The organism is Kineococcus haloalkalitolerans (assembly GCF_050871905.1).
Classification (GTDB): Bacteria; Actinomycetota; Actinomycetes; order Actinomycetales; family Kineococcaceae; genus Kineococcus.
The window spans coordinates 1-56239 of the sequence record NZ_JBJLSH010000017.1 but is presented as its reverse complement, the minus strand read 5'-3'; the positions used below and the strand labels follow the sequence as shown (position 1 = coordinate 56239).

Here is a 56239-nt window from a genome sequence, read left to right as displayed (position 1 = left end):
GGCCTGCTGGCGCAGGTTCCGCCGTCCACGTCGCCGGCGGCGCCGGGGTTCCGGCCGCGCGAGTACTGGCGCGGGCCGCAGTGGCCGGTGGTGGCGTGGCTCTTCCACTGGGCGTTCGCGCGGCGCGGGTGGGCCGAGCGGGCCGCGGTGCTGCGCGAGGAGGGCCTGCGGCTGGTGGGCGCGGGCGACTTCGCCGAGTACTACGACCCGCTCAGCGGTGAGCCGCTGGGCAGCATGCAGCAGTCCTGGACGGCGGCCGCGGTGCTCGACTGGCTGTGCTGAGCGGCTGAGCGGCTGAGCGGCTGAGCGGCTGAGCGGCTGAGCGGCTGAGCGGCTGAGCGGCTGGGCCGCCGGGCCGGGTGCAGCGCCCCAGCCCGGCGGTCCGACGGCTCAGGCCGGCGACTCGGACCCGTCGCCGCTCCAGTCGACGTGGAAGTCCCCGTCGCGGTCGGTGCGCTTGTACGTGTGCGCGCCGAAGAGGTCGCGCAGGCCCTGCACGAGCGCGGCGGAGGAGCGGGGGCGGCGCAGGCCGTCGTAGTAGGCCAGCGCCGAGGAGAAGCCGGGCGCGGGCACGCCGTGGGCCACGGAGTGCTGCACGACCCGGCGCCACGCCTCCTGGCCGCGGGCGACGGCGTCGGCGAAGTAAGGGTCCAGGAGCAGCGAGGGCAGGTCGGGCTGCTTCTCGTAGGCCTCGCGGATGCGGTCGAGGAACCTGGCCCGGATGATGCAGCCGCCGCGCCAGATGGTCGCCATGGCGCCGGGGTCGATGCCCCAGCCGTACTCCTGCGACCCTGCCCGGATCATGTCGAAGCCCTGCGCGTAGGCGACGACCTTGGAGGCGTACAGCGCCGCGCGCACGTCGTCGACGAACGCGTCGGCGTCGCCCTCGGCCACGAACGGGCCGTCCTCCGCCGGGCCGGGCAGCACGCCCTGGGCGGCGCGGCGCTGGTCGGTGTGCCCGGACAGCGCGCGGGCGAAGACGGCCTCGGCGATGCCGGAGACGGGGGTGCCCAGGTCCAGGGCGGTCTGCACCGTCCAGCGGCCGGTGCCCTTCTGCTCGGCGGCGTCGAGGATCACGTCCACCAGCGCCACGCCGTCCTGCGTGGGGTCGTCCTTGGCGAGCACCTGCGCGGTGATCTCGATGAGGAAGCTCTCCAGGTCCCCGGCGTTCCAGCTCTCGAACACCTGCGCGAGCTGGGCGGGGGTGCGGCCCAGGCCGTGGCGCAGCAGGTCGTACGCCTCGGCGATGAGCTGCATGTCGGCGTACTCGATGCCGTTGTGCACCATCTTCACGAAGTGGCCCGCGCCGTCGGGGCCGACGTGGGTGGAGCACGGCGTGCCGTCCACGGACACGGCGATGTCGGCGAAGATCGGGCCGAGCTTGCCGTAGGCGTGCTCGGACCCGCCGGGCATGATGCTGGGACCGAGCAGCGCGCCCTCCTCGCCGCCGGACACCCCGACGCCGGCGAAGTGGATGCCCTGCTCGCGCAGCGAGGCCTCGCGGCGGCGGGTGTCGGCGAAGTGGGCGTTGCCCGCGTCCACGAGGATGTCGCCCTCGCTCAGCAGCGGCGCCAGCTCCTCGATGACGGCGTCGGTGGGGCCGCCCGCCTTGACCATGACGATCACGGTGCGGGGGGACTCCAGCGAGTCCACGAACTCCTGCGCGGAGTACGCCGGCACGAAGGTGCCCTCGTGGCCGAACTCCTCCACCAGCGCCCGGGTGCGCGCGTCGGTGCGGTTGTGCACGGCGGTCACGTAGCCGTGGCGGGCGATGTTGCGGGCCAGGTTGCGGCCCATGGTGGCCAGGCCGGTCACGCCGATCTGGGCCTTCGCGGGGGTGCTCTCCGGTGTGCTCACGCGGGCACCTTCCCACGGGCGGGCGGTGCCGGGAACCACCCGCCCACCTCTCACGGTGGCGCCCGCCCTGAGAGGTGCGGACGGGGTGCGGACGTGGTCAGCGGCCGGCCCGCGCGCGCCGCGCGGCGAGGTCGCGGCGCACCGCGTCGCGCATCCGCGGCACGACGACGCCCTGGGTGGCGAGCAGGGCCCGGGTGCGCCGGCGGCTGACGAGGATGCCGGCCACGCCCACCGCCCACAGCGGGAACTGCAGCGCGAAGGCCCACCGGAACGCGTCCAGGCGGTAGGTCTCCGGCGTGCCGGCGCCCTGCAGGTCGAGGGCGAGGCCGATGCCGAGCACGAGCAGCAATGAGGCGGTGAACCCCATGACGTTCGTCAGGCCGGTGGCCCCGCCGAGGCGGTGCGCCGGGTTGGAGGTGCGGGCGAAGTCGAAGCCGACCATCGACCCGGGCACGCCGACGGCGACGACGACGACGAGCAGCGCGAGCAGGGCCACCGGCGCGGGCCCGGGGTGCGCCAGGACGAGCGCCCACAGCAGCGCCTGCCCGGCCACGACGGCCAGCACGATCCAGGAGCGGCGCAGCGGGTGCCGGGCGACGAGGGTGCCGATGACGGGGCCGCTGACGGCGGCCGCGACGGTGTAGAGGGTGAGCAGGGCGCTGGCCCCGGCGGCGCTCAGCTGCTGGCCGGAGACGAGGAACGGGTAGCCCCACAGGGTCGCGAAGGCGTTGCCCGAGAAGGGCGTCGCCCAGTGCGACCAGAGGCCGAGGCGGGTGCCCGGCTGGCGCAGCGTCTCGCGCAGGTCCCCGGCGACGCGGCGCAGCGGGACGACCGAGCGCGCGACGGGCGCGCCGGGCGGCGCGTCGCGCAGCACGAGGACGCACAGCACCGCGGCCAGGGCGCTGAAGGAGGCGACGGCCAGGTAGGCGGGCGTCCAGCCGGCGCCGTGCAGCAGCGCGACGAGCGGCACGACGCTGAGCACCTGCCCGAACTGGCCGAAGAACCCGACCAGCTGGGTCATCACCGGTACGCGCTGCGGCGGGAACCAGTTCGTCACCACGCGCAGGACGCTGACGAAGGTGGCCGCGTCGCCGGCGCCGACGAGGACGCGGGCCAGGAGGGCGTGCGAGACGTCGGTGCTGACGGCGAGCAGGAACTGCCCGGCGGCCATGAGGACGGCACCCGCGACGACGAGGCGGCGCGGGCCCCAGCGGTCCATGAGCACGCCCACCGGCACCTGCAGGGCCGCGTAGACGAGGAACTGCAGGACGGCGAACGCGCCGATCGTCCCGGCGCCCACGGCGAAGCGCTCGGAGGCGTCGATGCCGGCGGCGGCCAGGGAGGTGCGGTTGAGGACGGTGACGACGTAGGCGACCGCCCCGACGGCGAACACGAGCCACGCCCCGCGCACGGCACCGCCGCGCGCGCTCACCGGGCCGCTCACCGGGTGCTCCGCAGCCGGTCGCCGGCGCTGCGCACGTGGCGGCGCACGAGCTCGCGCCAGGTGCGCAGGTCCCCCGTGCGCGCCACCTCCAGCAGCGCCTCGTGGTCGGCCAGCGCGACGGCGACCCGGTCGGCCGAGCCGCGCATGTTCGCCACCCCCATGCGCATCTGCCGGTCGCGCAGCCCGTCGTACAGGTCGGCCAGGACGCGGTTGCCGGCGGCGCGGACGACGGTGGCGTGGAAGGCGCGGTCGGCGCCCATGAACTCCCAGGCGTCCCCGGCGGCCTGCGCGGCGCGCATGCGCTCCAGGTGCGCGGCCAGCTCGCCGGTGAACTCCGCGCGCCGGTCCCAGGCGCGCACGGCGGCGTGGACCTCGACGAGCTCGCGGGCCTCCAGGACGTCCTCGACCTCCTCGGGGGAGACGGGCACGACGAGGGCGCCGCGCTTGGGCAGCAGCCGCACCAGGCCCTCGGCCTCCAGCCGCAGCAGGCCCTCGCGCACGGGGGTGCGCGAGACGCCGGTGCGCGCGGCCAGCTCCCCCTCGGTCACCAGCTGCCCGCCGGGCAGGGAGCGGTCGAGGATGGCGGCCTTGACCTCGGCGTAGACGCGCTCAGCGGCCGGGGGCGCGACGGGTGGTGCACCTGAGGTGCTGGCGGTGTCCATGTTGTATCTATCGTGGCACAACCACCGCCCGAGCCGGGCTGCGGGTCAGCCCAGGGCGGCGAGCGCGGTGCGCAGGTCGGCGACGAGCCCGTCGTAGGCGGCCTGCCGGTCCTCCTCGGGCACCCGCAGCACCGCCGAGGGGTGGATGGTGCCGAGGAACGTCTTCTCCCCGCGCGACGTGGGCAGCACCATCGTGCGCCCGCGGTCCTTCGTGACGCGGAACTCCTTCGGCAGCAGCGCCTTGGCGGCCGTGGCGCCCAGGCACACGACGACCTCGGGGTCGACCTGCGCGAGCTCGGCCGCCAGCCACGGCCGGCACGCCGTGATGTGCCCGACGTCCGGGCTGGCGTGGATCCGCCGGCTGCCCGGCGCCTTCTGGGTGAAGCGGAAGTGCTTGACCGCGTTCGTCACGTACACGTCGGAGCGCTCGATGCCCGCCTCGTCCACCGCGCGCTGCAGCAGGCGGCCGGCCGGGCCGACGAACGGCACGCCGCGCCGGTCCTCCTGGTCGCCCGGCTGCTCGCCGACGAGGGCCAGGCGCGCGGTGGGCGACCCGGCGGAGAAGACGACCTGCGTCGCCGGTTCCCACAGCTCGCAGCCGTGGCAGCTCCCCGCCGCCTCGCGCAGCCCCTCGACGTCGGCGCCCTCGGGTACCCACTGCTGCGCTCCCGGACGCTCGACCTTGGTCGCCATGCCCCTGTCCTAGCCCCTCGGGCCGGGGCCCGCCACACCGCGCGCCCGCCGCACCGCGCGCCCGCGGCCGACCCGGCGTCCCGGCGGCCCGTCAGCCCGGAGCGTCAGGCGGTCGCGCCGTCCCCCCGGGGCAGGTCGTTGCGGGGCAGGTCGTCCAGCACCGCCAGGGTGGCGCCGGCGCGGCGCACCGCGCGCCCGTGCTCGGCCGGCAGGACGTCCTCGAGGAACCCGTAGCGGCGGACCAGCTGCGCCGTGGCCGACGTGCGCGGGCCGGTGCGCAGGTGCAGCCACCAGTCGGCGATGTCGCCCCAGCCGGGGGCGGACAGCGACCCCCCGAACTGCTGGACGCTCAGCCCCGCGCACAGGTTCGCGAACGCCAGCCGGTCGCCCAGCGGCCACCCGCCCAGCGTGGCCGCGACGAAGCCCGCCCCGAACACGTCGCCGGCACCGGTGGTGTCCAGGGCCTCGAACGGCAGCCCTGGGCAGTCGGCGCTCTCCCCCGTGGCCGCGTCCACGGCCACGGCGCCGTCCGCGCCGCGCGTCACGACCGCCAGCGGCACGTGCCGCGCCAGGGCGGCCGCGGCCTCCTCGGGGGTGCCGGTGCGGGTGTACCGCAGCGCCTCGACGTGGTTGGGCAGGAAGGCGTGGCAGTGCTCCAGCCCCGCCAGGACGTCCGCCGACCACTCGGCGGTGGGGTCCCAGCCGACGTCGGCGACCACGAGGGACCCGGCCGCGGCGGCCCGGCGCACCCACGGCTGCGGTTCGGCGGCCAGGTGCACCAGGCTGGCGCGCGCGGGCGGCACGTCCCCGGGGTCCTCGCCGGGCGCGGGGTGCTCGTGGGTGACCATCGCCCGGTCGCCGCCCCATGCCAGCGAGACCGTCACCGGCGAGTGCCAGTCGGCCACGCGCCGGGACGCCGACAGGTCCACGCCCTCCTGCTCGCCCAGCGTCTGCCAGCAGAACTGCCCGTAGGCGTCGGTGCTGAACGCCGCGGCCAGGGAGGTGCGCAGTCCCAGGCGGGCGGCGGCCACGGCCATGTTCGCGATGCCGCCCGGGCACGAGCCCATCCCCGAGGTCCACACCTCGGTGCCCAGCCGCGGCTCGGCCTCGAGCCCGGTCAGGACGATGTCCAGGAACACCGTGCCGCGCACGTGGACGTCGAAGGGGGCGTCCGGGGGCGTCGCGCTGGGCACGCGCCGATCCTGCCGCGCGCCCGCCCGGCGGCACAACGAGCCCGGGCACCCCCGCGGGACGCGGCCCGGGGCGGCGGGGTGGCGGGCGCCGGAGCAGGATGGGGCGCCCGGAGCAGTTCACCCGTCTGGAGGAACCCCACGATGGAGTACCGCACCCTCGGCGCCAGCGGCACCTCGGTGTCGCACCTCGCCCTCGGCACCATGACGTTCGGCGGCGAGACCGACCGCGACGGCGCGTTCGAGCAGCTCGACCGGTTCGTCGAGGCCGGCGGCACGCTCGTCGACACCGCCGACGTGTACACCGGTGGGACGAGCGAGGAGATCATCGGCGCCTGGCTGGCCGCGCGCCCGGACGAGGTCACCGACCGCGTCGTGCTGGCGACGAAGGGCCGCTTCCCCACCTCGCCGGAACCCAACGGCCTGGGGCTGTCCCGACGCCACCTCACCCGCGCCCTCGACGCCTCGCTGCGCCGCCTCGGCGTGGACGCCGTCGACCTGTACCAGGTGCACGCCTGGGACCCGTGGACGCCGCTGGAGGAGACCCTGCAGACGCTCGACGCGTTCGTGCGCGCCGGCAAGGTGCACAACGTCGGGCTGTCGAACTTCACCGGCTGGCAGCTGCAGAAGGCCGTCGACCTCGCCGACGCCCTGGGCCTCGCGCGCCCGGTGACGCTGCAGCCGCAGTACAGCCTGCTCGTGCGCGAGATCGAGTGGGAGATCGTCCCGGCCGCGGAGGAGAACGGCCTCGGCCTGCTGCCGTGGTCGCCGCTGGGCGGGGGGTGGCTGTCCGGCAAGTACCAGCGCGACACCGTGCCCACGGGTGCCTCGCGCCTGGGCGAGGACCCCGAGCGCGGGATGGAGAACTACGCCGGCCGCAACGCCCAGCAGCGCACGTGGGACGTCGTCGACGCCGTGCAGTCGGTCGCGCAGGCGCGCGGCGCGACGATGGCGCAGGTGGCGCTGGCGTGGCTGGCCGCGCAGCCGGCCGTGTCCTCGGTGATCCTCGGGGCGCGCACCACCGAGCAGCTGCTCGACAACCTGGGTTCCGCGGACCTGGAGCTGACCGAGGAGGAGCTCGTGCGCCTCGACGAGGCCAGCGACCCCCAGCCGGCGGACTACCCCTACGGCGACAAGGCAATCACCCAGCGCAGCAGGAAGCTGACCGGCGGGCGCTGAGCCCCGCGCAGGAGACGTGCGACGGCCCGCCACCCCCCGGGGGGTGGCGGGCCGTCGTGCGCGAGCCCCGGGCCTACGCCTGCGGCGCCGGCGGCTGGTCGGCGGCCGTGGCGTCGCGGCTGCCCATCGGCTGCGGGTCACCGACGGTCGTGTCGTGCGCCGTCTGCTTCTCGGACTCGGCGTTGATCTCGGCGCCCAGGAGGATGGCGTAGCTGGTCAGCCACAGCCACACCAGCAGGATGACGACGCCCGCCAGGGCCCCGTAGTTCTTGGCGTAGGACGACTCCCCGGAGACGCTGACGTAGATCGAGAAACCGATGGAGACGACGAGCCACAGGACGGTGGCCACCGCGGCGCCCACCGAGACCCACTTGACCTGCGGGGCGTCGCGGTCGGGAGCCAGCCGGTAGACGACGGCCAGCGCGACCATCACGAGACCCAGCAGGAGGACCCACCGGGCGACCTGGATGCCGAACGCGGCCAGCCCGCCGAGGCCGAGCGCGGACAGCAGCGGCGGCAGCACCGCGATGAGCGCGATGGCCAGCAGCATGAAGACGATCGCGCCGACGGTCAGCAGCAGCGCGGTGGCCTTGACCTTGACGAAACCGCGCGTCTCCTCCTCGTCGTACGCCGCGTTCGTCGCCGACATGAGGTTCTGCACGCCGCTGGACGCGCTCCACAGCGCCAGCGCGACCGCGATCGCGATCGTCCAGCCCGCAGCGCTCTGGTTGTTCGAGATCTGCTCGACCTGGTCGACCACCAACTGGCGGGCGGCCTCGGGGATCGCCTCGACACCGCTGATCTGCTCGCTGATCTGCTGCGGGTCGGCCACGAGCCCCCAGACGAGGAACGCGGCCGTCAGCGCGGGGAAGATGGCCAGGAACGCCTTGAAGGCGACCCCCGCGGCCAGCAGGGGGACGAGGTCCTCGCTCGCCTCCTTCCAGGCGCGCTTGGTGACCTGGAACCAGCCGCGGGCCGGGATCTCCTGGGGACTGTCGGCCTGGACGCCGGGGGCGTCGCGCTGGACCGACAACCGGTCGCGCTGGGTGTTCGTCTTGCTCATGTCTCCACCATCCCGCCGCGGCGGCGCGGGCGCTCGCTGAGCGCGCCGTCGCCCGCGGCGTCGTCGACGGGTCGGGTCAGTCCCGGCGGTCCGGGTCGTCGGCACCGGCGGGCAGGTCAGCCGTCCCGCGCGGCTCCTGCGGCGGGGTTCGGGTCTCGCCGAGCTCGTCGTCGCGGCCCGTCTCCCCGTCCTCCTCGGTCATCCCCAGGTCGCGGGCGGCGCGGCGGGCGTCGTCGGTGGCCTCCTCCGAGCGGTGCAGGTGCTCGGCGGCGTCGGCGAGGCGCTCACGGCCCCGCTCGTCGTGGGGCTCGGTACCGCCCACGGGCGTCGTGCCGTCAGCGGGTGCCGTGCCGTCAGCGGGTGCCGTGCCGTCAGCGGGTGTGGTCATGACCGTGTCGTACCCCGCTCGAGCCGATCTCGAACGTGCGCGAGCGCGGGAGCCGACCGGGTCGACGGCCGGCCCCCGCGCTCCCGCGCGGGCGGGTCAGCTGCGCGCGGTGCCCTGCACGTCGGCGGCAGCGTCCCGGCTCTGCGCTTTCAGGTGGCCGGTGGCGCCCTGCGCGTCCGACGTCACCGTCTGCGTGGCGTCCTGCGCGTCGGACTTCACCGTCTGGGTGGCGTCCTGCGCGTCGGACTTCACCGTCTGCGCGGCGTCCTGCGCGGTCTCCTTGACCTGCTGCACGGCGTCCTGGGCCTGCCCCTGGAGCTCGTCCTTGACGTCCGTGACGACGCTGCGGGCCTCCTGCTGCACCTGCTGCAGCGCGTCGGAGTCCTTGGCGCGGTCGACGGCACCGCCGACGAGCTCCGCCTCCTTCTGGCTGGCCGGCAGCAGGGACGACAGCAGCCACCCGGCGCCGAAGGCCACGAGGCCGGCGGCCAAGGGGTTGCCGCGCGTCTTGGAGGTCACCCCGGCCTTCGCGTCCGCGGCCGTCCCGCCGGCGCTGTCGCGGGCGTCGCCCACCCGGTGCTTCGCGTCGTCCACCGAACCGCGGACGCTGTCCGCGGCACCGCCCACCGTCCCGCGGACGCTGTCCGTGGCACCGCCCACCGTCCCGCGGACGCTGTCGGCGGCGTCGTGCGCAGAACCCATGATCTTCTCCTTCACGCCGACGGCGCGCGAGCGCACCGCGTCCTTGGCGCGCTCGGTCTGGCGCTGGGCCACGTTCGACGGGCTCAGCCGGTCGCTCAGCTCGTCGAGGTCGGCGCTCAGCGAGGACCGCGTGCGGGAGATGTCGGTCTCGATCTCCCGCGCGTGCTCGCGTCCGGTCAGTTCGTCGGGTGCTTGGCCCATTGCACGTCCTCCTTGAGAGTGGCGGTGGTCCGCTCCAGCGGGGGCGGCACCTTCTTCAGCTCCTTCTGCCCGCTCTTGGCGAGCACGGCCGCGACGACGCCCCACACGACCGTCACGACCAGCGCCGCCCACGCGTGGCCGATGAGGTGCCCGAGGGCGAGCACGACCAGCGCGGTGAGCGAGATGAGGAACAGGTGGCCCGCGACGCCGGCGCCGGCGAGCATCCCGGCACCGCGGCCGGCGTTCTTGGCGTCCTGGCGCAGCTCGGTCTTGGCGAGGGCGATCTCCTGGCGGACGAGCGTCGACAGCTCGGTCGTGATGCTGGAGAAGATCTCGCCGAGCGAGCGCTCACCGTTCTCCCCGGACGCCCCGGAGCCCGTGGCCCCGGTCGCGCCCGACGGCTCCCCGGCCGGGTGCGCCCCGGACGTCGGCGCCGTCACGGGCGGTAGCCGTGCGACGGGGCGTCGGACACGGACGGGACGTCGCTGCGCAGGTGGTGCGGCACGAGGTCCTCGTCCGGGTTCTCGCCGAAGCGGGAGACGGTCGGGTCGACGTCGTGAGCGGCGACACCGGTGCCCACGCCCGCGCCCACCGCGCTGCCGGTCCCGGGAGCGGTGCCCGGGCCCACGCCGCCGAGCGGGGCGGGCGTGGTCGCGCCAGCCGTGGTGACCGGCGCCGTCGCCAGGGGCTCGAGCTCGCGCGAGCCGCGGGCGCCGACGGCGGTGTCGCCGGTGCGGCCGGAGGCGGCGCTGGCGCCGCGGGTGACCCGGCCGGCCACCACGCCGGCGGCGAGCGCGCCCAGCAGGAAGGCGCCGGGGCGGCGTCGCGCGTAGCGGCGCAGCTGCTCCAGCAGCTCCTGCGGCTCGTGCGCCTCCAGGGTGCTGCCCCACGCGCTGGCGCGGTCACCCGCCTGGCGCACGAGCTGGGTGGCGGCGCCGGAACCCTCGCTGGCGTCGCCCATCTGGCGCAGCTCCTGACCGGCCTGGCGCAGGAAGGCGGCCAGGCGGTCGCGCTGGGTGCCCGTCTGCTCGTCCACCTGCTGGCGCAGCTGGTCGAGCAGCCCGACGGCCTGGTCCTTGGCCTCCGCCACGACGGTCGCGGCCTGCTCCTTGGCCGTCCCGGCCACGTCGGCGGCCTGCTCCTTGGCCGAGCCGGCGACGCCGGCGGCCTGCTCCTTGGCCGTCCCGGCCACACCCGCGGCCTGCTCCTTCGCCGAGCCGGCGACCTCGCCGGCGCGCTGCTGCGCGGTGCCGGCCGTCTCCTGGGCGCGGGCCTTCGTGCTCTGGCTGTCGTCGTTCGACATGCTCACGTCCTCCCGTTGGTCCGTCGCGGGCGCCGCACGCCAGGCGCGACCGAGAGCCGGCCGGATCCTCCCGACGGCCACCCGCGAGCCGCAGGTACCCGGTGCGGGCACGTTCAAACATCACGGGACGCAGGTGGACGCCGACGTGCCCGGAAGGGCCGGGGGTGCCAGGGTCGGGGCCCATGAAGGCGCTCACCTGGCAGGGGAAGCGGTCCGTGGCGGTCACCGAGGTGCCCGACCCGGAACTGCGCGAACCCACCGACGCGATCGTCCGGATCACCTCGACGGCGATCTGCGGCTCCGACCTGCACCTGTACGAGGTGCTGGCCCCGTACCTGGCGAAGGGCGACGTGCTCGGGCACGAGCCCATGGGGATCGTCGAGCAGGTCGGCTCGGCCGTGACGGACCTCGCCGTCGGCGACCGCGTCGTCGTCCCCTTCCAGATCAGCTGCGGGCACTGCTTCATGTGCGAGCGCGGTCTGCAGACCCAGTGCGAGACCACGCAGGTGCGCGAGAAGGGCATGGGCGCGGCCCTGTTCGGCTACACCTCGCTGTACGGGTCCGTGCCCGGCGGCCAGGCGGAGTACCTGCGGGTCCCCCACGCCGACTACGGGCCGATCAAGGTGGGGAAGGAACTGCCCGACGAGCGCTACCTGTTCCTGTCCGACATCGTGCCCACCGCCTGGCAGGCCGTGCAGTACGCCGCCGTCGACGAGGGCGGAACCCTCGCCGTCCTCGGTCTCGGCCCGGTCGGGCAGTTCGCGGCCCGCATCGGCCGCCACCTCGGCCACCGCGTCATCGCCGTCGAGCCCGTCGCCGAGAGGCGCGCCATGGCCGAGCGGTACGGCGTCGAGACGGTCGAGGGCACCGGCGACGTGGTGGACGAGCTGCTGCAGCGCACCGACGGCCGCGGCCCCGACGCCGTCGTCGACGCCGTCGGCATGGAGGCCCACGGCGGCGGCGGCAGCGCCGTCGCCAAGGCCGCCCAGACCGCGGTCGGGCTGCTGCCGGACAAGCTGGCGCAGAAGGCGATGGAGACCGCCGGCGTCGACCGGCTCACCGCCGTGGAGACCGCGATCCGCGCCGTGCGCCGCGGCGGCACCGTCTCGCTGTCCGGCGTGTACGGCGGCGAGGCCGACCCCCTGCCGCTGCTGACGATGTTCGACAAGCAGATCCAGTTCCGGATGGGCCAGTGCAACGTCAAGCGCTGGGTCGACGACCTGCTGCCCCTCGTGGAGGACCCGGCCGACCCGCTGGGCGTCATGGACCTCACGACGCACCGACTGCCCCTGGACGACGCCCCGGAGGGGTACGCGGCGTTCCAGGAGAAGCGCGACGGCTGCATCAAGGTCGTCCTGCAGCCGTGAGCGGGGCCGGCGACGCCGGCCCCTCCCGCGGTTCCCCGGCGTCCCCGGTCCCCCGGGCCCGCGAGGTGGCCCGGGGGGTGCTGTTCGGGCGGTGGCCGCGGTTCGGGCTGGCGGTGCGCACGGCCGCCGCGGCCACGCTCGCCTGGCAGATCGCGCTGTGGCTGCCGTTCGCCCCGGCCGAGGAGTACCCGTACTACGCGCCGCTGGGCGCCGTCGTCGGCTCGTACACCACGGTCCGCGCCTCCTGGCGCAACTCCCTGGCGGCCGTGGCCGCCATCGTCGCCGGCGCGCTGCTCGCGCTGGGCGTCAGCTCGTGGCTGGGCCAGGGGCTGCCGCAGATCGCCCTCGTCGTGGGGGCCGGCACGCTGCTGGCGGGCTTGCGCGTGTTCGGCGAGCAGCGCAGCTGGGTGGTGACCGCCGCGCTGTTCGTGCTCGTCATCGGCGCCCCCGACCCCGTCGAGTACGTCGTCGCCTACAGCGGCCTGGCCCTGCTCGGCGGGCTCGTGGCGGTGACCGTCAACGCCGTCTTCCCCGAGGTCCCGCTCGCCACGTCCGACCGGGCGCTGCGCGACCTCAGCACCGCCGTCGCCGACCAGCTGGACGACCTCGCCGAGGGGCTGCGCCGCGACGACCCGCCCACGGGCGACGAGTGGTCGCAGCGGCTGCGGGCGATCGAGCCGGTCCGCGAGTCCGTGCGCGTGACGTCCCGGCAGACCGAGGAGTCCCTGGCCGGCAACGTGCGCGCGCGGTGGAACACGGAGAAGGTGCAGCGCCAGCACCTGGCGGGCGTCGTGCTGGACAACCTCGCCACCCGCGTCGAGGAGCTCACCGAGCTGCTCGTGGAGGTCCAGTCCCCCGGCGACGGCTCCGTCGCGCTGGACCGGGTGCTGCGCCTGCCCACCGCCGACGTGCTGGCGGCGCTGGCCGCGGCCGTGCGCCACGTCCCCGAGCACCCCCGCCTGGACGCGGCCACCACGGACGGGCTGCGCGAGCACCTGCAGCGTCTGTCCGCCGCCGTCATGAGCGCGGAGTTCACCCTCGACCGCGACCGGCAGACCGCCGGCGCCGTCACCACCCTGCTGCGCCGCTGCCTGGGGGCGCTGCACGTGAGCACCGACGACCCCGACCCCGAGGCCGTCCTGCCCACCCCGTGGGCGCGGCCCGACCCCGAACCGGTCGTGCGCGCCGCGCGGCCCCGTCCGCTGGCGCGCGTGCGCGGGACCCTGCGCCGCGGCCGGCGCTCCTGAGGGACGCGGTCAGCGCGCCGGCGGCACGAGGTGGTGCAGCTCCACGTCGAGCACCCGCCCGCCGCCGACCGTGAGGGTCGTCCACGTGAACGTCGGCATCCGCCGCCGGTCCGTGGGCGAGCCCGGGTTGAGCAGCCGCAGCCCCGACGGGGTCGTGGAGTCCCACGGCACGTGGCTGTGACCGAACACCAGCAGGTCCGCGCGGCCCGCCCACACCGCGTCGCAGCGCCGCTCGCGGCCCCGGGCCGGTCCCGTCTCGTGGACCACCGCCACCCGCACGCCGCCGAGCTCCACCTCGGCGGTCTCCCCCAGCAGCGCGCGCACGTCGGGGCCGTCGTTGTTGCCGGCCACCCCGACGAGCCGGCGCGCGCGCCGCTGCAGGGCGTGCACCGTCGCCGCGTCCACCCAGTCGCCCGCGTGCACGACGACGTCGGCGGCCTCGACCGCCTCCCACACGGGGGCGGGCAGGTCCTTCGCCCGCCGGGGCAGGTGGGTGTCCGACACCAGCAGCAGGCGCACCGCCCCTCCCCCGGCGCCGTCGCCGTCGCCGCTCAGCCGAGCTGGCGGACGCGGACGGTCTCGGGCAGCTGCCGCAGCCGGCGCCCGACCTCCTCCGAGGCCGGGGCGGCGATGTCGGTGACCACGTACCCCAGGTCCCCGCGCGTGGCGAGCTGCTGGCCCTCGATGTTCACACCCTCGTCGGCCAGCACGCCGTTGATGGCCGCCAGCACGCCGGGCACGTTGCGGTGCAGGTGGACCAGCCGCACCGTCCCCGGGGCGTGCTCGGTCGCCAGCGCCGGCAGGTTCACGCTCAGCGTCGTCGTCCCGTGCAGGACGTAGTCGCGCAGCTTGGCGGCCACGAACCGGCCGATGTCCTCCTGCGCCTCCTCCGTCGACCCGCCCACGTGCGGGGTGAGGATGACGTTGTCCAGGCCGCGCAGCTCCGAGTCGAACGCCTGCCCGCTGCCCTTCGGCTCCTGCGGGAAGACGTCCACGGCCGCACCCGCCAGGTGGCCGGACTCCACGTGCCGGCGCAGCGCGCCGTGGTCGACGACGAACCCGCGCGAGAGGTTGAGGAAGATCGAGCCCGGGCGCATCCGGGCGAACTCCGCCTCGCCGAAGAAGCCCGTGTTGCTGCTGCGGCCGTCCACGTGCAGCGTCACGACGTCGGCGATCTCCAGCACCTCGTGCAGGCTGCCGCAGCGGCGGGCGTTGCCCAGGGCCAGCTTGTCGGTGGTGTCGTAGAAGAACACGCTCATGCCCAGCGCCTCGGCGACCACCGACAGCTGCGAGCCGATGTTGCCGTAGCCCACGATGCCCAGGCGGCGGCCGCGGACCTCGTGCGAGCCCGCCGCGGACTTGTCCCACACGCCCGCGTGCATCGCGCGGTCCTTCACCGTCAGCCGGCGGGTCAGCGCGATGATCTCCGCCAGCGCCAGCTCCACGACGCTGCGCGTGTTGCTGTACGGCGCGTTGAAGACGGCGACCCCGCGCTCGGCGGCCGCGAACAGGTCGACCTGGTTGGTGCCGATGCAGAAGGCACCCACGGCGCGCAGGTCCCGCGCGGCCTCGAGCACCGCGGCGGTCACCTGCGTCTGCGAGCGGATGCCCAGCAGCGAGACGCCGTCCAGGCGCTCGACGAGCTCGGTCTCGTCGAGGGCGCCGGGCGCCGTCTCGACCTGCCAGCCGGCCTCGGACAGCAGCGCGCGGGCGTCGGCGTGGATGTTCTCCAGCAGCAGCGCCCGGCGGGTGCCGGTGGCTCCCGCCTCGCGGAGGGGGGCGGCGGGCTGCGCCAGGTCGGCGGCGGGCACGGGCGCGGGCACGGAGTCCTCCAGCGGTGACGGTCGCGGGGTGGGCCACCAGTGTGGCGCACGGCACGCGCCGCTCCCGACACGGCCCGGTCCCGACGCGGCCGGGCGCCCCGACGTGCCGGGCGGTGCCGCGTCCCGCAGGATCGCGGGGTGCGGGCCGGGCGCGAGCGGGTGGCGCGCCGCCCGTCCGCCCGGCTGGTGTCGACCTCCGGCTACCAGGCCCTGGCGACCCTGGCGACCGCCGCCTCCGGAGCCCTGTTCTGGGTGCTGGCAGCCCGCAGCGCCCCGCCCGAGGTCGTCGGCACCGCCACCGTGCTCGTCTCGGCCGTGTCCTTCCTCGCCCTGGCGGCGCTGCTGGGCACCCCCGTCTGGCTCGTGCGCGCCGTCTCCACCGCCGACGGCGCCACGGACCCGGTCGCGGGGACGGGCGCGGCCCCGGGCGCGGGGGCGGGCTGGTCGCGCGAGCTGGACCTCGCCCTGGGCGCCACCGCGCTGGCGGCCACCGTCGGCGCGATCGCCTACCTGCTGCTGGCGCCGTCCGCCGTGGCGGGCCTGGAGGTGCTGCGCTCCCCCGCCGCGGCGCTCGTGCTCGTCGGGACGGCCGTGGCCCTGACGGTCAGCTCGGTCACCGACGCCGCGTTCGTCGGCCTGCGCGCCACCCGCTGGAACCTCCTGCTGGACGGCCTGGGGCAGGGCGGCGCGAAGCTCGCCGTGCTGCTGGGGCTGACCGCCGCGGCCGGGACGCTGGACGCGACCGGGATGCTCGGCGCCGTCGGGTGCGGCGCGGCCGTCTCCGCGCTCGGCAGCCTGCTCGTGCTGCGCCTGCGGTGCCGCTGGCGCTCCACCCACCGGGTGGACGTGCGGCGCGACCTGGCGCTGCTGCGCCGGCGCGCCGGGGAGGCCGCCGGCGCCCACGGCGCCCACCTGGCCGTCCACGCACCGACCCTGCTGGTCCCGCTGGTCGTGCTGGCCGAACGCGGTGCCGCCGCGGCCGGCGTCGTCCAGCTGAGCTTCACCGCCGCCAACGTGCTGTTCGGCACCGCCTACGCCGTCACGGCGGCCACTCTGGCCGAGGCGGGCAGCGCGCCCCTGCGCACCGTCCTGCCCCGGGCCGGCGCCCTGCTGGCGGTCGCCGTCGTGCCCGCCGCCGCGCTGCTCGCCTGGCAGGCGCCCGCCGTGCTGCGCCTCCTCGGCGAGGAGTACGCCGCCACGGGGGTGGGGGTGCTGGTGGCGTTCGCGCTGTCCGCCCCCTGCGTGGCCGCGCTCGACCTGACCGCCGTCGTGCTGCGGGCCCGCGGTCGCGCCCGCGCCCAGCTCCTGGTGGCCCTCAGCGCGGGCACCGTGACGGTGACCGCCGTCGTGGTGGGGCTGGCCGTGGGAGCGGGCCTGGCGGTCGTGGGCGCCGCGTGGGCGCTCGGCGCGCTCACCGGTACCGCGGTGGCCGTGCCGCTCGTGGTCTCCGGCGCGCGGCGCCCGGCGCGGCCGGGCGCCCGACGCCCGGCGGTCAGCTGGAGGTCAGCGCGTCCTCGACGGCCTGCCCCACCGGCACGTCGCCGCTGACGAGCTCCAGCACCTCCCCGTTCCCGGCGCTGCCGTCGGCGAGGCGGTCCAGCAGCTCCTGCAGGACGGCCGCCACGTCGGCGCGGGGCACCTGCCCGCGCTCCACCGACGGGGCCAGCCGGACCCGGCCCGTGGCCGCGTCGTCGGTCAGCCCGCCCGGGCGCAGCACCGTGAGCCGCAGCCCGTCCCGCGCGAGCAGCTCCTGCTCGGCGGCCAGCTTCGCCCGCAGGTAGGCGACGAACACCTCGTCGACGCCCTCGGGGGTGCGGCCGTCCGCGACGGCCTCCAGCCCGATCGAGGAGACGAGCAGGTACGGGGCCACCCCGGCGCGCAGGGCGGCGTCGGCCAGCAGGACGGCCGCGCCGCGGTCCACGCTGTCCTTGCGCCCGGCGCCGCTGCCGGGCCCCGCCCCGGCGGCGAAGACGACCGCGTCCGCGCCGCGCAGGTCGCCGGCCAGCTCGTCGGCCGACGCGCTCTCCAGGTCGCGCACCACCGGGCGCACGCCCAGCGCCTCCAGGTCGGCGGCGTGGTCGGGGTTGCGCACCAGGCCGACCACCTCGTCACCGCGGGCGGCGAGGGTGCGGCCCAAGTGCTGGGCGATCTTGCCGTGGGCTCCTGCCAGGACGACGAACATGCCGCCACCGTACGAGCGGGCCCGCCGTCCCGCCCGCCGCGCCGACGGGCGGGACGGCGAGCGGGACGGACGGCTCAGTGCAGCGGGGCGTCCGCGATGTCCTCGTCGGTGAGGGTCGCGGCGTCCGGGCGGGCCTCCAGGCGCTCCTCGGGGATCGGCTTGCCCGAGACCACCGAGATGCCGTAGGTGCCGGCCTCGATCCGCTTGAGGGCGTCCTCGACGCTGGCCAGGCGGCGCTTGGCGCCGTCCAGCAGCCCCTCGTCCTGCGCGGCGAACTGCTCGTGGGCACCGCGGTCACCGAAGTCCGCCCCGCCCTCCGGGGTGTCGGGCAGCACGCCCGACTCCAGCCGGCTGCGGATGCCGTCGATGTCGGCCATCAGCTGCTGCTGCATCTCCAGGAGCCGCTCGCGGGCCACCTGCGTGTCCATCGTCTCCCCCACCTCTCGTCCGCCGGTCAGCACGACCGGGCCGCGGGACCCCCGCGGCGCAGCCCCCATCCATACCCCGCCGGGGCGGTGCGGGCACGGCGGGAGCACAGTGGGCGCCCGTGAGCGTCCTCGAAGTGCACCTGGCCCGCCGCCCGCAGGGCGAACCCGTCCCCGACGACTTCGCGCTCGTCGAGGTGCCCGACGCGCCCGTCGGCGACGGCGAGGTCCGCGTCCGCCTGCTCGTCATGTCGGTCGACCCGTACATGCGCCCCCGGATGGACGACGTGCCCTCCTACGTGCCGCCCTACCAGCTCGGGCAGCCGCTGGACGGCGGCGCCGTCGGCGTCGTGGAGGAGTCCGGCGCGCCGGGCCTGGCCGTGGGCGACCTCGTCCAGCACGGGCTGGGCTGGCGCTCCTCGGTGGTGCTGCCCGCCGGCCGGGTGCGCCGGCTGCAGCTGCCCGAGGGCGTCGACGAGGGCGCCGCCCTCGGCGTGCTCGGCATGCCCGGCTTCACCGCCTGGGCGGGCCTGCTGCGGGTGGCCGCGATGCGCCCCGGCGACTCGGTCTTCGTCTCCGGCGCGGCCGGTGCCGTCGGCGGTCTGGTCGGGCAGATCGCGCGCCTGAGGGGCGCCTCGCGGGTGGTGGGCAGCGCGGGCGGGCCGGTCAAGGCCGCCCACCTCGTCGACGACCTCGGCTTCGACGCCGGCCTCGACTACCGGGCCGCCCCCGTCCTGGAGCAGCTGCGCGCCGCCGCGCCCGACGGGATCGACGTGTACTTCGACAACGTCGGCGGCGACCACCTCGAGGCGGCGATCGCGGTGGCCAACGACCACGCCCGCTTCGCGCTGTGCGGCAGCGTGGCCGCCTACAACTCCCCGCGGGACCTGGCCTCGGCCCCGCCCGGGCCGCGCAACCTGTTCTCCGTCGTCGGCAAGCGGCTGCGGCTGCAGGGGTTCATCGTCGGCGACTTCGCCGACCTGCGCCCGGAGTTCGAGCGCGAGGTGGGCGGCTGGCTGGCCGACGGCTCGCTGGTGGCGCGCGAGACGGTCGTCGAGGGCCTGGAGCACGCTCCGGACGCCCTCATCGGGCTGCTGCGGGGCGCCAACACCGGCAAGATGCTCGTCCGCGCCGGCCACCGCTGACCGGGGGCCGGGGACCCGGCCCGCGCTGCGCGCCGCGCCGCACGGGTCCATGCTGGTCGGGTGATCTCCGTCGACCTGGCGCTGCGGCTGAAGGAGGCGGGCCTGCACTGGGCACCGGCCCCGGGTGACCGGTTCGTCCTGCCGCACCGCGGCATGGACGAGGACGTCTTCACCCTCAGCGACATGACCGTCGAGGTGCACGACCACCCCACCGGCAGCTTCATCGGGTTCAACGGCACCACCGAGTGGGCGCTCGACTCCGTCGACCAGCCCGACGCGTGCTGGCTGCCGGCCGAGCACCAGCTGCGCGAGCAGCTGGGCGACCGCTTCACCCGGCTGGAGCGGCGCGACGGGCCCGAGGGCACGGTGCACCGCGTGCTGCTGCTCGACGAGCACGGCGCGGACGCCTTCGAGGACCCCGACCCCGCGTGCGCCTACGCCCTGGCGCTGCTGCACCACCTGTCCGGGGCCCCCGGCGGCAGCACCGGGACCGCCGGGGCGTCCTCGGCGCGCACCGCCTGACGCCCCGGCCGCACCCGGCCGCGGTTCAGCGCCCGGGGCCCGGCTCACCCTCCTGCGGGTCCTGCCCGGCCAGGAAGCGCTCGAACTCGGCGCCCAGCTCGTCCGCGGTGGGCAGGTAGGCCGACCCGGCGCTGGTGCCGCGGCCGGCGTCGCCGGAGGCGTCGTACTGCTCCTCCAGGGCCGCCACCACGGCCTGCGCCTCCGGGGAGTCGGCCACCTGCTTGTCGACCTCGACACGGGTGGCCGCGGCCTGCTCCAGCAGGTCCCCCACCGGCAGGTCCACGCCCGTGGCGCCGGAGATGGTGCGCAGCAGCACCGCGGCGGCGTCCGGGTAGTCGTTGCCGGCCAGGTAGTGCGGGACGTGCGCGAGCACGGACAGCACGTCGCGGCCGGTCTCGGCGCCGCGCAGGTGCAGCAGGGCGGTGACGTGACCGGGGACCTGCGCCTCCACCTCCCACGTGCGGTAGCCCTCCAGCAGCTCCGGCCGGCTCGCGCTGGCGGTCACCCCGCTGGGGCGGGTGTGCGGGACGGCGGTCGGGGCGGCGTTGAGGACGACGGTCAGCCCCGCGCCGAGCCGGTCGGCCAGCTGCCAGACGGCCGCACTGAAGCGCTCCCACTGCACGTCCGGCTCGGGGCCGGTCAGCAGCAGGAACGAGGAGCCGTCCTCGTCGAGCACCCGCAGCACCCGCAGCTGCGGGGGCTCGTAGGAGGTCCAGGTCGTCCCCGTGAAGGTCATCGGCGGGCGGCGCGCGCGGTAGTCGTGCAGCTGGTCGACGTCGAAGGTCGCCACGAGCTCGTGCCGCCGGGTCGCCAGCAGGTGGTCCACCGCCTGGCGCACCGCGGCGCCGGCGTCGACGAACCCGGACAGGGCCACGACGAGGGGCGGCTCGACGAGCCGGGGGACGTCCGGCTCGAGACGGTAGAGCGCAGCGGGATCGAGCATGCGGTCATCATCCCCCCGCCGTCCGTCCGCGCCGCGACGGGCGCGGCGGCAGCGCGGGCCGGGACGCTCAGGCGCCGGGCGAACCGGCCGCGGCGCTCTCGCGCTCGGCGCGCAGGGCGTGGATGGCGGCCTCGAAGTCGGCGAGCGACTCGAACGCCTGGTAGACCGAGGCGAAGCGCAGGTAGGCCACCTCGTCGAGCTCGCGCAGGAACGGCAGCGTGGCCAGCCCGACCTGGTGGGCGTCGACCTCGGCGGCCCCCTGGGAGCGGACGGCCTCCTCGACGCGGTGGGCCAGCAGGGCGATGTCGTCCTCGCTGACGGGGCGGCCCTGGCAGGCCTTGCGCACACCGGAGGCGATCTTCGCGCGGCTGAAGGGCTCCCCCGCGCCGCTGCGCTTGACGACGGTCAGACTGGCGGTCTCGACCGTGGTGAAGCGGCGGGAGCACTGGGGGCACTGCCGGCGGCGGCGGATGCTGCTGCCGTCGTCGGTGGTGCGGGAGTCCACGACGCGCGAGTCGGGGTGACGGCAGAACGGACAGTGCACGCCGGTTCCCTCCCGCGCGGTGGCGCCTCGGCCCTCGCACGCGGCGGCGCGCGGGCCCGGTGGTGCGCACGGTAGCGCACCGCGCCGCCGCCCGGCGGCGCTCGTCCCGCGCTGCTCGCCCGTCACGGTCGCGCCCCGTCCCGCGCCCGCCCGGCCCGCGGCTCAGTCCAGGACCGGCAGGCTCAGCCGCTGACCGGCCTGCAGCGCGTGCGAGGGCAGGTCGTTGAGGACGACGATCCGCGCGGCCACCTCGCGCCAGTCGGCGTCCGGGGCCCACTGGGCCGCGATCTGCGACAGCGTCTGACCGGGCAGGACCGTGACCGTGACCGGCGCCGCGGAAGCGGCGGTCACCAGGGGCGCGTGGGGGACCCGCGCGGGCGCCGGGCCGCCGTCCGTCGCGGCCCCCACCGCGGCGACGGCGGTGCAGGTCAGCAGCGTCGCCGCGGCCGTGGTCAGGGCCAGCCGGCCGCGCCGGGTCAGGCGCAGCGGGCGGCGCACCGCGCGCGGCGCGGGCGCCGGGCGCCGCGGGGCCGGGACGGGCGCGCGGTGGCAGTCGGGGCCCGTGGGCACGAGGACCAGGACGGCGGACGAGCGCGACCGGGCGCCGCGGCCCGGGCGCGGCGGGCGACCGCGGCCCGGGACCGCCGGGCTGCTCGCGCGGCGCGGGACGGTCGGGACGGGGACGAGGGCGGTGGCGCTCACGGGGGTGGCCTCCATCTCGGTCGGGCGCCTGCTCGAACAGGTGTTCGAAGCGGCCCGGCAGTTGTACCACCGGGGCACCGGTGGTGCGCAAGACCGCGGTCGAACGGTGTTCGACCCGGCGTGCGCGGCGCACGCTGCCACCCGGGTACGACACGGGGCCCGCTCCGGCGCCCGACCCGCCCCCGCGGGTTCAGGCGTAGCGGCGCGCGGCGCGCTCGCGGGCCCGCGCGGCGAGGGCCTCCCGGTCGCGCGCCGGCGCCGTGGTCACGAGCGAGCTCAGCAGCTCCTCCGTGGCCGCCGCCACGGCGTCGACGGCCCGGTCGAACGCCTCCTGGTTCCGCCGCGAGGGGCGCGTCGTCCCGGCGACCTTGCGCACGTACTGCAGCGCGGCCGCACGGGCCTCCTGCCCCGTGGCGGGCGGCTCGACGTTGTGCAACTGGTGGATGTTCCGGCACATGCCGCGGAGGGTGAGCGCGGTGACCGGTCCCGTCAAGGGGCGAGCGACGGCGACACGCTTCGAACAGGTGTTTGATCGGCGACGGACCGCGCGCTACGGTCGAGCAGCCGCCCGGTGCCGGGGCGGCGGCCGCCGGGTCCCCGGCGGTGCGCGCGGGTCAGGAGGAGCCGAGGTGGCCGACCAGGTCGAGGAGCGGGCCGGACAGCCGGTGCCGGAGGACGCGACGGCCACGGTGCACACCCTGCCCGACCGGGGGCTGGACGCCGCCGGGCTGACCCCCCGCCAGCGCGGGGTCCTCGAGGCCATCCGCGAGGCGGTGGGCCGCAACGGCTACCCGCCGAGCCTGCGCGAGATCGGCACGGCGGTCGGGCTGACCAGCCCCAGCAGCGTCGCCCACCAGGTGCGGACGCTGGAGCGGCTGGGGTACCTGCGCAAGGACCCGCGCCGGCCCCGGACGCTGGAGGTGGTCGCGCCACCGCCGGCGGAGGGCACCACCGGCCCCTGGAGCGGGGGCGGCGAGGAGCACCCGGCACCCACCTGGGTCCCCGTGGTGGGCCGCATCGCCGCCGGTGGGCCGATCCTCGCCGAGCAGCTGGTCGAGGACGTCTTCCCCCTGCCCCCGGAGATCGTGGGCGCGGGCCAGCACTTCGTGCTCCGCGTGGTCGGCGACTCGATGGTCGAGGCCGCCATCTGCGACGGCGACTGGGTCGTCGTGCGCCAGCAGCCCACCGCCGACAACGGCGACGTGGTGGCGGCGATGATCGACGGCGAGGCGACGGTCAAGGTGCTGCAGCGCAAGGACGGCCACGTCCGGCTGCTGCCGCGCAACGCCCTGTACGAGCCGATCGACGCCGACGACGCGGTCGTGCTGGGCCGCGTGACGGCCGTCCTGCGCTCGCTCTGACGCCCCGTCCCCGGCCGGTCGCGGCCAGGGGATCAGATGGCGGCGCCGACCACGCGCTCCACGGCGGCCTCCACGGCCAGGCGCGGAGTCGTCAGCACGGGCACGTGCAGGTCCCGCAGCAGCGGCGCGGCCACGACCATGCTGGCCTGGGCCAGGACGACGACGTCGACGGGCGGCTCGGCGGAGCGCACGGCGCAGCGCACCGCCTCGGCCACGCTCGTCGCGTAGGTGATGAGGTCGCCCTCCTCGAAGGCCTGCCAGGTGCCGGAGCAGTCCACCGGGACCAGCTCCACGTCCCGCCCGGCCTCCGCGGCGCACTCGCGCAGCAGGGGCAGTGCACTGGCCGCCGCCTCGGCCAGCGAGCTGACGACCGCGATGCGCCGGCCGGCCACGACAGCGGCCTCGGCCATCGGGCGGTCCACCCTCAGGACGGGGACCTCCAGCTCCAGGCCGACCTCCTCGGCCACCGGACCCACCGTCGAGCACGTGCAGACGACGACGTCGGCGCCCTCGGCGACGAGGCGGCGCAGCCGGTCGGCGACGGAGGGCCGCACGTGCTCCAGGCCGGACCGGCGGGCCGCGGTGTGCAGCCCGGAGTCGACCAGGTGGCGCGGCTCGACGCGGCGGTCCCGCTCGGCGAGGAGGTCGCTGAAGGTGCGGACGTGCGCGTCCGCGGTGTGCAGGAAGCCGACGGTGGCCACGCCGAGAGGATGCCACCCGGCGGCACCCCCGTCAGCAGGGGGTCGTGAGGATCACCCGGGTGCGCGCAGTCGTCGCAGGGCGTCCCGCGCGACCTCCGGTGAGGCCGTCCCCCAGAAGGGGGGCAGGCTGGCGCGCAGGAAGGAACCGTAGCGGGCGGTGGCCAGCCGCGGGTCCAGGACGGCCACCACACCGCGGTCGGCGGAGGCGCGCACCAGCCGCCCGGCGCCCTGCGCCAGGCGCACGGCGGCGTGGGAGACCGAGACCGACAGGAAGCCGTTGCCGCCGGCGGCGTCCACGGCCCGCGCCCGGGCGGACAGCAGCGGGTCGTCCGGCCGCGGGAACGGGATGCGGTCGACGAGGACCAGCGAGCAGGAAGGTCCGGGCACGTCGACGCCCTGCCACAGCGACAGCGTCCCGAACAGGGACGTCGCCGGGTCGTCGGCGAAGCGGCTCACCAGGCGCGGCAGCCGGTCGTCGCCCTGGCACAGGACCGGCAGGGCCGGGCCGAGGCGCTCACGCACCGCCGCGGCGGCCTCCTCCGCGGCGCGGCGGGAGGAGAACAGCCCCAGGGTGCGCCCACCGGCGGCCTCCACGAGCGCCGCGATCTCGTCGAGGACGGCGCCGTCCGCACCGGAGCGGCCCGGCGGCGGCAGGTGCCGCGCGACGTAGAGGATGCCCTGCCGCGGGTAGTCGAAGGGGCTGCCGACGTCCAGCCCGGTCCAGGGCACGGCGTCGGCGGGCCGCGGGCCGCCCCGGCGCAGCCCGAAGGAGCCCGCGACGGCGTCGAAGGCGCCCCCGAGCGCCAGCGTCGCCGACGTGGCGACGACGGTCCGCTCGGCGAAGACCTTCTCGCGCAGCAGGCCGGCCACGCCCAGCGGCGCCACGTGCAGGGCGGGCCGGGCACCGCCGCCCGGACCGCGGCCGCCACCGACCCCGCTGACCCAGGCCACGTCGTGGTCGGCGTCGTCGGCCAGGCGCGAGGCCGTGGTGAAGACCTCCTGCACGGCGGTGCGCGCCAGGTGGCGGGCCCCGCGCTGCTCGCCGTCCTCGCCCTCGCCGGCGTCCTTGAGCAGGGTCAGCGAGGCGCGGGCGGCGTCGCGCACCGAGACGACCGCTGCGGCCAGCTGCTCCGGCCAGCGGTCCAGCCGCCCCGGCGGGGCCGTCTCCAGCGCGGCGTCGAGCGCGACGCCCGCGTCGTCCAGGTCCTCGGAGACCACCCCCGCCGAGCGCCGCAGGCGGCGGCTCGCGGCCGCCACGACCGCGGCCGACAGCTCGGCCGTGGCCACGGCCGTCACCCGGTCCGCCAGCTCGTGCGCCTCGTCGACGACGAGCAGGTCGTGCTCGGGCAGGAGCTGGCCGCCCTCGAGGGCGTCGATGGCCGTCATGGCGTGGTTGGTCACCACGACGTCGACGGTGCGGGCGCGGGCGCGCACCCGCTCGGAGAAGCACTCGGCGGCCACCGGGCAGCGCTGGGCGCCCAGGCACTCGCGCGCCGACACGGACACCTGGCGCCAGGCGCGCTCGGACACGCCGGGGTCGAGCTCGTCGCGGTCGCCGGTGGTCGTGGTCGCCGCCCACTCGCGCAGGCGCACCACCTCCCGGCCCAGGCGCCCCGCCGTCGGGTCCTCGCCTCCGCCACCGGCCGCGTCGACGTCGAAGAGCGCGGCCTCCTCGACCGGGAAGCCGCCGTCGAGCTTGTTGCGGCACAGGTAGTTGGCGCGCCCCTTGAGCAGCTCCCACGTGGGCTCGCGCTCCAGGTGCGGTGCGAGGGCCTGCGCCAGCCGGGGGAGGTCCCGCTCGACGACCTGCGCCTGCAGGGCGAGCGTGGCGGTGGTGACGACCACCGCGCGGCCGGTGCGCACGGCGTGGGCCGCGGCGGGGACCAGGTAGGCCATCGACTTGCCGGTGCCCGTGCCGGCCTGCACGAGCAGGTGCCGGCGGGCGCCGACGGCGTCGGCGACGGCCCGCGCCATCCGCTCCTGCCCCTCGCGCCGCTGCCCGCCCAGGACGTCCACCACCGCCGACAGGAGCCCGACGGCCTCCTCGGGGCCCACCCCGCCGTCCTCGGCGACCCCGTCAGCCGGGTCGGCCGTCTCCGTCGCCGGGCGCGGGGAGGTCGTGGTGCTCACACCGGCCATCCTCCCCGACGGCGCCGACAGTCCCCGTCCGTCCACAGCGCGACGCGCCGCCGGAGCGCGGTCCACAGCACGAGCGCCCCCGACCGCGGCGGTCGGGGGCGCTCGTGCTCGTGCGGCGGCTCAGGCGCGGAAGCCGTCCAGCTCCGCCGCGAGCCGCGGGCGGACCCGGGCCAGCAGGCGGGTGCCCGCGCCGGTGTGCTCCTCCTGCAGCACCTGCCCGGTGGTGTGCACGCGGTGGACCAGGTCGCCCCGGTCGTAGGGCACGCACACCTCCAGCTCGACGTCCGGCACCGGCAGGGCCTGCGCCACCCGCTCACGCAGCTCCTCCGTGCCGCGGCCCGTGCGGGCCGAGACGACGACGGCGCCGCGCTCGCGGGCCAGCAGCCGCTGCAGGACCTCCGGATCGGCCAGGTCGGCCTTGTTCACCGCGACCAGCTCGGGCACGCGGTGGGCGTCGACGTCGGCCAGGACGGCCCGCACGGCGGCCAGCTGCCCCTCCGGGTCGGGGTGGGAGCCGTCGACGACGTGCAGGACGAGGTCGGCGTCGGCCACCTCCTCCAGCGTGGAGCGGAAGGCCTCGACGAGCTGGTGCGGCAGCCGGCGCACGAAGCCGACCGTGTCGGCCAGGGTGTACGGCCGGCCCTCGGGGGTCTGCGCGCGCCGCACCGTCGGGTCCAGCGTCGCGAACAGGGCGTCCTCGACGAGCACCCCGGCCCCGGTGAGCCGGTTCAGCAGCGAGGACTTGCCCGCGTTGGTGTACCCGGCGATGGCCACCGACGGGACCGCGCGGGCCGTGCGCACGGAGCGCTTGGCGTCGCGGGCGGTGCCCATGCCGCGGATCTCCCGGCGCAGCTTGGCCATCCGGGCGCGGATGCGGCGGCGGTCCAGCTCGATCTTCGTCTCACCGGGACCGCGGGAACCGATCCCCGCACCACCGGCGACGCGGCCACCGGCCTGCCGGGACATCGACTCGCCCCAGCCGCGCAGGCGCGGCAGCAGGTACTCCAGCTGCGCCAGCTCGACCTGGGCCTTGCCCTCCCGGCTCTTGGCGTGCTGGGCGAAGATGTCGAGGATCACGGCCGTCCGGTCGACGACCTTCACCTTGACGATGTCCTCCAGCCCGCGGCGCTGGGACGCCGACAGCTCCCCGTCGCACACGACGGTGTCGGCGCCGGACTCGGCGACCAGGTCGGCCAGCACCGCGGCCTTGCCCGCGCCCAGGTAGGTGGCGGGGTCGGGCGTGGAGCGGCGCTGCAGGACGCCGTCGAGGACGTCGGAGCCCGCGGTGGCGGCCAGGGCGGCCAGCTCCTGCAGGGAGACCTCGGCCTCCTCGCGGCTGGAGTCGGCCGAGGACCAGACCCCGGCGAGGACGACGCGCTCCAGGCGCAGCTGCCGGTACTCGACCTCGGTGACGTCGGCGAGCTCGGTGGACAGCCCGGCGGCGCGGCGCAGGGCGCGCCGGTCGGCGAGGTCGAGCTGCTCGCCGTCGTAGTCCGTGCGCCGGTCCGCCCGCTGGTCGGTGGGCTGGTCCGCCCGCTGGTCGGTGGGCTGGTCGTCCGGCGCCGCGGGGACGGCGTCGGCGTCCTGCTGCTCGTGCTGGTCGTGCCCGCGCAGGATGCGCGCGAGCGCGCGGTCGAGCTCCGTCTGCCCGGCGGACGGCTGCTCGGCCCCGCGCTGACGGGCGTCCGAGCGGCTCTGCTCGTCGACGGGGGCCGCGCCGGTGGGGCGGGTCGTCGTGGACGCTCGGTCGTGGGGGTGGTTCATGGACCTCCTCGGTCGTGCCGGCCGCCCGGCGCGGGTCTCGCGCTCCGACGGGACGTCCAGCGTCTCAGTGCAACGCCGCGGCTGGCGAGCGGATTCCGCCGGGCACCTACCCTGGGCCCGTGGCGGGTGGCACGACGGGCGGCGCGGGGACGAGCGCGGGCACGGACCAGGTGACGGGCTCGGGGACGGGCGAGGAGCACTACTTCACGGCGCGGCCGGCCTCCGCCGACGAGCGGCGCGAGGTCGCGGTGCGCCTGGCCGACCGCGACGTGACGGTCACGACCGCGCGCGGGGTCTTCTCCGCCGACCGCGTCGACCCGGGCACCGCGGTGCTGCTGCCGCTCGTGCCCGAGGACCCGGCCGCCACCGGTGACGTGCTGGACCTGGGCTGCGGGTGGGGGCCGGTGGCGCTGACGCTGGCGCTGCGCCAGCCGGGGCGCGCGGTGTGGGCCGTCGACGTCAACGAGCGGGCCCTGGACCTGGTGCGCCGCAACGCCGACCGGCTGGGTGTGCGGGTGCGGGTGCGGGCGGTGACGCCGGACGAGGTGCCGCCGGAGGTGTCCTTCGCCGAGGTGTGGTCCAACCCGCCGATCCGGGTCGGCAAGCCTGCGCTGCACGGGATGCTGCGGCGGTGGGGGGCGCGGCTGGCCCCGGGCGGGCAGGCGCACCTGGTGGTGCAGAAGAACCTCGGCGCGGACTCGCTGCTGCGCTGGCTCGACGAGGGCGGCGTGCCGGGGGTGAGCGCCCGCCGGACCGCGACGGCCAAGGGGTTCCGGGTGCTCACGCTGACCCGGGACTGACCGGGCGCCGCGCCGCGCCCCCGTCAGGCGGGCTGCAGCAGCGCGTCGCCGAGGACGCCGGAGGCCACGAGCACGGCCGGGCCGGTCAGCAGCACGGTGCCCTCCACCAGGGACGAGCCCTCGCCGACGGTGACGACGAGCTCGCCGCCGGGGACCTCCACCCGCCACGCGCCGGGGGCGCCGGGGCCCGCCCAGGCGCGCGTGGCCAGGGCCGCGGCGCACGCACCCGTCCCGCACGAGCGGGTCTCGCCGACGCCGCGCTCGTGCACCCGCATCCGCACCTCGCCCAGGTCGGCGACGGCGTCGCCGGTGACGTCGACCGCGGTCAGCGGGACGACCAGCTCCACGTTGGTGCCGTGCGCCGGGACGGGCCGCACCTCGGGGGCGCGGGTGAGGTCGGCGGCCTCCAGCTCGGCCGGCTCGGCGAGGGCGACGACGGTGTGCGGGTTGCCCAGGTCCACCGACAGCGCCGGGCGCGGCACGCCGCCCAGCCCGGGGACGGCGACCAGGGCGTCGGTGCCGTCGGCCAGGGCCCGCTCGCCGCCGGTCAGGCGCCAGGGGCCCATGTCGGCGGTCCAGCGGCCCGGGCCCTCGCGGCGCACGCGCTTGACGCCCGCGCGGGTGCCGACCGCGACCCAGCGCCCGTCGCCGGCGGCGGCGTCGAGGAAGCCCTCGGCGAGCAGGAACTCGGCGAAGACGCGCACGCCGTTGCCGCACATCTCGGCCACCGAGCCGTCGGCGTTGCGGTAGTCCATGAACCACTCGGCCTCGGCGGCCAGCGCCGCCCCGTCGGCGAGCGCGGCGCTGCGCACGACGCGCACCAGGCCGTCGGCGCCGACGCCCGCACGCCGGTCGCACACGCGGGCGACGTCGGCGGGGCTCGGGTCCCAGGTCCCCTCGGGGTCGGCCACGAGGACGAAGTCGTTCTCGGTGCCGTGCCCCTTGCTGAAGGCGACGCCGCGGGCGGTGGGGTCGGTGCTCACGCCGGGCAGCCTACGGCGGCCAGCCGCGCCGCCCGCTCGGCCAGCTCGGCGGCGCTCGTGCCGTCGGGCGCGTCCAGCCAGTGCACGCGCGGGTCGCGCCGGAACCACGACTCCTGCTTGCGGGCGAAGCGGCGGGTGAGGCGCGCCGTCAGCTCCAGGGCCTCCTCCAGGGTGGTGCGCCCGTCGAGCGCGTCGAGCACCTGCGCGTACCCGAGGGCCCGGGAGGCGGTGCGCCCCTCGCGCAGGCCGCGGGCGGCCAGGGCGCTCACCTCCTCCACGAGGCCGTCGGCGGCCATCCGCCGCACCCGCGCGTCGATGCGGGCGTCCAGCTGCTCGCGCGGCACGGCCAGGCCGACCTGCACGGCCGGGCGGGCGTACCGCTGCTCGGGCAGCGACGCCGCGAACGGCCGCCCGGTGATCTCCACGACCTCCAGCGCGCGCACGACGCGGCGGCCGTTGCCGGGCAGGATGCGCGCCGCGGCGTCGGGGTCACGGGCGGCGAGGACGGCGTGCAGGGCGTGCGGGCCGCGCTCGGCCAGCTCGGCCTCCCAGCGCTCGCGCACCCGCGGGTCGGTGCCGGGGAAGCTCATCTCGTCCAGCGCCGCGCGCACGTACAGGCCGGAGCCGCCGACGAGCAGCGGGCGACGCCCGCGGGCCGCGACCTCGTCGAAGGCCGCCCGGGCCAGGTGCTGGTAGCTGGCGACGTCCGCGGCCTGCGTGACGTCCAGCACGTCCAGGAGGTGGTGCGGCACCCCGCCCCGCTCGGCCGGCGCGAGCTTGGCGGTGCCGACGTCCATCCCGCGGTACAGCTGCATCGCGTCGGCGTTGACGACCTCGCCGCCCTCCGGCAGCAGCCGGGCCAGCGCGACGGCGACGTCGGACTTGCCGGAGGCGGTGGGCCCCACGACGGCCACCACGGGCGCGGTCGGCTCCTCGCTCGTCCTCGGGTGGCCCACGGCGGCATGCTGTCAGACGCTGGGACCCTGTTCGCCCGACGTGGGAGGAGCCGACTGTGGGCACGATGGACTACCTGAACCGCAAGCTGGACGAGGCCGTGGAGCGCACCGGCGAGGCCATCGGGGTGGCGCGCCGGCGGGCCGGCTCGTTCGTCGCCGACCACGAGGGGCAGGCCGGCAGCGCGATCGACCGCGCGGCGCGCTTCGTCGACCAGCGCACCGAGGGCAAGTACGCCCCGCACGTGGCGCGGGTGTCGCGGGTGGCGCGCTCGGGCGTGCGCGTGGCGGCCGGGCAGCCCGTGCGCACCGAGCACGCCGACGGCGGCACGAGCATGCGCGGCGGCCAGGCGCACGACGGCACGACGATGACCGGTCCCGCGCGCTGAGCGCGGGCAGCAGCCGAGGACGAGCACCGACCCAGGAGGTCCCGTGACCATCCCGACGACTCCCCCGCCGCCCTCGCCGGTGCCGGACCCCGGCAGCCCGGGCTCGCCGCCCGTGCCGGACCCGGGCCCGGTGCCGGACCCCGGGCCCGCGCCGGACCCGGTCACCCCGCCGGCGAAGTAGCGCGCTCCCCGGGCGGCGGGACCGCCCGGGGACGCGGTCAGCGGGTGCGCAGCGCGGGCAGGCCCAGCGAGACGGGCCGGGGGCCGGCGACCTCCGGCTCCGGCCGGGCCTGGCGCGCCTCCCAGGCGTCGCCGGCGCGGGTGCGCCGCACCGCCCAGGTGCCGCTGACGTCGGCCTCCAGGTGGTGCGGGGCCCCGCGCGTGACGGTCACCGTGGCCACGTCGCCGGGCCGCGGCGCCACCTGGCCCTGCGGGACGGCGAAGTGGACGAGCCGGTTGTCGGGCGCGCGGCCGGACAGCCGCTGCGTGGCGGCGTCCTTGCGGCCCTCGCCCTCGGACACGAGCACGTCGAGCACGCGTCCCTCCTGGGCCCGGTTCTCCCACCAGGCGATCTCCTCCTGGAGGGCCACGAGCCGCTCGTAGCGCTCCTGCACGACGGCCTTGGGCACCTGGTCGTCCATGGTGGCGGCGGGCGTGCCCGGCCGGGGGGAGTACTGGAACGTGAAGGCGCTGGCGAAGCGGGACTCGGCGACGACCTCCAGCGTCTGCTGGAAGTCCTCCTCCGTCTCGCCGGGGAAGCCGACGATGATGTCGGTGGTGATCGCTGCGTCGGGGATGCGCTCGCGCACCTCCTGCACGATGGCCGCGAAGCGCGTGCGCCGGTAGCTGCGGCGCATGGCCCGCAGGACCCGGTCCGAGCCGGACTGCAGCGGCATGTGCAGGCTCGGCATGACGGTGGGCGTCTCGGCCATCGCGTCGATGACGTCGCTGGTGAAGCTGGACGGGTGCGGGCTGGTGAAGCGCACGCGCTCCAGGCCCTCGACGGCGCCGGTGGCCCGCAGCAGCTTGCCGAAGGCCAGCTTGTCGCCGAACTCCACGCCGTAGGTGTTGACGTTCTGCCCCAGCAGCGTCACCTCCAGCACACCCTCGGCGACGAGGGCCTCGACCTCGGCGAGCACGTCGCCGGGCCGGCGGTCCTTCTCCTTGCCGCGCAGGCTGGGCACGATGCAGAAGGTGCAGGTGTTGTTGCAGCCGACGGAGACGCTCACCCACGCCGCGTAGGGCGACTCGCGGCGGGTGGGCAGCGTGGAGGGGAAGACCTCCAGCGACTCCAGGATCTCCACCTGCGCCTGCTCGTTGTGGCGGGCGCGCTCGAGCAGCACCGGCAGCGAGCCGACGTTGTGGGTGCCGAAGACGACGTCCACCCAGGGGGCCTTGCGGACGATCTCGCCGCGGTCCTTCTGCGCCAGGCAGCCGCCCACCGCGATCTGCATGCCGGGCCGGCGCGCCTTCACCGGCGCCAGGTGGCCGAGGTTGCCGTACAGCTTGTTGTCGGCGTTCTCGCGCACCGCGCACGTGTTGAAGACGACGACGTCCGGCTCGGCAGGCGCCTCACCGGGCGCCTCGTCGAAGCGGACGTAGCCGGCGTCCTCCAGCAGCCCGGACAGGCGCTCGGAGTCGTGGACGTTCATCTGGCAGCCGAAGGTGCGCACCTGGTAGGTGCGCGGCTGCTCCCCCGGCCGCGGCGCGGGAGCCGGGGTCGCGGGGCGCGGGACGGTGGGCGTGCTCATCACCTCCCAGGGTAGGTCACCGGCACCGGCCCGGGCCGACGTCACGGCCGGATCACGATGTGCCCGCCACGTGCCCGGTCCGCTGGTCACGGTGGCGGGTGTGTGTAGGTTCTGCCCGCATGAGTGACCACGCCCAGGCGGCCTCACCGGACGCCGAGCCCCCGCGGGGCACCGGCGGCCGCGAGCCGCTGGTGGTGCTGCGCGGCGTGCAGAAGCACTTCGGGCAGCTGCACGTCCTGCGCGACATCGACCTCACCGTCGCGCACGGCGAGGTCGTCGTCGTCATCGGCCCCTCCGGCTCCGGCAAGTCCACGCTGTGCCGGACGATCAACCGGCTGGAGACGATCGACTCCGGGCACATCACCGTCGACGGCCGCGAGCTGCCCCAGGAGGGCAAGGAGCTGGCCCGGCTGCGCGCCGACGTCGGCATGGTGTTCCAGTCCTTCAACCTCTTCGCGCACAAGACGGTGCGCGAGAACGTCACGCTCGGGCCGACGAAGGTCCGCGGCGTCCCCTCGGCCGACGCGGACCGGCGCGCCACCGAGCTGCTCGAGCGGGTGGGCGTGGCCAGCCAGGCCGACAAGTACCCCGCCCAGCTGTCCGGGGGTCAGCAGCAGCGCGTGGCCATCGCCCGGGCGCTGGCCATGGAGCCGAAGGTCATGCTCTTCGACGAGCCGACGTCGGCGCTGGACCCGGAGATGATCAACGAGGTCCTCGACGTGATGACCGGTCTCGCCAAGAGCGGCATGACCATGATCGTCGTCACGCACGAGATGGGTTTCGCCCGCCGCGCCGCGGACAGGGTCGTCTTCATGGCGGACGGGCGGATCCTCGAGGACGCCGAGCCCGAGGAGTTCTTCACCGCCCCCCGGCACGATCGGGCCAAGGACTTCCTCTCCAAGATCCTCACGCACTGAGGGTCCCCGGACCGCGGCACCGGGCCACCCCCGGCGCCGCCGCCGCTCCGCGGCACACCGCAGGAACGACGACACGACCAGGAGGCACCGCCCCCATGAGGAAGTTCCGCACCGCCCTGCTCGCCGGGTCCGCCGCCGCCGCGCTCGCCCTCACCGGCTGCGGCGGGGACGACGCCGCGACCGAGGGCGCGGAGGCTCCCAGCCCCTCCACCGACGTCAGCTTCGAGGCCGGCACGACGATGGCCGAGATCAGCGAGGCAGGCACCATCACGGTCGGCACCAAGTTCGACCAGCCCGGCTTCGGGCTGGCCAACCTCGAAGGCACCCCCGAGGGCTTCGACGTCGAGATCGCCACGTACATCGCGGCGCAGCTCGGCATCGGCGAGGACTCCATCGAGTGGGTCGAGGCTCCCAGCGCCCAGCGCGAGGACCTCATCGTCAACGGGACCGTCGACATGGTGGTCGCCACCTACACCATCAACGACACCCGCAAGGAGCGGATCACCTTCGCGGGCCCGTACTACGAGGCCGGCCAGCAGATCATGGTCCTGGCGGACAACACCACGATCAACGGCCCCGAGGACCTGGCGGCCAACCCGGACGTCACCATCTGCTCGGTGACCGGCTCGACTCCGGCCGAGAACATCCGCGAGTACCTGGCCTCGCCCGGGCAGCTGGTGGAGTTCGAGGTCTACGACGACTGCGTGGCGGCCATGCAGAACGGCCAGGTCCAGGCGATGACGACGGACAACGTCATCCTCACCGGCTACGTGGCCGAGAACGAGGGCGAGTTCAAGCTCGTCGGCGAGCAGTTCACCGAGGAGCCCTACGGCGTCGGCATCGCCAAGGGCGACACCGCCTTCTGCGAGTTCATCAACGAGTCGCTGCAGCAGGCCGCCGACGAGGGCTACTACGAGGAGGCCTGGATCTCCACGGCCGGTCAGTACGAGGGCACCGAGGTCCCCGCGCTGCCCGAGCCCGACCCCTGCGTCTGACCCGCACCACCCCTGGAGCGCCCCGGCGCTCCACCCCCAGCGCACGAGGGGGGACGACGGCTCCGACGACGTGGCCGCCGCCCCTCCTCGTGCTCCCGTCAGCCCCGGAGGCGGAGGCCCGAGCGTGCAGCCGGTCATCGACAACATCGACCTCTTCTGGAGCGGTTTCCTGCGCTCCCTCGGCATCGCTGCGCTGGGAGCCGTCGGCAGCCTCCTGTGGGGCACCGTCCTCGCGGTCTTCCGGATCTCACCGATCCCGGTCCTGCGCGCCTTCGGGGCCTTCTACGTGACCTGGCTGCGCAACACGCCCCTGGCGATCGTGCTGTTCACGATGGCCTTCGGGATCCCGACCGTCGGCATCAACGCCTCGTACTACGTCTTCGGCGTGACCGCCCTCGTGCTCTACACCTCCGCCTTCGTCTGCGAGGCGGTGCGCTCGGGCATCGCGACGGTGCCGGCGGGGCAGGCGGAGGCCGCGCGGGCGATCGGCCTGACCTTCCGCCAGATCGTGGGACTGGTGATCCTGCCGCAGGCGCTGCGCGCGGTGGTGCCCCCCGTCGGCAACGTCCTCATCGCGATGACCAAGAACAGCGCCGTCGTCGGCGCCTTCGGTGTCGGTGGCGAGCTCTTCAGCGTGTACGCCCGACTGACCAGCGCGCAGGGCTACCCGCAGCTGCCCGTCCTGACCGGCGTGGCCATCGGCTTCCTGATCATGACCCTCAGCACGGCCGCGCTCCTGGCGCTGGCCGAGCGCCGACTGGAGGTGGCCCGGTGAGCCAGCCCGAGGCCGTCCTCTTCGACACCCCGGGTCCGCGGGCCCGTCGGCGGATCCTCGTCGGCAGCGTCGTGGCCGCCGCCGTCCTGGTCGGGGTGCTCGTCCTGGTGGTGCTGCGCCTGGCCGAGCGCGGGCAGTTCGACGCGGAGCTGTGGAACCCCCTCGTCAACCCGGCCGACGAGCAGTTCCCCGCGGTGTGGTCCCGCATCGGCGACGGCCTGGTGGTCACCCTGCGCGCGGCCTTCTTCGCCGTGCTCCTGTCCCTGGTGATCGGCATCGTCATCGCCTCGGCCCGGCTCTCGCTCGGGCGGGGGGCTCGGCTGCCCCTCGTGGCGGTGATCGAGCTGCTGCGCGGTCTGCCCGTCATCGTGACGATCCTGTACGTGGACGTCCTCACCCGGACCCTGGGCGTCAACCAGGGCCCGGAGGTGTCGCTCGTCATCGGGCTCACCCTCTACAACTGCGTGATCATCTCGGAGATCGTGCGCGCCGGGGTCCTGGCGCTGCCCAAGGGGCAGGTCGAGGCCGGGCTCGCGGTGGGCCTGACCCGCGGGCAGGTGATGCGCTCCATCCAGATCCCGCAGGCCGTCCGGGCGATGCTGCCGGCCCTCATCAGCCAGCTGGTCGTCATCCTCAAGGACACGGCTCTGGCCAGCATCGTCCTCGCGCTCATCCAGGACCTGGGCAAGATCGCCGACCAGCTGCGGGGCTTCCTGGACAACCCGCTGCAGACGTACTTCGTCATCGGGCTGATCTACATCGTCATCAACGTGCTGCTGGAGCAGGTGGCCCGCTACGTGCAGCGGCGCACCTCGACCGGCCGCCGGCGTCGCCGCCGGACGGACCGGGTCGAGGAGCAGAGCGAGCTGCAGGCCCCCGGCGCGCGCAGCGCCTGAGCCCCGCGCGCCGCCGCTGCGGCGGGAGGATCCCGGGGTGGGCGAGCGGGCCTCGTCCGTCGCACCCCGGGGTCCGGGAGCCCGTCACCCCAGGTCGTCCGGACCCTCCAGGACGTCGGGGTCGGTCAGGACGACCGCGTCGTCCACGTCGTCCGCCGCCAGCTCCTCGCGCACGACCCTCATGACGAGCCCGGGCGGGAACCCGCGCCGAGCCAGCGTCCCGGCCAGGCGACGCTGGCGCACCGCGCGTTCGAGCCCGCGGGTGGCCGCGAGCTTGCGCTGCACGAGGCGGCGCGCGGCGGCCTCCTCCGAGGCGTCGTCGACGGCGTCCACGGCCTCGCGCGCAGTCTCGTCGTCCACGCCCTTGCGGCGCAGCTCCAGGGCCAGCGCCCGCCGTCCCCGCTGCCCCTGCCGGGCGTTGACGAAACCCTCGGCGTAGCGGGCGTCGTCGACGAGACCGACGTCCTCGAAGCGGTCGAGGACCTCGGCGGCCACCTCGTCCGGGACGTCGCGGGCCGCCAGCTTCTCGGCCAGCTGGGCGCGGCTGCGCGGCGCCATCGTCAGCTGGCGCAGCGCGATGGCGCGGGCGACGTCGTGCGGGTCGGGCTCCCGGTCCGGGTTCTCCTCCGGACCGGGCGCCCTCCCCGTGCGCGGGGACCGGCTCAGAACTGGACCGCCGGCTCCTCGGCCGGGGCGTCCACGCGCGGGCCGACCCCGAGCTTCTCCTTGATGCGCTTCTCGATCTCGTCGCCGAGGTCGGGGTTGTCGCGCAGGAAGGCGCGGGCGTTCTCCTTGCCCTGGCCCAGCTGGTCGCCCTCGTACGTGTACCAGGCGCCGGACTTGCGGACGAAGCCGTGCTCGACGCCCAGGTCGATCAGGCCGCCCTCGCGGGAGATGCCCTGGCCGTACAGGATGTCGAACTCGGCCTGCTTGAACGGCGGGCTGACCTTGTTCTTGACGACCTTGACGCGGGTGCGGTTGCCGACGGGGACGGTGCCGTCCTTGAGCGTCTCGATGCGCCGCACGTCCAGGCGCACGGAGGCGTAGAACTTCAGCGCCTTGCCGCCGGTCGTCGTCTCCGGCGAGCCGAACATGACGCCGATCTTCTCGCGCAGCTGGTTGATGAAGATGGCCGTCGTGCCGGAGTGGTTGAGCGCACCGGTGATCTTGCGCAGGGCCTGCGACATGAGGCGGGCCTGCAGGCCGACGTGGCTGTCGCCCATCTCGCCCTCGATCTCCGCCTTGGGCACCAGGGCCGCCACGGAGTCGATGACGATGATGTCGAGCGCGCCGGAGCGGATCAGCATGTCGGCGATCTCGAGGGCCTGCTCCCCCGTGTCGGGCTGGGAGACGAGCAGGGCGTCGGTGTCCACGCCGAGCTTGGCGGCGTAGTCGGGGTCGAGGGCGTGCTCGGCGTCGATGAAGGCGGCGATGCCGCCGGCGCGCTGGGCGTTGGCGACGGCGTGCAGGGCCACGGTCGTCTTGCCGGAGGACTCCGGGCCGTAGACCTCCACGACGCGCCCGCGCGGCAGGCCGCCGATGCCGAGGGCGACGTCCAGGGAGATCGCCCCGGTGGGGATGACCTCGATGGGCGGGCGGCTCTCGTCGCCGAGCCGCATCACGGACCCCTTGCCGAACGACTTGTCGATCGCGGCGAGCGCGGATTCCAGGGCCTTCTCGCGGTCCGCGGGAGCGGGCATGTCCTCACCTCGGGTGTCGTCGGCGGACCGGGGCCCGCCGTGCGTGTGTGTCGTCGAGGACGCTACGACCCGCCTCCGACACGAGCCCCGAACGCGGGGCCCGGTGTGGACGGCGGGGCGCTCCGGCCCCCTGTGGACCCCTCCACGATAGGCGTACACCTGTTCGAGCGGCCACCGCCGCGCCGCGCGCGTGTCGGCGCTGGCTAGCCTCCCGCGCACGGCCGCGCCCCGCGGCCGACCCGACGGTCGAGGAGGACCAGCCCGTGAGCGCGACGACCGAGACCCCGACCCCTCCCGACGGCGGCGCCCCCCGCGTGCTCGAGGCGCGCGGCGCCGGCCTCGTGCCCGACGGCGAGCGGCTGGAGCGGCTGGGGACCCTGTCCACCTGGGCCGAGGGTCCCGTCTGGCTGCCGCAGGAGCGGGCCGTGCTCTTCAGCGACATCCCGGGCGACCGGGTCCTGCGCTGGGACGAGGAGGGCGGCCTGCGCGTGCACCGCGAGGGCGCCGAGCACACCAACGGCCGGACCCTGGACGCCGAGGGCCGGATCGTCGCCTGCTCGCACGGCCGGCGCGCGCTCGAGCACGAGAACGCCTCGGGCGACACGTCCGTGCTCGTCGACCGCTGGGCCGGTCACCGCTTCAACTCCCCCAACGACGTCGTCGTGGCCCGCGACGGCTCGATCTGGTTCACCGACCCGCCCTACGGCATCAGCGTCGTCGTCGAGGGGCACCCGGGCCGGCGCGAGTACGGCGACAACTGGGTCTTCCGCTTCGACCCGGTCACCGGCGAGGTGCGGCCCGTGGTCACCGACGTCGAGGAGCCCAACGGCCTGGCCTTCTCCCCCGACGAGTCGCTGCTGTACGTCGCCGACACCTCCGCCGCGGCCGTCCCCGGCGGCGGCTCGCACCGGCTGATCCGCGTCTACGACGTGCTGCGCGGCACACGCGGGGGCCGCGGGCCCGGCGCGGTGCCGGGCGGGCCGGTGGCCAAGAACGGCCGCGTCTTCGTCGAGGTCGACCGCGGGCTGGCCGACGGCTTCCGCGTCGACACCGCCGGGAACGTGTGGACCTCGAACGGCGACGCGGTGTCCGTGTACGCGCCCGACGGCGCGAAGCTGCTCGAGGTGGTCGTCGGCGAGGTCGTCGCCAACCTGTGCTTCGGCGGCGACGACGGCACCACGGTGTTCGTCACCGCCTCCACCAGCCTGTACCGGCTGCGCACGAGCGCCGTGGGCGCCGACCTGAAGTGGCTGTGAGACCGGCGCGGGCGGCCGCGGAGGCCGGTCAGCCCGAGCGCGGACGGCGGGCGGGGTCCTTGCCCAGGCGGCGCTCGGGCGGCACGTCCATGGCCTCGCACAGCGCCAGCCAGACGATCTTCGGGTCGACCCCGGCGTCCAGGGCCTGGCGGGGGGTGCGGTCCTCCAGCGCCAGCAGCACCTGGTCGGCGGCCAGCGAGCGGCCGTAGGCGGCGCCGAACTCGTCCTCCACCAGGGTCCAGAACTCGCTGAGTCGCACGGGGGCACCCTGCCACGCCCGCCGGGACGCCACCCGCTGCGCCCCACCGGCCCGGGGACTCCGGTCGCGCACCGGGCGCGTGTCGGGGGCGGGTGGTCTGATGACGGCATGGCCCCCCGACCGCCCCGCGGCACCGCGCCCGAGCAGCCCGCGCCCGACCCGGCGACCGTGCTCGGGCGCTTCTCCGAGGCGACCCGGGCGTGGTTCACGGGCGCCTTCGAGGCGCCGACGGCCGCGCAGGTGGGCGCGTGGGACGCGGTCAGCCGGGGGCGGCACGCGCTGGTCGTGGCGCCCACGGGCTCTGGCAAGACGCTGTCCGCCTTCCTCTGGGCGCTGGACCGCCTGGCCGGCGAACCCGTGCCCGAGGACAGGGACCTGCGCTGCCGCGTGCTGTACGTCTCGCCCCTGAAGGCCCTGGCCGTCGACGTCGAGCGCAACCTGCGCAGCCCGCTGACGGGCATCCGGCAGGCCGCCCAGCGACTGGGCCTGCCGGTGCCCGACGTCCGCGTCGGGCTGCGCTCGGGCGACACGTCCACCGAGGAGCGCCGGGCCTTCACCCGCACGCCCCCCGACGTGCTCATCACGACGCCGGAGTCGCTGTTCCTGCTGCTGACCTCCCGCGCGCGCGAGCAGCTGCGCGGGGTGCGCACCGTCGTCCTGGACGAGGTGCACGCGATGGCGGGGTCCAAGCGCGGCGCGCACCTCGCGCTGTCGCTGGAGCGGCTGGACGCGCTGGTCACCGCCGCCGGCGGCGAGCCGACCCAGCGGGTCGGGTTGTCCGCGACCGTGCGGCCCGTGGACACGGTCGCGGAGTGGGTCTCCGGCGGGCGGCCGGTGACGGTGGTCCAGCCGCCCGCCGACAAGCGCTTCGACCTGCGGGTCGTCGTGCCCGTGGAGGACATGTCCGACCTGGACGCCTCCGGCCGCGGCGCCGAGAGCGACGACCTGACCGGCCAGGCCGCCGGCGAGCCGCGGCGCGCGAGCATCTGGCCGCACGTGGAGGAGCGCATCGTCGACCTCGTCGCCGACCACACCTCCACGCTCGTCTTCGCCAACTCCCGCCGGCTGTCCGAGCGCCTGACCGCGCGGCTCAACGAGGTGTGGGACGAGCGCGGCGAGGAGCCCGGCGCGGAGGACGAGCACGACGACGGTGGTGCACCGGCGTCCGGACGCGCTCCCCTCCCGCCGGCGCAGCTGATGGGCGGCTCGGGACAGGCGGCCAACCGCCCGCCGGTGCTGGCGCGCGCCCACCACGGCTCGGTGTCCAAGGAGCAGCGCTCCCTCATCGAGGAGGACCTCAAGGCGGGCCGCCTGCCCGCCGTCGTGGCCACCTCCAGCCTCGAGCTGGGCATCGACATGGGCGCGGTGGACCTCGTGGTGCAGGTGGAGTCGCCGCCCAGCGTGGCCAGCGGCCTGCAGCGGGTGGGCCGCGCGGGGCACCAGGTCGGCGCCGTCTCCCGCGGCGTGCTGTTCCCCAAGTTCCGCGGCGACCTGCTGCAGACGGCCGTGGTGGTCGAGCGCATGCGCGACGGGCTCATCGAGGAGCTGCGCGTGCCGCAGAACCCGCTGGACGTGCTGGCGCAGCAGGTCGTGGCGATGGTCGCGATGGACGAGTGGACGGTCCCCGAGCTGCACGAGCTCGTGCGGCGCGCGGCGCCGTTCGCCTCGCTGTCGCGCCCGGTGCTCGACGCGGTCCTGGACATGCTCTCCGGCCGCTACCCCAGCGACGAGTTCGCCGAGCTGCGCCCCCGCCTGGTCTGGGACCGCGTCGGTGACGTCCTCACCGGCCGACCCGGCGCGCAGCGGCTCGCGGTGACCAGCGGCGGCACGATCCCCGACCGCGGCCTGTTCGGCGTCTTCCTCGCCGGCGGCGAGGGACCCGGCCGGCGGGTGGGCGAGCTGGACGAGGAGATGGTCTACGAGTCCCGCGTCGGCGACGTCGTGACCCTGGGCTCGACGGCCTGGCGGGTGGAGGACATCACCCACGACCGCGTGCTGGTGACCCCGGCCCCGGGCCAGCCGGGCCGGCTGCCGTTCTGGCACGGCGACGCGCTGGGCCGGCCGGCCGAGCTGGGCCGCGCCCTGGGCGCCTTCGTGCGCGAGCTGGCCGGCCTGCCGGGCGGGTTCAGCGGCGAGGCCGCCCGCGAGCGGGTGCGCGCGGCGGGCCTGGACGAGTGGGCCGCCGACAACCTGCTGGCCTACCTGGAGGAGCAGCGGGAGGCGACCCGGCACGTGCCGGACGACCGCACGATCCTCGTCGAGCGCTTCCGCGACGAGCTGGGCGACTGGCGCATCTGCGTGCACTCCCCCTTCGGCGGTCAGGTGCACTCCCCGTGGGCGCTGGCCCTGGGTGCGCGCATGCGCGAGCGCTTCGGCGTCGACGTGCAGGCCATGCCGGCCGACGACGGCGTGGTCCTGCGGTTGCCGGACCTCGACCTGCCGGAGGGGCAGGCGCCGGACGTGGCCGACCTCGTGGTGCTCGAGCCGGAGGAGGTCGACGAGCTCGTCACCGCCGAGATCGGCGGGTCGGCGCTGTTCGCCGCGCGCTTCCGCGAGTGCGCCGCGCGGGCGCTGCTGCTGCCGCGCCGCCAGCCCGGGCGCCGGCAGCCGCTGTGGCAGCAGCGCCAGCGCGCCGCGTCGCTGCTGCAGGTCGCCAGCCGCTTCGCGAGCTTCCCGATCGTGCTGGAGACGGTGCGCGAGTGCCTGTCGGACGTCTTCGACGTCGCCGGGCTGCAGCAGCTCATGCGGGACCTGGCCGCCCGGCGCGTGCGCGTGGTGGAGGTGGAGACCTCCCAGCCCTCGCCCTTCGCCCGCGGCCTGGTGTTCGGCTACGTGGCGCAGTTCCTCTACGAGGGCGACTCCCCGCTGGCCGAGCGGCGGGCGGCCGCCCTCGCGCTGGACCCGAGCCTGCTCGCCGAGCTGCTCGGCCGCGGCGAGGGCGCGGCGCTGCGCGACCTGCTGGACCCCGACGCCGTCGTGCGCACGGAGGAGGAGCTGCAGCGGCTGGCGCCGTCGAGGCGCTGCGCCGACGCGGAGGACGTCGCCGACCTGCTGCGGGTGCTCGGCCCGCTGAGCACCGCGGAGGTCGTGGCCCGCAGCGGGCGGGCCGTCGCCTCCGGTGAGGAGGACGCGGCGACGGCCGACACCGCCGTCACGGGCGCCGCTCCCACCGCGGAGCCCGGCGAGGTGGCGCGCTGGCTGCACGGGCTGGAGGACGCCCGCCGCGCCATCCGGGTGCGTGTCGCCGGGCAGGAGCAGTGGGCCGCGATCGAGGACGCGGGCCGCCTGCGCGACGCCCTGGGCACCCCGCTGCCCGTCGGCGTCCCCGAGGCGTTCACCGAGCCGGTCGCCGACCCCCTGGCCGAGCTGCTGGGCCGCTACGCCCGCACCCGCGGCCCCTTCACGGCCGCCGACGCCGCCTCCCGCTTCGGCGTGGGCCGCGCGGTCGCCCTGGACGGGCTGCGCCGCCTGCAGTCCTCCGGCCGGCTCGTGGAGGGCGAGCTGCGCCCCGGCGGCTCGGGCCTGGAGTTCTGCGACGCCGAGGTGCTGCGCGTGCTGCGCCGGCGGTCCCTGGCGGCGCTGCGCGCCGACGTGGAGCCGGTGCCGCCGCGCGACCTGGCGCGCTTCCTGCCCGCCTGGCAGGCCGTGGGGACGGGGCTGCGCTCGCGGCTGCGCGGTGTCGACGGGGTCCTGCGCGCGGTGGAGCAGCTGGCCGGGGCGGTGCTGCCCGCCAGCGCCGTCGAGCCGCTCGTGCTCGCCGCGCGCGTGGAGGGCTACCAGCCGGCGATGCTGGACGAGCTGACCGCCGCCGGCGAGGTGGTGTGGGCCGGGCACGGCAGCCTGCCCGGTGACGACGGCTGGGTCTCCCTGCACCCCGCCGACCTGGCGCCGCTGACCCTGCCGGACCCGGAGGCCGACGCCGCCGAGGACGTCGACGGTGACCTGCACCGCGAGGTGCTGGCCGCCCTCGAGGGGGGCGGCGCCTACTTCTTCCGCGCCCTGGCGGACACCGTGGGGTGCACCGACGACAGCGCCCTGACGGCGGTCCTGTGGGACCTGGTGTGGGCGGGACGGATCACCAACGACACCCTCGCCCCGCTGCGCGCCCGGCTCGCCGGCCGGGGCGCGCACAAGGCGCGCAGCGCCGCGCCACGCTCGCGGTACGCCCGCTACGGCGCGCGGCGCGGGTCCCGCGGACTGCGCGGCGGCGTCGAGCTGCCGTCCCGGGGCGGCCCGCCGTCGGCCGCCGGGCGGTGGTCCCTGCTGCCCGAGCGCGAGGACGACGCGACGGTGCGCGCGCACGCCGTGGCGGAGGTCCTCCTGGACCGGCACGGCGTGGTCACGCGCGGTGCGGTGACCGGCGAACGCGTCCCGGGCGGCTTCGCCGCCGTCTACCGGACCCTGGCGGCGTTCGAGGAGGCCGGCCGGGCCCGGCGCGGCTACTTCGTCGAGGGGCTCGGGGCCTCCCAGTTCGCCACCACCGGCGCGGTCGACCGGCTGCGCGACAGCGCCCGCCCGCTGGGCGGGGACAGGCCCTCCGACCGGGCGCGGGACGCCGCGGTCCCCGACCTGCCCGGTCGCGCGGGCGCGGGTCGCAGCGGTCGCGGACGCCCCGAGGGGCCGGGCGCCCTGGTGCTGGCGGCGACCGACCCCGCCAACCCCTTCGGGGCGGCGCTGGGCTGGCCCGAGCGCGGGGAGGTCAGCGCGGGGGCCAGCGGGCACCGGCCCGGGCGCAAGGCGGGCGCGCTGGTCGTCCTCGTCGACGGCGAGCTCGTCCTGTACGTCGAGCGCGGCGGGCGCTCCGTCCTGTCCTGGACGGAGGACGAGACGTCGCTGCAGGCTGCCGCGGACTCGCTGGCGCTGGCGGTGCGCGACGGCGTGCTGGGGCGGCTGACCGTGGAGAAGGCGGACGGCGCCGGGGTGCTCACGGGCGGGACGGCCCTGGGGCGCGCGCTCGAGGGCGCCGGGTTCCACGCCACCCCGCGCGGACTGCGGATCCGCTCGTGAGGGCCACCGGGGCCGGCGTCGGCCGGTGTCGGTCGGCGGACCGGTGCGGGCGGTCGGCGCGTGCCTGAGGGCGACGTGGTATGGCGCACGGCCCGGCGCCTGCACCGGGCGCTGGCGGGACGGACGCTGACGGCCACCGACTTCCGCTGGCCGAGCCTGGCCGAGGCCGACCTGTCCGGCCGCGAGGTCGTGGAGGTCGTCAGCGCCGGCAAGCACCTGCTGCTGCGCACCGCTCCGACCGGCGAGCCGGGGTCGGTGCCGCTGACGGTGCACAGCCACCTGCGCATGGAGGGCTCCTGGCACGTGCACCGCACCGGCGAGCCGTGGACGCGGCGCGCGGCCTCGGGCGTCCGGGTGGTGCTGACGAGCGCGGAGTGGACGGCGGTCGGGCACAAGCTGGGGATGCTCGACCTCGTCGTCACCGACCGCGAGGACACCCTCGTGGGTCACCTCGGCCCCGACCTGCTCGGACCCGGCTGGGACCCGGCCGAGGCGGCCCGGCGGCTGACCGCCGCGCCCGGCCGCGAGCTGGGCGAGGCCCTGCTGGACCAGCGGGTGCTCGCCGGGGTCGGCACCTTCTACATGGCGGAGGCCTGCTTCCTGGCCCGGCTGACTCCCTGGTCCCCGGTCTCCGCCGTGGAGGACCCCGACCGCTTCCTGGCGCTGGTGCACCGCCTGCTGGACGCGAACAAGGAGCGCGCCGAGCAGGTGACCACCGGTGACCTGCGGCGCGGCCGGCAGAACTTCGCGCACGCCCGCTCCGGCCTGCCGTGCCTGCGGTGCGGGGCCACGGTGCGCGTCGCGATGATCGGCGCTCCCCCGCAGGACCGCACCGCCTTCTACTGCCCCGGCTGCCAGGCGGGGCCGGCGCCCACCGACGACGGACGGCCCCAGCGGCCCCTGGGGTCCGCGCGCCCGGAGGGCCGCACGACCCGCACCGTCCGCACCCGCCCCGCGTACCGCCGCTGACGGCCTCCGACGGCACCAGCGGACGCACGGGGCCCGGGACGCACGAGGGCCCGGACGCACGAGGGCCCGGACGCACGAGGGCCCGCCACCGTCACCGGTGGCGGGCCCAAGCGGGACGCGTCAGGCCGCGGGGACGAGCCGGCGTCGCAGGATGAGCTCGAGCTCCTCGGGGAGCCCGTCGAGCTCGACGGTCAGTTCCTCCACGGTGTCACCGGAGAGGCTGTCGACGGCGGAGTCGACGATGGTGCCGGCGGCGCCGTCCACGGTGGAGTCGGCGACGGCCTCCAGGGAGGTGCCGGGCGCGTCGGCGACGCGGTCCGCCGGCCGGGCAGGGTCCACCGCGGGCGGCTGGCCCACGACGGGCAGCGCCCGGGACGAGGCCGGTGCGGTCGCCGCGGCACGGGCAGGGGTGGACGGCACGGCGGCCAGGGAACCGGCGGGGGCCGGCACCGGCGCGGCCGGGCGAGGAGCGGCGGGCACGATGCCCTCCGCGGCGTACGGCTGGCGCACGCCCTCCTCGTCGGCGATGCGGCGGGTCACCTCGCCGAGGACCTGGGACAGGGGGACGTCGAGGGCGGTGCAGATGGAGGCCAGCAGCTCGCTGGAGGCCTCCTTCTGGCCGCGCTCGACCTCGCTGAGGTAGCCGAGGGACACGCGGGCGGTGGAGGACACCTCGCGCAGCGTCCGGTGCTGGCCGCGCCGCTCGTCACGCAGCACGTCCCCGATGGTGCGGCGGAGCACGACCATGCGGCGGCCTCCCTCGGGTGGTCGAGGGGGCAGACCCCGGGGTCCCGCCGTCGTGGCCGGCACCGACCGGTAGCTGCCCGTAGTGGTCGTTCCACCGTACCCCGGAGACCGCCGCGGCGGCGTGGTGGGAGCAGGGTTGCGCACGACTGGCTCAACTCCTCCACGGCCCCGTGTGTTCCGGCGGGTGCCCGGGCAGGGACGCGGCCGTCCGCCGGGACCGTCCGATCAGGTCGCCGTGACGACGGCGAGCAGCTCCGCCAGCGCCGCTGCCACGGTGGCCCGCCGCACCTGCGGGCGGTCACCGGGCAGGTGCAGCGCCCGGTGCCGCGCGCCGCCGGGCAGCGCGTCGGCGGCCAGGCCGAGGAAGACCGTCCCGGCGGGGTGCCCGTCGGCCGGGCCGGGCCCGGCGACCCCGGTGGTGGCCACGGCCACGTCCGCGCCGGTGCGCTCGCGGGCTCCGCGGGCCATCTGCTCGGCGACCAGCCCGTCGACGGGCCCGGTGACGGCCAGCCGGTCCGGGTCGACGCCCAGGAGGGACGCCTTCAGCCCGGTGGCGTAGGCGACGACGCCGCCGCGCACGACGGTGGAGGCGCCCGGCACGTCGACGAGCGTCGCGCACAGGAGCCCGCCCGTGAGGGACTCAGCGGTCGCCACCGTCAGCCCCGCGGCCCGCAGCGCCGCCACGACGGCCCCCGCGGTCACCTCCGCGCCGGCCGGCACGGCGGCCCGGTCGGTCACCGTCGCCCGCGCGCGAGCCGCCAGAAGATGCCCACGTACTCAGCCGCGCTGGTGAGGGTGAGGACCACCGCCAGCACCATGACGGCCTGGGCCACCAGGTGCGGCTCGGTGGACGGGAACGGCAGCACGTACAGGCCCACCGCGACGGACTGCACGACCGTCTTCAGCTTGCCACCGCGACCGGCGGGCACCACGCCGCGGCGGATGACGAGGAAGCGGGCCAGGGTGACGAGCAGCTCGCGGGCGAGGACCACCACGGTCGCCCACCACCACAGCCGGTCCTGCAGCGACAGCACGACGAGCCCGGCGCCGATGAGGGCCTTGTCCGCGATCGGGTCGGCGATCTTGCCGAAGTCGGAGACGGAGTCCCAGCGGCGGGCCAGGTGCCCGTCGTAGCGGTCGGTGATGATGGCCGCGAGGAAGACGCCCGTGGCGGCCAGCCGCCAGCCGGCCGAGTCCCCGCCCTGCACCGCCAGGAACCACACGAAGACGGGGACGGCGACGATGCGCAGGACCGTCAGGGCGTTCGGCAGGTGCAGGCGGTGCGCCGTGCGCCACTGGAAGCCCCCGCGGGCGCGGCTGCTCACGCCCGGCCCGGCCCGCCGGCGGGCTCGTGCAGGGCCTCGACCGGGGGCTCGGCCAGCGGGACGGCCAGCAGGTCCGCCCCCGCCGCGCCGGTGACGCGGGCGCGCACGAGGTCGCCGACGGCGACGCGCGCGCCCGGCGGCAGGTCCAGCTCGGTCTCGCCGTCCACGTCCGGCCCCTGGTGGGCGGCGCGGCCGGTGACGTGCGGGTCGCCGTCGGCGTCGACGACGGACTCGACGAGGACCTCCACGACCTCCCCGAGGCGGTCCTCGGCGCGCTGGGCGACGAGCTCCTCCACGAGGCGGGACACGCGGTCGGCGCGGGCGGCCACGACGTCGGCGCTCAGGTGGCCGTCGAGGCCCTCGGCCTCGGTGCCGTCCTCGTCGGAGTACGCGAAGACTCCGACGACGTCGAGGCGGGCGCGCTCGAGGAACGAGCACAGCTCGTCGACGTCGGCCTCGGTCTCGCCGGGGAAGCCGACGATGACGTTGGAGCGGATCCCCGCCAGCGGGGCGCGCTCGCGGACCTGTTCCAGCAGGGCCAGGAACGGCTCGGTGCCGCCGAAGCGGCGCATGCGGCGCAGCACCCCGGGCGCGGAGTGCTGGAAGGACAGGTCGAAGTAGGGGACGACGCCGGGGGTGGCGGTGAGCGCGTCCAGCAGCCCGGGCCGGACCTCGGCCGGCTGCAGGTAGGACACCCGCACCCGCTCGATCCCCTCGACGGCGGCCACGCGCGGCAGCAGGGCCTCCAGGGCGCGCAGGTCCCCGAGGTCCTTGCCGTAGCTGGTGGTGTTCTCGCTGACGAGGAAGACCTCGCGCACCCCCTGGGCGGCCAGCCACCGCGTCTCGGCGACGACCTCGTCGGCGGGGCGCGAGACGAAGGAGCCGCGGAAGGCCGGGATGGCGCAGAAGCTGCAGCGGCGGTCGCAACCGGTGGCGATCTTCACCGGTGCCCAGGGGCCGCTGCCGAGGCGGCGGCGCACGACCCGGGGACCGGAGGCGGGCGCCAGCCCCTCGGGCAGGTCGGGGGCCGCACCGGCCGCCGGCGCGGGTGCGGCCGCCGGCGCGGTCGCGACCGTCCGGGCGGCCTGCGCGGCCTGGCGCTCGGCGGGGGCCAGCGGCAGCAGGCTGCGCCGGTCGCGCGGCACGTGGGCGCGCGGCTTCTCCCCGTGCAGGACGGCCGCCAGGTGGGTGGACAGGTCGGCGTAGGAGTCGAAGCCCAGGACGGCGTCGGCCTCGGGCAGCGACTCGGCCAGGTCCGCGCCGTAGCGCTCGGCCAGGCAGCCGACGGCCACGACGGCGCGGGTGCGGCCGCTGTCCTTGAGGTCGGCGGCGGCCAGGACGGTGTCGATGGAGTCCTTCTTGGCCTGCTCGACGAACCCGCAGGTGTTGACGACGGCCACGTCGGCGCCGTCGGGGTCGTCGACCAGGCGCCAGCCGGCGTCGGCGAGGCGGCCGGCCAGCTCCTCGGAGTCCACGTCGTTGCGGGCGCAGCCGAGGGTCACGAGGGACACCGTCCGGACGTCGGCCGTCCCGCCGGTCCCTGCGCCGGCCCCTCCGTCGGCCGCCGGTGCGGTGGTCGGCGGGGGCGGGGACACGACGGCGTCTGGCACGTGCCCAGGGTACGCACCGGGCGCGGGCGCACCGCCCGCGCGCGGGTGCGGGCTCAGGCCGGGGGACCGGCGCCGTCCAGGGCCGGTGCCGCGGGGGCCGCCGGCTCGGCCGGCGCGGGCGGCACCGGAGCGACGGCGACGGGAGCGGGCGCCGCGGCGACCGGGGCTTCGTCGAGGGCCACGGCGGGGTGCGGGCCGTGCGCGTCCTCCAGCAGGGCCCGCATGGGCCGGGTGGGCCGGAACCAGCCGCCCTCGGGCGGCAGGGCGGACAGGCGCGTGCGCCCGAGGGAGACCTGGAAGGCGCCCGGCACGTCCTCGAGGTCGACGAACTCGATGAGCGGGGACTCCTGCGCGTAGCCGGCGACCTCGGCGAAGGACAGGACGACGCAGCGCACGCCGGCGCGGTGCAGCTCCTCCAGGGGGGCGAGGAAGTTGCGACCGTCACCGCTGGCGACGACGAGCCGGCGCAGCCGGTGGCTGGCCCGGCGCTCGGCGATGTGCTGCAGCATCGCCTCGTCGACGTCGTCCTCGGGGTGGACCTTGGGGCGGGCGAAGACGGCGTAGCCGAAGCTGCGCAGGGCCTCGATCCAGCCGCGCAGGGACACGGCCGCGGTGGGCTGGACGTTGGTGAAGACGCAACCCTCGACCTCGTGGTCGGCGGCCTCGGACAGGAACCAGCGGGCGATGGCGTCGAAGCGGGGCCGGTCGGAGGAGGCCGGGCGCGAGCCGAGGATCGCGGACAGCGTCATGTCGATGTTGGGGGCGTCCCAGACCAGGAGGTCGAGGTCGCGGCGGGTCTCCTCCCGCCGCGGCGGCTCCTGGGGGCGGGGCGAGTCCATGTCCTCAAGTTACACGGAGAGTCACCGCATCGCGACGCGCTGCTCGCTCTGCGTGACGTGTCGCCCGGACCCGCCCCCGGGAGGGGGTCAGCGCCGCTCGACGAGCTCCCAGGCGTCCTCGCCGCCCTCGGCCTCGACGACCTCCAGGTCCTCCCCCGCCGGCTCCTGCGCGACCGGCGGCTCCTCGCCGCGCATCAGCGCCAGCGTCCCGGGCAGGTCCTCCGGGCGCACCAGCACGTCGCGCGCCTTGGACCCCTCGCTCGGGCCGACGACGCCGCGCGACTCCAGCAGGTCCATCAGCCGCCCCGCCTTGGCGAAGCCCACCCGCAGCTTGCGCTGGAGCATCGAGGTGGAGCCGAACTGGGTGGTGACGACCAGCTCGGCGGCCTGCAGCAGCACGTCGAGGTCGTCGCCGACCTCCTCGTCGACCTGCTTCTTCTGCGCCGGGGCCACGACGTCCTCGCGGTACGTCGGCTTCAGCTGCGACTTCACGTGCGAGACGACGGCCTCGATCTCGCTCTCGGTGACCCACGCCCCCTGCACGCGCATCGGCTTGGAGGCGCCCATCGGCAGGAACAGCGCGTCGCCCTGGCCGACGAGCTTCTCCGCGCCCGGCTGGTCGAGGACGACGCGCGAGTCGGCCAGCGAGGACGTCGCGAACGCCAGGCGGCTGGGCACGTTGGCCTTGATGAGACCGGTGACCACGTCGACGCTGGGCCGCTGCGTGGCCAGCACCAGGTGGATGCCGGCCGCGCGCGCCAACTGCGTGATGCGCTGGATGGACGCCTCCACGTCGCGCGGGGCGACCATCATGAGGTCGGCCAGCTCGTCGACGATGACCAGCAGGTACGGGTACGGCTGCAGGACGCGCTCGCTGCCCGGCGGCGGCGTGACCTTCCCCGCCCGCACCTGCCGGTTGAAGTCGTCGATGTGCTTGAACCCGTACTCGGCGAGGTCGTTGTAGCGCTGGTCCATCTCGCGCACGACCCACTCCAGGGCCTCGGCGGCCTTCTTGGGGTTCGTGATGATCGGCGTGATGAGGTGCGGGATGCCCTCGTAGATCGTCAGCTCGACCCGCTTGGGGTCCACCAGCACCATGCGCACCTCGTCGGGCGTGGACCGCATGAGGATCGAGGTGATCATGGAGTTGACGAAGCTGGACTTGCCGGCGCCCGTGGCGCCCGCGACGAGCAGGTGCGGCATCTTCGCCAGGTTGGCGACGACGAAGCCGCCCTCGACGTCCTTGCCGACGCCCATGACCATCGGGTGCTCGGTGCGGGTGGCCACGGCGCTGCGCAGCACGTCGCCCAGCGACACCGTCTCGCGGTCGGTGTTGGGGATCTCGATGCCGATCGCGGACTTGCCGGGGATCGGCGACAGGATGCGCACGTCCGCGCTGGCCACCGCGTAGGCGATGTTCTTGCTCAGGGCGGTGACACGCTCGACCTTGGTGCCCAGCCCCAGCTCGACCTCGTAGCGGGTGACGGTCGGCCCGCGGGAGAAGCCCGTGACGCGGGCGTCGATGCCGAACTGGTCGAGCACGCCCGTCAGCGCCTCGACCACGCGGTCGTTGGCGGCGCTGCGCTCCTTCGGCGGGGTGCCGGGGCTCAGCGACGCCGGCTCGGGCAGCGCGTAGGTGACGTCGCCGGTCAGGGCCAGCTGCTCGATGCGCGGCGGCAGGTCGGTGGGGTCGGTGGTGACGGTCTCCGGCGCGGTGGCCGGCACGGCCGCGGCGTCCACCGCGGCCCGCACCGACGGCGGGTCGGAGGGGACGGCGCGCCGCTCCCCCGGCCGCGGCCGGGGCGCGGCGGGCTCGTCCTCGCCGGCCTGACCGCCCGCGGCGGGGTCGGTGCTGACGGGGGTCTCGAACGCCTCGTCGCCGGGCCGGTCACCACCGGCCGGCCCCGTCGCACCCGCGACCTCGGCCTCCCCCGCCCGCCCGCGGCGGCGGCGGGAGCGCGGCTGCTCGCCGCCCTCCTCACCGGGCGTCCCGTCGGAACCGGCGCCGGGCGCCTCGCCGCGCCGGGCGGCACCGGCCCGGGCGCGGGCCAGCGCCCGCGCGGGCAGGTCCCCGCCGTGCCCGCGGGCGCCGTCGTGGTGCTCGTGGTCGCGGTGCGGGCGGTGCGTGAGGCGCTCGTACGCCTCCCGCAGCCGCGCCGGGATGGCGTGCACGGGGGTGGCGGTGACCACGAGGAGGCCGAAGAAGCCCAGCAGGACGAGCAGCGGGACGGCGACCCAGCCGGTCAGCGCGGCGGCCAGCGGGCCCGCGACGAGGAAGCCGACCATGCCGCCGGCGTCGACGACGACGTCCGCGCCGGCCTCACCGGTGGGCGAGGGCGCCCCGGAGGCCAGGTGGACCAGGCCGGTGGCGGCCAGCACGAGCGCGATCGTCCCGACGACGGCGCGGGTGGTGGTCTGGGTGTGGTCCGGGTGGCGCAGCAGGTGCACGGCCAGGGCCAGCAGGACGACGGGCAGCGCGAGCGCCACCTCGCCGAAGGTGCCGGCGGCCACGGTGTGCACGACCTGCCCGGCCGTACCGGGCAACCCCCACCACTCCCGCGCGGCCACGACCAGCGCGAGACCGAGCAGCGCCAGGCCGACACCGTCGCGGCGCAGCTCCGGGTCCAGGTCGCGCGCGCCGCTGCCGATGCGGCGGGCCGCGCCGCCGACGAGGTGGGCGCAGCCCATCCAGGTCGCCGAGACGGCGCGCACGGGCCACGACGGGCCGGTGCGCTGCGGGCGCGCCGGGGCGGGGCGCTTGGCGGGCGAGCGGTTGCCGGCCGGGCGGCTGGAACCGCCGCGGGCGGTGGCCCGCGTCGCGCCGCTCCCCCGCGTCGCCCCGCTCCCCCGCGCGCCGCCGCCCTTCGCGCCGGTGCCCTTCGACGACCCGCTGGACGACCCCTTGGACGTGGTCGTGCGCGTGCTCGCCCGGGTCGCCATGGGATCACCGTACTGTCCGGGACCCGCGCGGGCCCGGAGGACGGGGCCCGCCGGGGCCGTGGCGGCCGCGCGGTCGCGGCGGTGCCCGCGCGCGGGCGGCGCGCGCCGGCCAGGACGTCGGCGAGGATGGCGGCGTGTCGGGAACGATCGCGACCCGCGGCGCGCGCGTCGCCGGGGTGGACCTCGCCCGGGCCGTCGCGGTCGCCGGGATGATGACCGTCCACGTCCTGCCGTCCACCTCGACGGGCGTGCGGGGCGTCCTGTACGAGGTCGCCCACGGCCGCGCGTCGGGCTTGTTCGCCGTGCTGGCGGGGGTCTCGCTCGGGCTGGCGACGCGCGGCACGGGCCCGGGCCGGGCCGACCGGGCCGGGGCCCGCACCGGCGTGCTCGTGCGCGGGGCGCTGGTCGCGCTGCTCGGGTTGTTCCTCGTCCTCGCCGGCAGCCGGATCGCGATCATCCTCCCCTACTACGGGCTGGCGTTCGCGCTCGTCCTGCCGTTCCTGTTCGCCCGCGCCCGCACGCTGCTGCCGCTGGCGCTGGTGTGGCTGGCGCTCTCGCCCGTGGCCTCGCTGGCGCTGCGCCGGGCGCTGGGCGTCGACTCGCAGACCGAGCAGCCGACGCCGCTGTGGCTGCTGGCCGCGCCCGGGCGGCTGCTGGAGACGCTGCTGCTGACGGGCTACTACCCGGTCCTGGGCTGGACCGGGTACCTGCTGCTGGGCCTGGCGGTCTCGCGCCTGGACCTGCGCGAGCGGGCCGCCGGGGTGCGGGTGCTGGGCGGCGGGCTGGTCCTGGCCGCCGGGGCCTGGACGGCGAGCGCGCTGGCGCTGGGGCCGCTGGGCGGGGCGGCGAGGCTGGCCGCCGACGTGGCCCCGGCCGACCTGGGCACCGTCCTCGGCGAGCCGTTCTACGGGACGCTGCCGACCTCGTCGTGGTGGTGGCTGGCTGTGGTGGCCCCGCACTCGGGCTCCCCGCCGGACCTGCTGCACACCAGCGGGACGGCGCTCGCGGTCCTGGGGGCGCTGCTCCTGCTGCCGCGCGTGGCGGTGCGCGTCCTGTCCCCCGTCGCCGCGCTGGGCAGCGTGCCGCTGAGCGCGTACGCCCTGCACGTGGTGGTCCTGGCCGCCTACCCGGGCGACTCCGGGACGCTGCTGGCGGTGCACGTGGTGGGCGCGTGCGTCCTGGCGAGCGTGTGGCGGGCCACCGTCGGGCGCGGCCCGCTGGAGACGCTGGTGGGCGACGCCGGGCGCGCGGGAGCGGCGCTGGTGCGGGGCCCGTCGCGCTGAGGGTCGTCGCTCCCCGGCCGGTCGAGGCCCGGCCGCCACCCGGTTGCGGGGCGCGTCGGGGCGGGTGACGATCACGGTCCCCGACCCCCGACAGAGGAGGCCGTGTGACGTGCTCGATCCTGGCGCGCGACGCCGGGACCGGCGAGATCGGCGTGGCGACGCAGTCGCAGGCGCTGGCGGTCGGCAACAGCGTCCCGTTCGCGCAGGTCGGGGTCGGGGTGGTCGCGACCCAGTCCCTGACCGAGCCGATGTACGGGCGGGTGGGGCTGGACCTGCTGGGCAGCGGCCTGACGGTGGACGAGTGCCTGCAGGCGCTGCGCGCGGTGGACCCCCACCCGGAGCGGCGGCAGGTGGCCGTCATGGCCGTGGGCGGGGAGGCGTCCGTCTACACCGGTGAGGCGTGCGTGGGCGAGGCCGGGCACGCGGTGGGCCGCGACTGCATCGCGCTGGCCAACATGGCCGCCTCGGCGGACGTGTGGACGTCGATGCGGCAGTGCTTCGAGGACACCCGCGGGTCGCTGACGGAACGCCTCGTGGCGGCCCTGCACGCCGGGGAGGAGGCCGGCGGCGACGTGCGCGGCCAGCGCTCCGCCGCGGTCGTCGTGGTCCGCGCCCACGGCACCGGGCGTCCCTGGCACGACACGGTGGTCGACCTGCGCGTGGACGACCAGGAGGACCCGCTGGCCGAGCTGGGCCGCGTCGTGCAGGTGCGGGCGCGCTACCAGGCTGCCGTCGAGGCGTTCGACACGGCCGTGGAGGGCGACGTGGCCGGCGGCGACCGCCGGTTGCGCGAGCTGCACGAGCGCGGCGCCCTCGACGAGCCGGACCACGTGCTGCGCCGCGCCCTGGTCGCCGGGCTGGCCGGGCGCGAGGACGAGGCCCGCGACCTCATCGGCGTCCTGCGCGGCGGGGCACCGCACTGGCTGGAGGTCGCACGGCGCTTCGGGCAGGCCGGCACGGTGCCGGGTGACCTCGTCGAGCGGCTGCTGGCGGAGCGCTCGTGAGCCACCGCGCGCGCGACCACCACCCCGAGGACCTGGAGGCCGTGCTCGCCGAGGTCGCCGAGGAGGTCCGCCCCCGTCCCGGGGACGCCGAGCACGAGGAGCACGGCGACGAGGACGCCGGCCGGTTCGGGCTGGCCGTGGCCCGCCTGGACGGCGAGGAGGTCTCCACCGGCGACGCCGAGCACCCCTTCCCCGTGCAGAGCATCGCGAAGGTGTTCGCGCTGACGCTGGCGCTGCAGAAGGTCGGCGAGGACCTGTTCGAGCGGGTGGGCCGGGAGCCGTCCGGCGACCCGTACAACTCCCTGATCCAGCTGGAGCAGGAGGGCGGCCGTCCCCGCAACCCCTTCATCAACTCCGGCGCCCTCGTGGTCTGCGACGTCCTGCTGGACCACTGCGACGACCCGTGGGCGGAGCTGAGCGGGCTGATCGCCGACCTGACGGGCGCCGACGTCGCGGTGGACGAGGAGGTCCTGGCGGCCGAGGGGCGCCGCGGGCACCGCAACGCCTCGATGGGCTACCTCATGAGCTCCTTCGGCAACGTCCACCACGACGTCGACGAGGTCATGGCCCTGTACACCCGCCAGTCGTCGGCGCTGGTGGACTGCCACCGCCTGGCCCGGGCCGTGCGGTTCCTGGCCAACGACGGCGTCGACCCGCGCACGGGGCGGCGGGTGGTCTCCGAGCCGCTCGCGCGGCGGATCAACGCCGTCATGCTCACCACCGGCACCTACGACTCGGCCGGGCAGTTCGCCTACGAGGTGGGCATCCCCTGCAAGAGCGGGGTGTCCGGGGCGATCGTGGGCGACGTGCCCGGCCGGCTCGGGGTGTGCGTGTGGTCGCCGCCCCTGGACCCGTCGGGGAACTCACGCGCCGGCCGGCGCGCCCTCCACCTGCTCGTCGAGCGGCTCGGGCTGTCCGTCCTCTGAGCCCGTCGCGGGCGCCCCGGTCGCGGGCGTCTCCTCGACCGCCGGCTCCTGGACCACCGGCTCCTGGACCACGGGCTCCTCGGTCACCGGCGGCTCGGGTTCCTCGCTGACGGGCGTCTCCTCGACCACCGTTTCCTCGACCACCGGCTCCTCGACCACCGGCTCCTCGACCACCGGCTCCTCGACCACCGGCTCCTGCGGTGCGAGCGGCTCGGTGGCGACCGGCGCGGGCACCACGGGAGCGGGCACCACGGGAGCGGGCACCACGGGAGCGGGCACCACGGGAGCGGGCACCACGGGAGCGGGCACCACGGGAGCGGGCACCACGGGAGCGGGCACCACGGGAGCGGGCACCACGGGAGCGGGCA

The 56239-nt window shown here is 76.5% G+C and carries 51 protein-coding genes and 3 pseudogenes (1 of these 54 cut by a window edge); 20 read left to right on the top strand and 34 right to left on the bottom strand.

Features of this window, described 5'->3' with window-relative positions; translation table 11 throughout:
• A protein-coding gene (gene ggh, locus ACRYMY_RS08830; RefSeq protein ID WP_432546910.1) for a glucosylglycerate hydrolase crosses the window boundary here: on the top strand, positions 1–282 show its end. 1059 nt of this gene lie to the left of the window's left edge; the window shows 282 of its 1341 coding nt (coding positions 1060–1341); its start codon lies beyond the left edge, outside the window; its stop codon occupies positions 280–282.
• A 108-nt stretch (positions 283–390) separates the two neighbouring features.
• Here ggh and gndA read toward each other — a convergent pair whose 3' ends face one another.
• From gndA to ACRYMY_RS08805, 5 genes are all read right to left on the bottom strand, one after another.
• Entirely contained in the window at positions 391–1797 is a 1407-nt protein-coding gene (gndA, locus tag ACRYMY_RS08825; RefSeq protein ID WP_432546909.1) for an NADP-dependent phosphogluconate dehydrogenase, read from the bottom strand.
• Positions 1798–1954: 157 nt separating this feature from the next.
• Positions 1955–3301: an MFS transporter gene (locus ACRYMY_RS08820; RefSeq protein WP_432546887.1), complete on the bottom strand. Its 1347-nt coding sequence runs from the start codon at positions 3299–3301 to the stop codon at positions 1955–1957.
• Positions 3298–3963, bottom strand: a complete 666-nt coding sequence (locus ACRYMY_RS08815; RefSeq protein ID WP_432546886.1) for a GntR family transcriptional regulator — start codon at positions 3961–3963, stop codon at positions 3298–3300. The genes ACRYMY_RS08820 and ACRYMY_RS08815 overlap by 4 nt, the downstream gene beginning before the upstream one ends.
• 45 nt (positions 3964–4008) lie before the next feature.
• Positions 4009–4656 (bottom strand): UdgX family uracil-DNA binding protein, encoded by a 648-nt coding sequence (locus ACRYMY_RS08810; protein WP_432546885.1) that lies wholly within the window; start codon positions 4654–4656, stop codon positions 4009–4011.
• Between the two features lie 104 nt (positions 4657–4760).
• Positions 4761–5849, bottom strand: coding sequence for a PfkB family carbohydrate kinase (locus ACRYMY_RS08805; protein WP_432546884.1), 1089 nt, complete (start codon positions 5847–5849; stop codon positions 4761–4763).
• Positions 5850–5990: 141 nt separating this feature from the next.
• On the opposite strand from ACRYMY_RS08805, the gene ACRYMY_RS08800 reads away from it, so the two are divergent.
• The gene (locus tag ACRYMY_RS08800; RefSeq protein WP_432546883.1) at positions 5991–7025 is read left to right on the top strand and encodes an aldo/keto reductase; all 1035 of its coding nucleotides are present in this window, start codon (positions 5991–5993) and stop codon (positions 7023–7025) included.
• A gap of 73 nt (positions 7026–7098) precedes the next feature.
• Here ACRYMY_RS08800 and ACRYMY_RS08795 read toward each other — a convergent pair whose 3' ends face one another.
• The 5 genes from ACRYMY_RS08795 to ACRYMY_RS08775 form a co-directional block, all read right to left on the bottom strand.
• Positions 7099–8088: a YihY/virulence factor BrkB family protein gene (locus ACRYMY_RS08795; protein WP_432546882.1), complete on the bottom strand. Its 990-nt coding sequence runs from the start codon at positions 8086–8088 to the stop codon at positions 7099–7101.
• A gap of 76 nt (positions 8089–8164) precedes the next feature.
• Positions 8165–8476: a hypothetical protein gene (locus ACRYMY_RS08790; RefSeq protein ID WP_432546881.1), complete on the bottom strand. Its 312-nt coding sequence runs from the start codon at positions 8474–8476 to the stop codon at positions 8165–8167.
• A gap of 96 nt (positions 8477–8572) precedes the next feature.
• The gene (locus tag ACRYMY_RS08785) at positions 8573–9379 is read right to left on the bottom strand and encodes a DUF3618 domain-containing protein (RefSeq protein ID WP_432546880.1); all 807 of its coding nucleotides are present in this window, start codon (positions 9377–9379) and stop codon (positions 8573–8575) included.
• Complete coding sequence (locus ACRYMY_RS08780; RefSeq protein WP_432546879.1) at positions 9355–9819, bottom strand: phage holin family protein; 465 nt, start codon at positions 9817–9819, stop codon at positions 9355–9357. Before ACRYMY_RS08780 ends, ACRYMY_RS08785 begins: the two co-directional genes overlap by 25 nt.
• Positions 9816–10682 (bottom strand): hypothetical protein, encoded by an 867-nt coding sequence (locus ACRYMY_RS08775; protein ID WP_432546878.1) that lies wholly within the window; start codon positions 10680–10682, stop codon positions 9816–9818. Before ACRYMY_RS08775 ends, ACRYMY_RS08780 begins: the two co-directional genes overlap by 4 nt.
• A gap of 182 nt (positions 10683–10864) precedes the next feature.
• Between ACRYMY_RS08775 and ACRYMY_RS08770 the strand changes: the two genes are divergently transcribed.
• Together ACRYMY_RS08770 and ACRYMY_RS08765 are read left to right on the top strand one after the other, a co-directional pair.
• Positions 10865–12049 (top strand): zinc-dependent alcohol dehydrogenase, encoded by a 1185-nt coding sequence (locus ACRYMY_RS08770; RefSeq protein WP_432546877.1) that lies wholly within the window; start codon positions 10865–10867, stop codon positions 12047–12049.
• 77 nt (positions 12050–12126) lie between these two features.
• The gene (locus ACRYMY_RS08765; protein ID WP_432546876.1) at positions 12127–13296 is read left to right on the top strand and encodes an FUSC family protein; all 1170 of its coding nucleotides are present in this window, start codon (positions 12127–12129) and stop codon (positions 13294–13296) included.
• A 9-nt stretch (positions 13297–13305) separates the two neighbouring features.
• Here the strand turns inward: ACRYMY_RS08765 and ACRYMY_RS08760 are convergent, their stop codons facing one another.
• Together ACRYMY_RS08760 and serA are read right to left on the bottom strand one after the other, a co-directional pair.
• Positions 13306–13815, bottom strand: coding sequence for a metallophosphoesterase family protein (locus ACRYMY_RS08760; RefSeq protein WP_432546875.1), 510 nt, complete (start codon positions 13813–13815; stop codon positions 13306–13308).
• Positions 13816–13847: 32 nt separating this feature from the next.
• Entirely contained in the window at positions 13848–15092 is a 1245-nt protein-coding gene (gene serA / locus ACRYMY_RS08755) for a phosphoglycerate dehydrogenase (protein ID WP_432546908.1), read from the bottom strand.
• A 165-nt stretch (positions 15093–15257) separates the two neighbouring features.
• Here serA and ACRYMY_RS08750 point away from each other — a divergent pair, with 165 nt between their 5' ends.
• Positions 15258–16667 carry a hypothetical protein gene (locus ACRYMY_RS08750; RefSeq protein ID WP_432546874.1) on the top strand — a complete coding sequence of 470 codons (1410 nt, stop codon included), beginning with the start codon at positions 15258–15260 and terminating at the stop codon, positions 16665–16667.
• On the opposite strand, the gene ACRYMY_RS08745 is transcribed toward ACRYMY_RS08750, so the two are convergent.
• Positions 16612–17301: an NAD(P)H-binding protein gene (locus ACRYMY_RS08745; protein WP_432546873.1), complete on the bottom strand. Its 690-nt coding sequence runs from the start codon at positions 17299–17301 to the stop codon at positions 16612–16614. The genes ACRYMY_RS08750 and ACRYMY_RS08745 overlap by 56 nt on opposite strands.
• Before the next feature lie 74 nt (positions 17302–17375).
• Positions 17376–17729: a TraR/DksA family transcriptional regulator gene (locus tag ACRYMY_RS08740; protein ID WP_432546872.1), complete on the bottom strand. Its 354-nt coding sequence runs from the start codon at positions 17727–17729 to the stop codon at positions 17376–17378.
• Between the two features lie 119 nt (positions 17730–17848).
• Between ACRYMY_RS08740 and ACRYMY_RS08735 the strand changes: the two genes are divergently transcribed.
• Together ACRYMY_RS08735 and ACRYMY_RS08730 are read left to right on the top strand one after the other, a co-directional pair.
• Positions 17849–18871: an NADP-dependent oxidoreductase gene (locus ACRYMY_RS08735; RefSeq protein WP_432546871.1), complete on the top strand. Its 1023-nt coding sequence runs from the start codon at positions 17849–17851 to the stop codon at positions 18869–18871.
• Positions 18872–18931: 60 nt separating this feature from the next.
• Entirely contained in the window at positions 18932–19393 is a 462-nt protein-coding gene (locus tag ACRYMY_RS08730; protein WP_369053001.1) for a pilus assembly protein CpaE, read from the top strand.
• Positions 19394–19418: 25 nt separating this feature from the next.
• Here the strand turns inward: ACRYMY_RS08730 and ACRYMY_RS08725 are convergent, their stop codons facing one another.
• The 4 genes from ACRYMY_RS08725 to ACRYMY_RS08710 form a co-directional block, all read right to left on the bottom strand.
• Complete coding sequence (locus ACRYMY_RS08725; protein WP_432546870.1) at positions 19419–20336, bottom strand: proteasome assembly chaperone family protein; 918 nt, start codon at positions 20334–20336, stop codon at positions 19419–19421.
• Between the two features lie 67 nt (positions 20337–20403).
• A complete protein-coding gene (nrdR, locus tag ACRYMY_RS08720) occupies positions 20404–20880 on the bottom strand; it encodes a transcriptional regulator NrdR (RefSeq protein WP_369052998.1) in 477 nt (158 codons plus the stop codon).
• Positions 20881–21042: 162 nt separating this feature from the next.
• On the bottom strand, positions 21043–21582 hold the full coding sequence (locus ACRYMY_RS08715; protein WP_432546869.1) for a LysM peptidoglycan-binding domain-containing protein: 540 nt from the start codon (positions 21580–21582) through the stop codon (positions 21043–21045).
• Positions 21583–21772: 190 nt separating this feature from the next.
• Positions 21773–22039, bottom strand: coding sequence for a DUF2277 domain-containing protein (locus tag ACRYMY_RS08710; protein WP_432546868.1), 267 nt, complete (start codon positions 22037–22039; stop codon positions 21773–21775).
• A gap of 172 nt (positions 22040–22211) precedes the next feature.
• Between ACRYMY_RS08710 and lexA the strand changes: the two genes are divergently transcribed.
• The gene (gene lexA / locus ACRYMY_RS08705) at positions 22212–22943 is read left to right on the top strand and encodes a transcriptional repressor LexA (RefSeq protein WP_432546867.1); all 732 of its coding nucleotides are present in this window, start codon (positions 22212–22214) and stop codon (positions 22941–22943) included.
• Positions 22944–22975: 32 nt separating this feature from the next.
• Here lexA and ACRYMY_RS08700 read toward each other — a convergent pair whose 3' ends face one another.
• The 3 genes from ACRYMY_RS08700 to hflX form a co-directional block, all read right to left on the bottom strand.
• The gene (locus ACRYMY_RS08700) at positions 22976–23644 is read right to left on the bottom strand and encodes an aspartate/glutamate racemase family protein (RefSeq protein ID WP_432546866.1); all 669 of its coding nucleotides are present in this window, start codon (positions 23642–23644) and stop codon (positions 22976–22978) included.
• Between the two features lie 51 nt (positions 23645–23695).
• Positions 23696–25783 (bottom strand): ATP-dependent DNA helicase, encoded by a 2088-nt coding sequence (locus ACRYMY_RS08695; RefSeq protein WP_432546907.1) that lies wholly within the window; start codon positions 25781–25783, stop codon positions 23696–23698.
• A 120-nt stretch (positions 25784–25903) separates the two neighbouring features.
• Entirely contained in the window at positions 25904–27547 is a 1644-nt protein-coding gene (gene hflX / locus ACRYMY_RS08690; RefSeq protein WP_432546865.1) for a GTPase HflX, read from the bottom strand.
• 170 nt (positions 27548–27717) lie between these two features.
• Here hflX and ACRYMY_RS08685 point away from each other — a divergent pair, with 170 nt between their 5' ends.
• Positions 27718–28347, top strand: a complete 630-nt coding sequence (locus ACRYMY_RS08685; protein ID WP_432546906.1) for a class I SAM-dependent methyltransferase — start codon at positions 27718–27720, stop codon at positions 28345–28347.
• A 23-nt stretch (positions 28348–28370) separates the two neighbouring features.
• Here the strand turns inward: ACRYMY_RS08685 and dapF are convergent, their stop codons facing one another.
• Together dapF and miaA are read right to left on the bottom strand one after the other, a co-directional pair.
• On the bottom strand, positions 28371–29330 hold the full coding sequence (gene dapF, locus ACRYMY_RS08680) for a diaminopimelate epimerase (protein WP_432546864.1): 960 nt from the start codon (positions 29328–29330) through the stop codon (positions 28371–28373).
• Positions 29327–30286, bottom strand: a complete 960-nt coding sequence (gene miaA, locus ACRYMY_RS08675; protein WP_432546863.1) for a tRNA (adenosine(37)-N6)-dimethylallyltransferase MiaA — start codon at positions 30284–30286, stop codon at positions 29327–29329. The genes dapF and miaA overlap by 4 nt, the downstream gene beginning before the upstream one ends.
• A 65-nt stretch (positions 30287–30351) precedes the next feature.
• Here miaA and ACRYMY_RS08670 point away from each other — a divergent pair, with 65 nt between their 5' ends.
• Positions 30352–30672, top strand: a complete 321-nt coding sequence (locus ACRYMY_RS08670) for an antitoxin (RefSeq protein WP_432546905.1) — start codon at positions 30352–30354, stop codon at positions 30670–30672.
• 218 nt (positions 30673–30890) lie between these two features.
• On the opposite strand, the gene miaB is transcribed toward ACRYMY_RS08670, so the two are convergent.
• Positions 30891–32423, bottom strand: a complete 1533-nt coding sequence (miaB, locus tag ACRYMY_RS08665; protein WP_432546862.1) for a tRNA (N6-isopentenyl adenosine(37)-C2)-methylthiotransferase MiaB — start codon at positions 32421–32423, stop codon at positions 30891–30893.
• Between the two features lie 119 nt (positions 32424–32542).
• Between miaB and ACRYMY_RS08660 the strand changes: the two genes are divergently transcribed.
• From ACRYMY_RS08660 to ACRYMY_RS08645, 4 genes are all read left to right on the top strand, one after another.
• The gene (locus ACRYMY_RS08660) at positions 32543–33340 is read left to right on the top strand and encodes an amino acid ABC transporter ATP-binding protein (protein ID WP_432546861.1); all 798 of its coding nucleotides are present in this window, start codon (positions 32543–32545) and stop codon (positions 33338–33340) included.
• A gap of 95 nt (positions 33341–33435) precedes the next feature.
• Complete coding sequence (locus tag ACRYMY_RS08655; RefSeq protein WP_432546860.1) at positions 33436–34335, top strand: glutamate ABC transporter substrate-binding protein; 900 nt, start codon at positions 33436–33438, stop codon at positions 34333–34335.
• A gap of 124 nt (positions 34336–34459) precedes the next feature.
• The gene (locus ACRYMY_RS08650) at positions 34460–35110 is read left to right on the top strand and encodes an amino acid ABC transporter permease (protein ID WP_432546859.1); all 651 of its coding nucleotides are present in this window, start codon (positions 34460–34462) and stop codon (positions 35108–35110) included.
• Positions 35107–36006: an amino acid ABC transporter permease gene (locus ACRYMY_RS08645; protein ID WP_432546858.1), complete on the top strand. Its 900-nt coding sequence runs from the start codon at positions 35107–35109 to the stop codon at positions 36004–36006. Before ACRYMY_RS08650 ends, ACRYMY_RS08645 begins: the two co-directional genes overlap by 4 nt.
• Positions 36007–36090: 84 nt before the next feature.
• Here ACRYMY_RS08645 and ACRYMY_RS08640 read toward each other — a convergent pair whose 3' ends face one another.
• Positions 36091–36564, bottom strand: a complete 474-nt coding sequence (locus ACRYMY_RS08640) for a regulatory protein RecX (RefSeq protein ID WP_432546857.1) — start codon at positions 36562–36564, stop codon at positions 36091–36093.
• Between the two features lie 110 nt (positions 36565–36674).
• A pseudogene (gene recA, locus ACRYMY_RS08635) lies at positions 36675–37706 on the bottom strand (recombinase RecA); the annotation flags it as partial.
• Between the two features lie 263 nt (positions 37707–37969).
• On the opposite strand from recA, the gene ACRYMY_RS08630 reads away from it, so the two are divergent.
• On the top strand, positions 37970–38962 hold the full coding sequence (locus ACRYMY_RS08630) for an SMP-30/gluconolactonase/LRE family protein (protein WP_432546856.1): 993 nt from the start codon (positions 37970–37972) through the stop codon (positions 38960–38962).
• 28 nt (positions 38963–38990) lie between these two features.
• Here ACRYMY_RS08630 and ACRYMY_RS08625 read toward each other — a convergent pair whose 3' ends face one another.
• Positions 38991–39221 carry a DUF3046 domain-containing protein gene (locus ACRYMY_RS08625; RefSeq protein WP_432546855.1) on the bottom strand — a complete coding sequence of 77 codons (231 nt, stop codon included), beginning with the start codon at positions 39219–39221 and terminating at the stop codon, positions 38991–38993.
• A gap of 108 nt (positions 39222–39329) precedes the next feature.
• On the opposite strand from ACRYMY_RS08625, the gene ACRYMY_RS08620 reads away from it, so the two are divergent.
• Positions 39330–44228, top strand: coding sequence for an ATP-dependent helicase (locus ACRYMY_RS08620; RefSeq protein ID WP_432546854.1), 4899 nt, complete (start codon positions 39330–39332; stop codon positions 44226–44228).
• Positions 44229–44288: 60 nt separating this feature from the next.
• Positions 44289–45197, top strand: coding sequence for a DNA-formamidopyrimidine glycosylase family protein (locus ACRYMY_RS08615; protein ID WP_432546853.1), 909 nt, complete (start codon positions 44289–44291; stop codon positions 45195–45197).
• Positions 45198–45545: 348 nt separating this feature from the next.
• On the opposite strand, the pseudogene ACRYMY_RS08610 reads toward ACRYMY_RS08615, so the two are convergent.
• The 6 genes and pseudogenes from ACRYMY_RS08610 to ACRYMY_RS08585 form a co-directional block, all read right to left on the bottom strand.
• Positions 45546–45944: pseudogene (locus ACRYMY_RS08610) on the bottom strand (helix-turn-helix domain-containing protein); the annotation flags it as partial.
• 225 nt (positions 45945–46169) lie between these two features.
• Positions 46170–46682 carry a CinA family protein gene (locus tag ACRYMY_RS08605; protein ID WP_432546852.1) on the bottom strand — a complete coding sequence of 171 codons (513 nt, stop codon included), beginning with the start codon at positions 46680–46682 and terminating at the stop codon, positions 46170–46172.
• On the bottom strand, positions 46679–47269 hold the full coding sequence (gene pgsA, locus ACRYMY_RS08600) for a CDP-diacylglycerol--glycerol-3-phosphate 3-phosphatidyltransferase (protein ID WP_432546851.1): 591 nt from the start codon (positions 47267–47269) through the stop codon (positions 46679–46681). The genes ACRYMY_RS08605 and pgsA overlap by 4 nt, the downstream gene beginning before the upstream one ends.
• Positions 47266–48780, bottom strand: a complete 1515-nt coding sequence (gene rimO, locus ACRYMY_RS08595) for a 30S ribosomal protein S12 methylthiotransferase RimO (protein ID WP_432546904.1) — start codon at positions 48778–48780, stop codon at positions 47266–47268. Before rimO ends, pgsA begins: the two co-directional genes overlap by 4 nt.
• Positions 48781–48932: 152 nt before the next feature.
• Positions 48933–49718 (bottom strand): NYN domain-containing protein, encoded by a 786-nt coding sequence (locus tag ACRYMY_RS08590; RefSeq protein ID WP_432546850.1) that lies wholly within the window; start codon positions 49716–49718, stop codon positions 48933–48935.
• Between the two features lie 87 nt (positions 49719–49805).
• Entirely contained in the window at positions 49806–52406 is a 2601-nt protein-coding gene (locus ACRYMY_RS08585) for a DNA translocase FtsK (RefSeq protein ID WP_432546903.1), read from the bottom strand.
• A gap of 386 nt (positions 52407–52792) precedes the next feature.
• On the opposite strand from ACRYMY_RS08585, the gene ACRYMY_RS08580 reads away from it, so the two are divergent.
• The 3 genes from ACRYMY_RS08580 to glsA all read left to right on the top strand — a co-directional run bounded on the left by ACRYMY_RS08580 (position 52793) and on the right by glsA (position 55871).
• Entirely contained in the window at positions 52793–53941 is a 1149-nt protein-coding gene (locus ACRYMY_RS08580) for a heparan-alpha-glucosaminide N-acetyltransferase domain-containing protein (RefSeq protein WP_432546849.1), read from the top strand.
• 104 nt (positions 53942–54045) lie between these two features.
• The gene (locus ACRYMY_RS08575) at positions 54046–54945 is read left to right on the top strand and encodes a DUF1028 domain-containing protein (RefSeq protein ID WP_432546848.1); all 900 of its coding nucleotides are present in this window, start codon (positions 54046–54048) and stop codon (positions 54943–54945) included.
• On the top strand, positions 54942–55871 hold the full coding sequence (gene glsA / locus ACRYMY_RS08570) for a glutaminase A (protein WP_432546847.1): 930 nt from the start codon (positions 54942–54944) through the stop codon (positions 55869–55871). The genes ACRYMY_RS08575 and glsA overlap by 4 nt, the downstream gene beginning before the upstream one ends.
• On the opposite strand, the pseudogene ACRYMY_RS08565 reads toward glsA, so the two are convergent.
• A pseudogene (locus ACRYMY_RS08565) lies at positions 55809–56239 on the bottom strand (hypothetical protein); the annotation flags it as partial. The gene glsA and the pseudogene ACRYMY_RS08565 sit on opposite strands and share 63 nt — an antisense overlap.

What these genes read in the sequence shown, in the direction of transcription:
- gndA (WP_432546909.1), bottom strand. Translation starts at nt 1,797, where the DNA reads ATGGGCCGCAACCTGGCCCGCAACATCGCCCGCCACGGCTACGTGACC.
- ACRYMY_RS08815 (WP_432546886.1), bottom strand. Translation starts at nt 3,963, where the DNA reads ATGGACACCGCCAGCACCTCAGGTGCACCACCCGTCGCGCCCCCGGCC.
- ACRYMY_RS08810 (WP_432546885.1), bottom strand. Translation starts at nt 4,656, where the DNA reads ATGGCGACCAAGGTCGAGCGTCCGGGAGCGCAGCAGTGGGTACCCGAG.
- ACRYMY_RS08800 (WP_432546883.1), top strand. Translation starts at nt 5,991, where the DNA reads ATGGAGTACCGCACCCTCGGCGCCAGCGGCACCTCGGTGTCGCACCTC.
- ACRYMY_RS08795 (WP_432546882.1), bottom strand. Translation starts at nt 8,088, where the DNA reads ATGAGCAAGACGAACACCCAGCGCGACCGGTTGTCGGTCCAGCGCGAC.
- ACRYMY_RS08790 (WP_432546881.1), bottom strand. Translation starts at nt 8,476, where the DNA reads ATGACCACACCCGCTGACGGCACGGCACCCGCTGACGGCACGGCACCC.
- ACRYMY_RS08785 (WP_432546880.1), bottom strand. Translation starts at nt 9,379, where the DNA reads ATGGGCCAAGCACCCGACGAACTGACCGGACGCGAGCACGCGCGGGAG.
- ACRYMY_RS08775 (WP_432546878.1), bottom strand. Translation starts at nt 10,682, where the DNA reads ATGTCGAACGACGACAGCCAGAGCACGAAGGCCCGCGCCCAGGAGACG.
- ACRYMY_RS08770 (WP_432546877.1), top strand. Translation starts at nt 10,865, where the DNA reads ATGAAGGCGCTCACCTGGCAGGGGAAGCGGTCCGTGGCGGTCACCGAG.
- ACRYMY_RS08745 (WP_432546873.1), bottom strand. Translation starts at nt 17,301, where the DNA reads ATGTTCGTCGTCCTGGCAGGAGCCCACGGCAAGATCGCCCAGCACTTG.
- ACRYMY_RS08740 (WP_432546872.1), bottom strand. Translation starts at nt 17,729, where the DNA reads ATGGACACGCAGGTGGCCCGCGAGCGGCTCCTGGAGATGCAGCAGCAG.
- ACRYMY_RS08725 (WP_432546870.1), bottom strand. Translation starts at nt 20,336, where the DNA reads ATGCTCGATCCCGCTGCGCTCTACCGTCTCGAGCCGGACGTCCCCCGG.
- ACRYMY_RS08710 (WP_432546868.1), bottom strand. Translation starts at nt 22,039, where the DNA reads ATGTGCCGGAACATCCACCAGTTGCACAACGTCGAGCCGCCCGCCACG.
- ACRYMY_RS08695 (WP_432546907.1), bottom strand. Translation starts at nt 25,783, where the DNA reads ATGGCCGGTGTGAGCACCACGACCTCCCCGCGCCCGGCGACGGAGACG.
- hflX (WP_432546865.1), bottom strand. Translation starts at nt 27,547, where the DNA reads ATGAACCACCCCCACGACCGAGCGTCCACGACGACCCGCCCCACCGGC.
- ACRYMY_RS08670 (WP_432546905.1), top strand. Translation starts at nt 30,352, where the DNA reads ATGGACTACCTGAACCGCAAGCTGGACGAGGCCGTGGAGCGCACCGGC.
- miaB (WP_432546862.1), bottom strand. Translation starts at nt 32,423, where the DNA reads ATGAGCACGCCCACCGTCCCGCGCCCCGCGACCCCGGCTCCCGCGCCG.
- ACRYMY_RS08660 (WP_432546861.1), top strand. Translation starts at nt 32,543, where the DNA reads ATGAGTGACCACGCCCAGGCGGCCTCACCGGACGCCGAGCCCCCGCGG.
- ACRYMY_RS08655 (WP_432546860.1), top strand. Translation starts at nt 33,436, where the DNA reads ATGAGGAAGTTCCGCACCGCCCTGCTCGCCGGGTCCGCCGCCGCCGCG.
- ACRYMY_RS08640 (WP_432546857.1), bottom strand. Translation starts at nt 36,564, where the DNA reads ATGGCGCCGCGCAGCCGCGCCCAGCTGGCCGAGAAGCTGGCGGCCCGC.
- ACRYMY_RS08620 (WP_432546854.1), top strand. Translation starts at nt 39,330, where the DNA reads ATGGCCCCCCGACCGCCCCGCGGCACCGCGCCCGAGCAGCCCGCGCCC.
- ACRYMY_RS08590 (WP_432546850.1), bottom strand. Translation starts at nt 49,718, where the DNA reads ATGGACTCGCCCCGCCCCCAGGAGCCGCCGCGGCGGGAGGAGACCCGC.
- ACRYMY_RS08585 (WP_432546903.1), bottom strand. Translation starts at nt 52,406, where the DNA reads ATGGGCTGCGCCCACCTCGTCGGCGGCGCGGCCCGCCGCATCGGCAGC.